The sequence below is a fragment of the Komagataeibacter rhaeticus genome (assembly GCF_011611525.1).
GTDB lineage: Bacteria > Pseudomonadota > Alphaproteobacteria > Acetobacterales > Acetobacteraceae > Komagataeibacter > Komagataeibacter rhaeticus.
In genome coordinates this window covers 3,153,928-3,211,159 of the sequence record NZ_CP050139.1, presented here as the reverse complement: position 1 = coordinate 3,211,159, position 57,232 = coordinate 3,153,928, and the positions used below count along the sequence as shown (strand labels likewise).

Here is a 57,232-nt window from a genome sequence, read left to right as displayed (position 1 = left end):
GCGCTGGCTCAGGTGCAGCACGATGCCGGTCATGGCCTCCAGTTGCCGGGCAAAATCTGGCCATGCGGCAGCGGCCATACGGCTCCAGTTAAAATAGGCGGGCGCGCCCGCCCCCTTGCTCTGCACCCATAACAGGGCAAAATTCGCCCGTGCCGCGCGCAGGGCCCGGTCCCCTTCGTCCAGTACCGTAACCCTGTGGCCACGCAGCACAAGCCCCAGCGCAATACTGGCCCCCACCATGCCGCCACCGATCACGATGGTATCGGCCGCCGTGCCGGGATGCCGCATCACCGCACCGTTTCCTGGCGCAGCAGGCGGGGGAGGTGCTCCATCAGCCGATACCGGTATCGATGATGATGTTCAGGTAGGGTTCGACATGGGCCTCCATGCCCGGAAGGATAACGGTCGTGGCATCCATCTGTTCAATGATGGCAGGGCCGGGAATGCGGTTGCCACTGCGCAGGTGGGCACGGTCATAGATCGGGCATTCCACAAATCCGCCCGTTTCGGGAAACCAGACTTCGCGGGCGCCGGTACGCGCGGAGGAGGGATCCGGCCCTTCATCGGGGTGACTGATGAACTCGGCCTTTTCCACCCGGCCGGTCGCCTCGACACGGAAAGTGACGAACTGGATCGGGTCACTTTCGGAGGCAAAGCCATACTGGGTCCGGTGGGCTTCCATGAATTCCGCGATCATATCCGTTACGGTCTGTGCCGTAATCCTGCCCTCGGGCGCGCACAGCATGACCGGCAGTTCGTAATTCTGCCCGACATAGCGCATGTCCACCGTAAAGCGCTGGCCACAGTTTTCCGGTGCCACGTTTTCCTCGGTAAACCAGCCTTGCGCCCGTGCCGCCAGTTCATCATGAATGGCCTGGACCCGGTCAACATTGCCCTCATCCGCCATCATGATCTGCGTGGTCGAGAAATCGGCCCGCAGGTCGGTCAGCAGCAGCCCCAGCGCGCACATCACACCGGGCGTCAGCGGAATGACGACACGCTTCATGTCCAGTTCCAGCGCAAGCCGCACCGCATGCAGCGGCCCGGCGCCGCCCAGGGCCATAAGGGCGTAGTCGCGCAGGTCATGGCCTCTCTGCACGCTGATGACCCGTACCGCGCGCGCCATGTTGGCTGTAACCACCGAAATGATTCCCTGCGCCGTCGCCATGACATCCATGTCCAGTTCGCCAGCCAGGCGGCTGATCTGGGCATAGGCCTTGTCGTGGCGGATGGGCATGCGGCCGCCAAGCAGGAATTCGGGGTTCAGGATATGGAGCACCACATTGGCATCGGTGGTGGAGGGGATGTCATTGCCCTTGTCGTAACAGACCGGGCCGGGAAAGGCGCCGCAGCTCTGCGGGCCGACCTTCAGCAGGCCACCATTATCACGATAGGCCAGCGACCCGCCCCCCGCGCCCACGGTATGGATGTCAAGCATCGGGGCCTTGATGGGATAGCCATGGACCATGGCTTCGCCCGTCATGCGGCATGCTCCGTCCTTGAGGAGGGCGACGTCGGTGCTCGTCCCCCCCATGTCGAAGGTGATGAGATTGGGGATGCCGATCATGCGCCCGATTTCCTGGGCTGCGACAACACCCGTAGAGGGACCCGACAGCACGGTGCGCACGGGCAGCGCGCGCGCCAGGTCAAAGCTGATCACCCCGCCATTGGACTGCGTGATCCGGGGCGCGACACCCAGCCCCAGATCCATCAGGCGCCTGGCCAGACGGGTGATGTAGGTTTCCATCACCGGGCCGAGATAGGCATTCACCACCGTGGTGGAAAAACGCTCATATTCCCGGAATTCAGGGGCTACGGCGCTGGAGATGGAGGTGAAAGCCTCAGGAAATTCCTCCTGCACGATTTCAAGTGCGCGCTGCTCATGCCCGGGACGCACAAAGGAATACAGGAATCCGATGGCAACCGCCTGTACGCCCGCATCCTTCAGGGCACGGGCCGCCGCGCGCACGCTTTCCTCATCAAGTGCCGTTTCCACCGTCCCGTCATGGCGGACCCGCTCGGGCACTTCAAAACGCAGGTGCCGCGCCACCAGGGTTTCTGGCTTGTCGGCCTGTGTATCATACAGGCTCGGGCGCTTCTGCCGCCCGATTTCCAGCAGGTCACGGAAACCGTCGGTGGTGATCATGCCGGTCGGCACACCCCTATGCTGGATCAGGGCATTCGTACCGACCGTCGTGCCATGCCCGAGGAACCTGACATCGCCCGCGCTGGCACTGACCGTGCCCAGCCCCTCGGTCACGCCCCCGGCTATGCCGCGTGACGGATCATCGGGGGTGGATGAGACTTTCCATATTCCGAACTGTTTCGTTTCTGTATTGTAAAGACAGATATCACAGAAGGTTCCCCCGGAATCCACGCCAATCCGCCAAGACATGTGCTGTTCCTTCTCTCAACTGTCCAATGGATGAACAAGTATTACGGGGCGGCAGCGTGGGGGGGTAAGACGGTTTCATGTCATATCAGTTATATCGAGACGCAATATTGGGAACGTGCCATGAATGTTTACGGATTTCATCCCTAATATCGTGAAGGACGAGGATTCAATGGCACCGAAGGTCGAACCCGTTCAGCCAAGCACGGAATTCCCCGCAAGGACCAATGTCGTCATTATCGGTGGCGGCATCATCGGTGTCACGGCCGCCCTTTTCCTGGCGCGCTCGGGCATTCCGGTCACGTTGTGCGAAAAAGGGCATATCGCGGGCGAACAGTCCAGCCGCAACTGGGGCTGGACACGGGTCATGGGCCGTGATGAACGTGAACTGCCACTTGGTCAGGCCAGTCTGAACCTGTGGGGCCAGATGAACGAGATGACGGGCAGGGACACCGGTTTCAGGCAGTGCGGCATTCTTTATGCCTGCGATAATGAACGCGAAATGAACGATTTCCTGAAATGGAAGGATATCGCCGACCGGTACCAGATTCGTACGGAAGTGCTTGATCCGGCACGGACGGCTGAAAAAAGCGGCTCCCAGCGTCTGTTCCGCGGCGGCCTGTTCTGCCCGACCGATGGCCGGGCCGAACCCACCATGGCCGCCCCGGCCATTGCCGCGGCCGCGCGCGAACAGGGGGCGACAGTCCTTACCCGCTGCGCCGTAAGGGGGGTCGAGACACGCGGCGGCCGCGTGTGCGGAGTAGTAACCGAACGCGGCACGATCGCCTGTGAAAGCGTGATCCTGGCGGGTGGCGCATGGTCGCGGCTGTTCGCGGGCAATACGGGTATCGACCTCCCCTCGCTTCAGGTTCTGGGCAGCGTTGCAAGGGTGGACAACGTTGAAGGCGGACCGGAAGAGACGGTAGGCGGCAGCGACTTTGCCTTCCGGCGCAATATACAGGGCGGCTACAACATCAGCCGGCGCAACGCCAGTGTGGCCGATATCGTGCCCGATTCCTTTCGCCAGTTTACGCGCTTCATCGGTGCCTACCGCACGGGCTGGCGCGAATTGCGGCTGCATCTCGGCCGCCGCTTTCTTGAGGAAATGCGCATGCCACGCGCCTGGTCGATGGACGAGATCTCCCCCTTCGAGATCATCCGTACACTTGACCCCGAACCCTCGCACTACCTGCTCGACGAGGCGATCACGATCCTGAAGCGTGATTTCCCCGCCTTCCGCACCATGCGCGAAGTCGAGCGCTGGGGCGGCATGATTGATGTCACACCGGATGCGGTGCCGGTCATCGGGCCGGTTGACAGCCTGCCGGGATTCTACCTGGCCACCGGTTTTTCCGGCCATGGTTTCGGCATTGGTCCGGGCGGCGGCAGGCTGATTGCGGACCTTGTTTCGGGAAGGACACCCGTTGTCGATCCCACACCGTTCCGGTTTGGCCGGTTCAACACCGACCGCAGGCCATAAAACAGGAAGTTACAGACCATGACCGATACAGATCGTATTCAGCTTGACCCCGTAACTGTCGAGATCATCGGCAGTGCCCTGTCATCGATCGTTGATGAAATGGGGGAGGCGCTTGTCCGCACCAGCTATTCCACAAACATCAAGGAACGCCGTGACTGCTCGACCGCCCTGTTCGACCAGTCCGGCCACACACTGTGCCAGGCCGAGCACATCCCGATGCATCTGGGCTCCTTTATCGAATTCGTCCCGCTTGTCATGGCACGCTACAAGGCGGACGATATCAGGCCGGGTGATGTCTTCATCGGCAATGACGCCTATGCCGGGGGGGGAACACACCTGCCTGATATCGTTCTGGCAGAGCCGATTTTCGTCAAGGAGCGGATCGTGGCCTGGGCGATCAATACCGCCCATCATTCCGACTTCGCCGACCGTGGCGACGCCCACATCTTCCAGGAAGGGATCCGCATTCCCCCGGTCAGGCTGTACAAGGGCGGCGTGCTGCAACATGACGTGCAGGACCTGATCCTGCTGAACTGCCAGGTCCCGGCCGAGCGTATTTCCGACCTGCGCGCCCAGATGGCGGCAAACCGCCTGGGGGTCAGCCGCCTGCAGGCGCTATGCACGAAATACGGCACCGATATCGTCATCAGGGCGGGACAGGAACTGCAGGACTATGCCGAACGCAAGATGCGCGCGGGTATCGCCGCAATCCCCGACGGGCGGTACACGGCCGATGACCTGTTTGAAACACTGGGCTATCCCACCCCAATCGCCATCGGCTGCACGATCGATATCACGGGGGATGAAATGACCCTGCAGTTCGACAGTCCACCCCAGGTACGGGCCAGTTTCAACATGACGCGCTCCGCCCTGCTGGCCACGGTCTATTATGCGGTCAAGTCGATCGTGGATCCCACCATTCCGCCCAATGCGGGGCTGGCACGTCCGCTGCATGTCAGGGCGGAGAGCGGAACGGTGCTATGCTGCCGGGAACCGGCCGCCGTGATGGGGCGCATTTCCACCTGCCAGCGCGTGGTAGACGTGATCAACGCGGCATTGGCTCCCGTCTGCCCCGAAAGCATCACCGCCGCATCGAATGGCGCGGTCGTATCCGCCACCTTCAGTGGCACGCGCAAGACAACGGGCGATTACTGGATCTATCTTGAAACCATTGGTGGCGGTTCAGGCGCGCGCCATAACAAGGATGGGCTGGATGGCGTGCAGGTGCACCTGACCAATACATCGAACCTTCCGATCGAAGCGCTGGAGATCGAATACCCGCTCACGCTGTTGCGTTACGAACTGGTCGACGGCTCAGGCGGGGCGGGCCGCTATCGTGGTGGCATGGGGCTGCGGCGCATCTATCGCGCGGGTGAGGACTGTCAGGTCGCCATCAGCATGTCACGCATTACGACAGCCCCGTGGGGGCTTGATGGCGGCCTGCCGGGCGGCAGGGCCTATGTCGAATGCAGCGCGCCCATTCATGGCAGCACCGCCCATCTCACACCAGGTGACACGGTGGAGGTGGTGACACCCGGCGCCGGCGGCTATGGCGCGCCCCCTGCCGCGGCCAGCTAGGGCCATTCCGCCTGCCTTCCTGATATCCAATCGCGCCCGGCCCCTCAGGTCGGGCGTTTTTTCCTGTGCGGGGCTGGTGGCTACGGACCGGTGGTGTATCCGGGTCCATGGCGGCCATGTTCCATGAAAACGGAGATGCATTCTCATGATCCAGTCCACGCGTTTGACCGATACCGGGCGGGTTGTCATGATTTCGGGCGCCGGCCGGGGTATCGGGGCGGCCATCGCGCAGCGTCTGGCGCAGCAGGGCTGGCGCATCAGCGCGGGGCTGCGTGATCCTGACGCATTTACCCTGCCGTCACCCCATATGGCCTGTCATTTTGATGCGACCGACTGTGAATCGGAACAGCACTGGGTAGCACGGACCCTGGCCCGCCATGGCCGGATCGATGCGGTTGTGGCCAATGCGGGGATCATGATCCCCGGATCGCTGCTGGAGGTGGATGATGCGGGGCTGGAGCGGATGCTGCAGGTCAATGTCCGTTCGCCCGCCCGACTGGTACGGGCGGCCTGGCCCGCATTGCAGGCGACCGGGCAGGGCCGGGTGATCATCTTGTCTTCCCTGTCGGGCAAGCGTGTGAAATCACCACGCTCAGGCACTTATGCCATTAGCAAATTCGCGGCCGTGGGGCTGTCAAATGGCATACGCCGCCTTGGATGGGCCGATGGAATCCGATCGACCGTCATCTGTCCCAGCTTCGTTGCCACGGACATGACGGCAGGCGTGAACGGATTGGACCCATCGGAGATGACCCAGCCGGATGAAATCGCCACCATGGCGTCCATGGTCCTTGACATGCCCAACCACGCCAGCGTGTCGGAACTGTGCGTGACCTGCCGGGATGAAGACATGTTCTAGGGTATTTCTTCGCGCCTGTGGCGGTATGACAGGGAATGCCCTGTCATGCACGCGCAGACTGCCGGTCACCGACCGGCAGCTGTCTTTCATGGTATGAAGAAAATCAGAATTCACACGAAGCGGTCATGACCACGCTCAATGGCGGGGCCAGGAAGTAGGAGGGGGTCTGCCCTGCCACCCCCCTGGTGGTCACGGCATTGGCCGTAACGGTTCCGACCGAACTCAGATAGGGAGTGTTGGTCAGGTTCATGAAGTTCAGCTTGATGACCGGGCGTGAAAATGCCGACCATTTGGGCAGGCGGTAACCTAGTGACAGGTCAACCGTCTTGTAGGCCGGCATGCTCTGGTCATCCATGAATGTCGAATACTGTGAATCAACCCATTTGAACATCAGATTGGCAAAGAATGGCCCGCGGGCGTACATCACGCCAATATTCGCCATGAATTTCGGGCTTTTGACCGCGACCTTCCCCGCTGTCGGCAGGATGACTCCGCCATAGCTGAAATTGTTGTCCATTGTCGCATGCAGATACTGGGCATTGACGTAGGGTGAAATGCCGTAAAAAGGTCGTGTCGACAGTTCGACCGTGACCCCGCGCATGGTCTCGCCACCCACCGAAATGGCACTGTTGACCGACGCGCCATTGACGTAAGCCATGGTGGTGACCTGGTGGTTGGTCAGGTTGGAATTGAACAGCGCGACATCGGCATTGAACAGCCCATGGTAGCGGAAGCCGATTTCCTCATTGATGGCGTATTCCATCTTGCCCTGGTTGGTGCCCTGCTGGGTCACGTTGCCGCTGGAAATGCTGTACAGGTTGGGATAGGTGGACAGGGGCACGGGCGGCCGTGCGTTGGTGGTTCCGTTTATGTAGACCTGCATGTCCTTTCTGACATCATAGGAGATGGAGACACGCGGCATGGGCTGGGCGATTGCCTGCGAATAGTGGTACTGTGATCCGGGCAGTTCATTCGTGCCCGACAGGTAATACATCATTTCCTTGAAGCCGGCGCTGATCTTCAGCCGGTCGTGCAGGAATCCCTGCGTATCGGACAGATAGAATTCGTTGATATCGGACGACATCTGGTAACGTGTGCCTGTCACGATATCGCCTGCCGTATCACGTATCAGGTCGCCACCGGTATAGCTGGCCGCGTTGCCATTCTGGTCCAGTGCTGAAAGCCCGTTCAGGGCGGTCATGTTCCAGTGATCGTACCAGTAGCCGGCAATCAGGTGGTTATGGGGGGTGGGATCATACTGCACATAGGCATTGACGCCGGTTGCGAATTGGGTCTGTGCCGCATTGGCCAGGGCGGAAACCGTCTGCACACCCTTGCTGTTGGTATAGACATACATGCCACTGGTGTCGATCGAGACTTTCTCGGAGCCATTGTACAGGCTGTCGGGCGAGAAGCTGGTCTGGCCAGGACTGTCTGATTCCGTCCAGTGGAAATAGGGGGTGATGTTCAGCCGCAGGTTATGGGTCAACCTGAACTGGTTCTGCAGGGAAATCAGGACGTTTGAACGTCTGTAGACGTAGTTTTTCCAGTAATCCGAGGTCTCTCCCGCAACATAGGACGAGGCATAGTTCCCGACCGAGAAATTGTTGCCCTGCGCGTTCGCCTTCTCCCATGCCGCCAGCGTGTAAGGGCTGCTGCGGGCATTGGTCCAGTCCGTATAGGATACGAACAGGGAGGTCCTACCAATGTCACCCCAGTCCTTCTGCAGCTTGAAATCGACATGGTTCTTGCGGCTGCGCCCGCTGCCCGCGAATACGTCCGCTGCCGTGTAGGAATAGGACGCGAACATCTTGATACCGGTGTTGCCGATGTAACCGCTGTCATAACGCGCGAAGACCCGGTCCCCGCGATAGGACCCGTGGGAGTAGGATAGGTCGCCCCCCATCTTGTTCGACGGGTCGCGTACCGTCTCGATCATCTCACCGCCCGATGCCGACTGGACCGGATCATTGATCCGCGACGTGCTGGCAATGAGCGTGACATCGGAAAGGTTTTCGTTATCGGCCCATGTTTCCGAATAAGGGAGCAGATAGGCCTGATCGATGCCAGGCACGCCTTCGACCACCCAGCCCATTTCCGTCTCGTCATAGCCCCGGACCGAAATGTCGTTACGGATACTCAGTCCATAGGCATCCGACATGCCTACATTGGCCCCCGGCAGGGTGGCCGCGAGCTGGATGGGACTAGCGATGGTCAGTTTCTGGGCAATGGCCGCGGCCGTAATGGAACTTGTTGCCTCCGGTGCGTGCTGACGCTTCATCAGCCCCCCCGCGATCCGGCGTGTCTGGCTGACGGTTATGGCCTCCGGATCGCTCTGTACAGCGGTCGCCGGTGCAGCCGCATGCGCGGCCGTGGCGTGGGACGTTGCCCGGGGGGTAGACTGTGCTGGTGTCTTGCGGACCGCACGTACCTGCGCATGGGCCGCCAGAGGCAACAATGTGTAGGAGGTGGTCAGCAGCAGCATCAGCATGACTGATGCCGTGTCACGCTTCACGGAAGCCCGCACCTTTTTTCCCCTTGTTCTTGAGTCCATGACAAACCTTGCACTATAGAGGTCGATAAGGTCTGAACATATTTCTGAAAAGAAATGATATTCAGGGACGAATTACGTGGATTCCCAGAGGCGGCACGTCATGCCCTGACGGAATTACGTGCAAAAGGACATGGCCGCTCTTGTTCTGTCTCGTTTCTAATATGAAATTATCTTCAAGAAAGCCGGATGATTCAATCCATAGCTGATATACAGTAATCATCTCTCAAAACAGGGTAGGGTCTGATGGTGATGAAAGTCCTGATAGCCACTACCCGTTCTTATTTTTGAAATATGACTTTGCGTTTGATTGGACCGAAGGTACGATTATTCCCGACATGAGCGTGCCTTCCGCATGACCTGCGCGCCATGATGTTGCGAATATGCAATATCATGTCAGGGTATGGGAAGCAGGGGCGGGAACCGCCGGTCGATCATATGGCAGATACAGATGTGCTTCCTTCCTTGGGGCATGTCGGGACGACCAGTTTTGTGACAGGGGGAAAGCTGAATGTTGTTATCGGTCACTGGGCAGCGCCATACGACCATAACCCGATGGCTGATCATGTTTGGCCTGATCGCGCCGATCAACCTGCTCATGTCGCTTGACCGCCAGGCCATGACCCTGTCAGCACCACGCATCCAGGAACAGTTCGGTTTTTCCCTTATCCAGATGTCCACGATCGTGGCCTGCGTCTTGTGGACCTATGCCCTTCTGCAGATACCAGCCGGGGCGCTCGTCAATCATTTCGGGCCGCGACGGACGCTGTTCCTGGCGTGCCTCGCCTGGTCGGTGGCCACCATCATGACACCCTTTGCCGGGTCCTTCATGGGGTTCCTGGCCATCCGCCTGGCAATGGGGGCGGGACAGTCGCCTGACTGGTCCTCCAGTATCGTCACGATCGATAACTGGTTCCGCCGTGGGGAACGCGCACGCGCCAATTCCATCCTGCTGGCCTTCCTTTATCTGGGGTCGGTCATCGGCGGTCCGCTGACCACCAGCATCACGACCATGTGGTCATGGAAAGTCAGCTTCTTCATCTACGGTATTGCCGGGATCGGATGGGGGCTTTTATGGGTGTTTTTCGTGCGCGACCATCCGCCCGTCGGCGAACGGCCGGACGGGATCATCAAGCAGCGCCCGCGCGTAACACGCAGGCAGGTGCAGCGTTTCCTGCGGTCATGGCAGTTCTGGTCCATCGGTCTGCACTATATGTGCCTGCTGACGGTGCAGTCGTTTTTTCTGGTCATCATGCCGTTTTATCTGATGAACGGGCGGCATATCAGCTACGGGTCCATGGGGTGGCTGTATGGCCTGCCCTGGCTGTTCCTGTATGTGTCCGTTTTTGTAAGCGGCATGATTGCCGACCATGTGCAAAAGCGCACCGCTTCGGCATGGTGGGCGCGCACACCGGCCGGAATTGCAGGGACCCTGCTGTCAGGACTGCTGGTCGGGGCGGGAAGCATGGTGCATGACGATACGGCCATGATCCTGGTCTTCTGCCTCTCGCTTGGCTTTACCGGCCTGAGCCAGATCTCGATCTGGACATCGGTGCAGGACCTGACCACGAATTATACCGGCATCGTGGCGGGGTGGACCACCTTCTGGGGCAATGCCGCCAGTGGTGTTGCTCCGATCGTGATGGTTTATATCGAAAAAGAAACAGGAAGCTGGCCGATGGCGTTGTGTCTGCCTGTGGTGGCTGGCATTATTGGGGCTGTCTGCTGCATTGGCACCCATCCTGAATTACCGATAGAAATGGAATAGAATATCGTGACAGCCATAAGAGAACTGAAGGCCGTTCGTTCTCCGTCCCGTCTGACGCATGATATGAATAACGAGGGAAGCATACAGTATTCACAGAATTCCGAACGCGCGGCGCTTGTCCTGCTTGCACTGGGCCGATGCGGCAGGAAAGGGCTGGCCCTCAAGGATCTGGCGGAACTGGTAGGAGCAGAAAAACCCGCCGTGCATCGCACATTACTGGCATTGCGGCTGCACGGCCTGGCGGCGCAGACCAGTGCGCGCGGTCGCTACCGCCTGGGGCCTGCGGCGCTGGCACTGGGGCGGCAGCGTTCCACGCCTACGGAACACATCCAGCAATGGAAACCATATCTGGCAGCCCTTGGGCAGGAATTCAGGGCCTCCGCCTTTCTGCTTGAGCGTTCCGGTGTGGATGCGCTCATTACGGATATGTACATCACTGACAATACCCTATCCATCCTGGGGAACGGGGGCATGGGCGGTCGCCTGCCACTGGGCTACGGACTGGGCAGTACGGTCATACTGGCGGGACAGGATGAAGGGAACCAGACTGCCATCCTGCTCGCCAATGAGTCGCGTTACGCTGAACTGGGTCTGGATGTGGAAAAACTGCGCGCCTATCTGACGACCGTGCGTGAACTGGGTTACGATTACCGTCGTAATCCGGTTCTGGATGGGATATCAGGCATTTCCATGCCAGTCATCGAACGCGATGGCAGTTGCAGTGCCGCGATTACAGTATCCAAGCAGACATCCGACCTGACGGAAGATGAGGCTTTGCAGATAATAGATAAAATGAAATCTTATATAAAAGAGAATGAATAGGATATTTATATACCTGATATTTATTAATAATTTTTCGATACGGTCGTAAGTTCCATTTACCATAATTTATGGATGGAAAGTGACAATGACCGAAATCATCAAGCTGAAATCTGGTAGCCTATACGAAGATCGTAACAGCTATTCACGAATTTTCATGATTGGAGACCAGATATTCGTCTCGAATACTGCTGGTATCGATTATACGACACGCGAGATTTCACCAGATGTCGCGCAGCAGGCGCGCAAGGCATTGCAGAATATCAATGGTGCCCTGCAGGCCGTGGGGTCGTCGCTGGCCGATACGGTACGGATCATTACCCATGTTCCCACGTCAACTGACATGCCTGCGGTTGCCGCCGTACTTGGCGAGACATTCAGGAACATTGATCTCGCCGGCACCATGGTCTGTACACCACTGGCCCGGCGTGAACTGAAAGTGGAATTCGAGGTCACGGCAATACGGGGCGCGTCCAGCCTGCCTGCAAAATATATTCGTGCGTCTGTCTGACTGTTCATTCAAGGGAGGTTCCGGGTAAGACTTGTTCTGAAGAAAGCCGTGCCCGGGACCTTGTAATCCCATCGGTATTGCTGTTCACCAAGAACGGCCCCGGGCAGGACAGGAATTTTCATTGGGATCGGAGAGCCATGCCTCCACACGCCCCATCCCCCTCTGCCGGGGGGTTGAGGAGTGATCGACAGGGAACTTCCGAGTGTGATCCGTCGGTGGCACTCCATCCGCGAGGAACAGAAACAGTCATCAAACAAGAGAACTGCTTACACCCATGGGCAGCCCTTTCCCGCCAGACTGATAAAATAATTCAACATTATCAGTCTTATAACGCTTTTAACATCCGGTATCCGCATGCAGTACCTGAAGCATACGCCAGGCAGCGTAGAAAAACGTCAGCTTAAATTTTCAAAAAAATCCTTGGGAAATGGCTCGTTTCAGGGCAGTGAAATAAGAGTCCCTGAACTGTTTGCTCATAGGGGCATCGGGAATGAACACGTCAAAGACGTGATACGCACCGGGAATGACACAGACCTCCGTCGGCACACCCGCAGCCATCAGGCGCCGGGCATATTCCAGATCCTCATCTAAAAACAGGTCCAGGGAACCTACGCCAATATAGGCGGGCGGCAGACCCGTCAGGTCTGTTGCACGAAAGGCCGCCGCATATTCGGATATGCCCGGGCTTCCGGGCGTTTTACCAAGATAGGCGTTCCATGCGTAATGATTGGCGGAACGTGTCCAGATGTATTCCCCCAGGGCCGGCGATGGCATGACCGTTGTCCCCGTCCGGTCATCCAGCATGGGATAAATCAGCAGTTGGAAAAGGACCTTGATTTCTGCCCGGTCGCGGGCCAGCAGGGCCAGGCAGGCAGTCAGCCCCCCGCCCGCACTGTCACCGCCAATAATCAGGCGGTTCCGGTCAATTCCCAGGCTGGCCGCATGTTCATGTGCCCATTTCAGGACAGCATAGCAATCCTCGATTGCCGCAGGGTAGGGGGCTTCCGGCGCCAGACGATAGTCAACCGAGAAAATGACCAGCCCCAGTTCACTGGCCATCTGCCGGCAGCGTGCGTCATCGACTTCCGGTGTGCCGCTTACGATACCGCCGCTATGGATGTAGACCAGCGCGGGAGCATCCGGGGGACTGGCCACAGGCCTGTAGGTCACGACCGGAACATCGGGCGCGCCTTCTGGCCCGGGCACATGGTCTTCCTCAACCATGACGTCGGGATATTCCACAACCCTGACACTGCGGATTGCGGAAATGAATGCCTTGCGTGTCTCATCCAGGGTCTCATCTGAAAGACCATCAAAAGAAGGCAGGACGTTCAGGGCTGCGCGAAATTCCGGGGCGACGGGATTGTGGGGCATGGTCATTTCTCCGTATTGTCTTTGCCCTAACGTATAGACAGCATCGGATCAGGCGTATCATCACGTCCAACTGATTGAACAGAAAGTGTTATTCAGGCGCTGCACGTACGGCGCGCGTGGTCTGGCAGAGACAATCGACGACCCGTACAGGGCCAGCAATCACCCGGAACCATGGGAATACATGGCGCGGTTCAGAATAATCTTGAATAATGGTGCCCAGCCCGCGGGAATGAACAGGAAAGCATAAAGCGCGCCACCCGTGGATGCCCGGGTGGCGCGCTTCGTATCATCGGCAGGGTGATGCCGTGACATGGCGGCGGGCGTGAGATGAAGAAAGACCCACCGCCATTCCTGTCATGGGAACCAGCGCCGCCCGCAGCGGTAGGCAATCAGGTAAAGTCCCATGTAAACCATCGGAATGAAGAAGATGATGCGTTCAAGATCCCCCATCATGATCAGATATCCCCATCGGCTGAAAGACTGGACTGGGCATCAAGCATGATCGCGCCAGCCCCGGAAATCAGGATGATCATGACCGTGCCGATCACCCACGCGAAATACCACGGCCCCTGATCCCCCACGAATACGGCAAACAGCAGGGATACGACCAGAACGACGGCCAGACCGGCCAGGCGCAGAAGCTTTGTCATCACGACCTCGCAATCAGTAGCTATGGGTATCGTTCACGACATCGGCGGTATGGACCTTCCCGCGCATGACGTAATAACACCACGATGTATAGGACAGGATGATCGGCACGAAGATTCCCGCCACCACCAGCATGCAGCCAAGCCCATATTCACTGGCGGTACTGTTCCATACCGTCAGGCTCTGGTCCGGCGTGGTGGAAGACGGCATCAGGAAGGGGAACATGGCGCAGCCAACCGTGGTGATGGTGCCAGCCCACGCCCCCAGTCCCAGCCACCAGCCCGCAACCGTGCGGCCAGCCGCCAGCATGGCCACACCCGCCAGCATGCAGCCCAGCCCCACAAGCGGCAGCATCCACAGGGCGGGATGGGCGTGGAAATTATGCATCCAGCCCCCCGCGACCATCGCCACCGACTGCCCATGCAGCGGGTTGGCGGGCATGGCGGGGTTGACGGGCGCGGTCATGACAAAACCGGGCAGGAACCGCACCCATATACCGCCAATTACGAACAGGGTGCCTGCAACAAGGCCGCCGCCCATGGCATACCGCCGGGCGCGCGACCAGATGGGGTCATCCGCCCGCAGCATGAGCATTGCCCCACCCTGATAGACACTCAGCCCCACGGACATCAATCCGCACAGGATGGCAAATGGGTTGAGCAGGTAGGACAGGAAGGATTCATCCTGATAATACTGTCCCGTCCAGCCAAAGTGGTATCCCACCCCTTCCAGCACATTGCCGAATGCCGCACCGTAGATGAACATCGGCACGAAGCCCGACACCAGGAAGACCCAGTCCCAGCCTGCCCGCCACAGCCTGCCATCCGCCTTGGAGCGGTATTCAAACGCCACCGGCCGCAGGATCATGCTGAACAGCAGCGTGATCATGACCACGTAAAAGACGGAAAACGACGTGCCATACAGCGTGGGAAAGGCCGCAAAGATCGCGCCGCCCCCCAGGATGAACCAGACCTGATTGCCATCCCAATGAGGTCCGATGATGTTCAGCGCGGTGCGCCGTTCTCCATCATTACGCCCGACAAGGCGCAGCAGCGTGCCCACCCCCATATCCATGCCGACCATGGTACCCAGGCCGATAAACAGCACGCCCAGTACCGCAGCCCAGATGATTTTCAGTATCGCGTAAAGTTCCATTTCTCCGTTTCCTGTCAGGACGCCATGGGACGCATGTCAAAGGCAGATACCCTGGGCGCGGCAGGCGTGTGCGGTTCCATGCTGTCATGATCGGGCCCCAGGCGGGCGAACTTGAACATGAGGTACAGTTCAGCCGCGATGAACACGCTATAAAGCAACACGAACCCGACCAGCGAAAACACCATGTAGGACACACCGTGACTGGAGGCCGAAAGGAAGGTCGGCAGCCAGCCAAACACGGTCCAGGGCTGGCGGCCTGCCTCGGCCGTGATCCAGCCGAACTCGGTTGCCAAAATCGGCAGCGGGATCGACCACATGCACAGCTTCAGCAGCAGGCGGCTGCGCTCAAGCCTGCGCTTCAGGCTGAGATAGGCCGAAATGGCAAACAGCGCGAAGAACCATAGCGACAGGAACACCATCAGCCGGAAAGACCAGAACGTGACGAACACGTTGGGCAGGATATCGGGCTGCGTCGCCTTGACCACATCGTCAATCTGATCCGCGGGGATCGCCGTAACGTCCTGCCCGGGGGCATGGCGGATTGCCAGCAGACCGTAGCCCATGTCCTGTTCATGCGCGGTGAACTGTGCAAGGTCCGTGCTGCTGTGGGTCACGCCATAGCGGCGGAGTGCCGCGACGGCATCGATACCGGAGCGGATGCGGGGGCCTGCCTCGTCCTCCAGTTCATGCATGCCGGTAATGGGCTGGTCGAACGTGTGGGTGATCAGCGGGGTCAGGACCAGCGGCACGCCAATTTCGTAGTGATTTTCCTGCCTGGCGTCATCTGGCAGGGCAGCGACGATCCATGGCTCGAACGGCGGGTTGCTGGTATGCCACAGCCCCTCGATCGCGGCGATCTTGGTCGGCTGCTTTTCATAATCCAGACGCCCCAGCACGTCGCCCAGCGTGATGACGGCCACGGTGGAAATAATGCCGAACAGGGCGGCCATGCGGAACGAGCGCGCGGCAAACTGCCGGTGCTGGCCCCGCAGCAGGTAAAAGGCGCTGATGCCCATGACAAACATGGCAGCCGACACATAGCCCGCAACCGAGGTATGCACGAATTTCGCCTGCGCATCGGGGTTGAAAACCAGATCGACAAAGCTTTCAAACTGCATGCGCATGGTTTCAGGATCAAAATGCGCGCCTTCGGGCATGTTCATCCCGGCATTGGCGATCAGGATCCACAGCGCCGACAGGTTGGAACCAAGGGCCACCAGATAGGTCACGGCCAGATGCGCCTGTTTGCTCAGCCGGTCCCAGCCAAAGAACATGAGACCCACGAATGTGGATTCCATGAAAAAGGCCATCAGCCCTTCAATAGCCAGAGGCGTGCCGAACATGTCCCCGAAGAAATGGGAATACATGGACCAGTTGGTGCCGAACTCGAACTCCATGGTAATGCCGGTGGCAACACCGATGGCGAAGTTGATGCCGAACAGCTTGCCCCAGAACTGGGTCATGTCCTTATAGATTTGCCGGCCGGTGACGACATATACCGTCTCCATCGCCGCCAGCATGAATGTCAGGCCGAGTGTCAGCGGCACGAACATGAAATGGTACAATGCCGTCAGCGCGAACTGGAAGCGCGACAGGTCGACGACATCGGGGTTAATGAATTCCACCGTCAGGTCTCCTGATTTCGGTATGGGCGTGAGGGGTTTTCCGGGGTTCAGGTCATCGTCGGGTCATGGCGCCCTCCCGGCCTCATGGAACCGGCCCCCTTCAACACGCACCACCCGGTCCATCCGTGCCGCCACGGCAGGATTATGGGTAATGCAGACAAGGGTTGTCCGTGGCGACAGGGCCGATAGCAGTGCGGTCATCAGGTCGTGCTCGGTCCCGGCATCCAGCCCTTCGGTCGGCTCATCAAGGATGATCCATGCCGGATTGCGCAGGACAACCTGCGCTACGGCCAGACGTCGCGCCTGCCCGCCGGACAGGCGCACGCCCCCTTCACCGATCAGCGTATCCAGCCCGGCGGGTTCCGCCTGCACGAACGCATGCAGCCGCGCGACCCGCAGGGCCTGCCACATCGCATCCTCCGTGGCGGTGGGGCAGGCGATGGTCAGGTTACGGCGGATGCTGCCCTGAAACAGGTGGAAGTCCTGCGCCACGACACCGACATGCCGGGCCATGATGTCCGCATCGACATCCTTCAGGTCCACGCCGCCAAAACGGGCCGTGCCTTCCTGATAGTCGTAAAAACGGAACAGCAGGTTCACCAGGGTGCTCTTGCCCGCACCGGACGGCCCGACCAGCGCCACGCGCTCCCCCCGTACCACCGACAGGTCCGCGTGCCGCAGCGCCCACCGTTCCGCCCCCGGATAACGCAGGCCGATATCCGACAGCGACAGGCAGGACGGATCGTCCGGGCATCGGGTCAGGGCAGGGGGCGCCACGCTGGGCGGGGTATCGCACAGGGCAAACACCCGGCCTGCCGCCATATGTACCTGGCCCAGCAAGGGCCATGCCGCGGGCAGCGGAGCAAGCACATCGAACGCTGCCAGCCCGCCAAGCGCCAGCATGGGCAGGCAGGCTGCCGACAGCGCACCCGCGCGGCAGGCCATATCCGCCATGGCCAGAACGCCCAGCGCGCTCGTCATGGTGACGACGGTCATCACACTCCGCGCGCCCCCTTCAATCAGGGCCACGCGCCGGCGTTCGGTACGGATATCAGCCGCGCGGGCGGCAATCCGGGCCTGCACGGCCTGCCCGGCGCCAAGGAACATGAACTCACCCATGCCCTGCAGCACTTCGGTCAGGTCCGCGTGCATGGTATCCTGCTGGCGGCTGATACGCCGCATGGCATGTACGGACAGCGCACCGGCCACGCCCGGCAGCACGCCACCACATACGACCAGCCCGACAGCCAGGACCAAGGCCGCCGAAAGAGAAAACGCGCCCATGACGGCAACAAACACCACGCAGCAGATGGCGGCGCTAGCAACGGGTACCAGCACTTCCAGATAGAACTGCCCCATCCGGTCGGTATCAGATACAAAGCGGAACAGCATGTCGCCACTGCGCTGCCGCGCCAGCAGGGCAGGTGCCTGTGGGGCAAGGCGGCTGATGCTCCACGCCCGCATCCGCCCGATCAGGCGCAGTGTCGCATCATGCGTGACCAGCCGTTCCAGATAACGGGCCAGAATACGCATGGTGGCGAAGAAGCGTACCCCAACCGCGGGCAGGAACAGGTTGAAGGCGTTCCGCGCGGCAATCCCGCCCAGTCCGGCCACGGCTGCCGCCGCCAGCAGCCAGCCCGACAGGAACAGCAGCCCGAAACTGGCCAGCGACGCCGTAACCGACAGCGCAAGCCCCAGTGCCATCTGTCGCCGCAAGGGCCGCATGTGGCCGATGATGCGTGCCAGCATGCTCATGCCGCGTGCTCCACGGTGTGCGGGCCGGAAAAGACCTGACCGTCCCGCAGGCGCACAACCCGCGCCGCCCGTGCGATCATGCCAGGCCGGTGGGCCACCACAATGCCGATCCGCCCCACCGCCGCATGCGCTATGGCTGCGGCCACGCGCTGCTCACCCTGCGGATCGAGATTGGCGGTGGGTTCATCCAGAATCAGTACCTGCGGATTGCGCAGCAGCACGCGGGCCAATGCCAGACGCTGCACCTGCCCACCTGAAAGACCGGCACCACGCTCACCCACCACGGTATCGAACCCCTGCGGAAGGGCCTCGATAAAGGACAGGGCATCGGCCTGGGCCGCGACGGCACGCAGGGCCTCCAGATCCGCCATCGGATCGGCCAGGCGCAGGTTTTCGGCAATGGTACCATGGACCAGCCGTGGCTGCTGGGGCACCCAGCCAATCCTGTCCTGCCAGCAGGCGTGCAGCACGCCACTTTCATCCATTGCCGTGACACGCCCCTGCATGGGGGGCAACAGCCCCAGCAGCAGCCGGATCAGGGTGGTTTTACCCACGCCACTTTCACCCGTTACCACCGTCAGGGCGTTGCGTGTGAACGTGCACCCGGCATGCAACAGTACTGGTGCATCGGCCAGATACCCGGCCGTAACATCTTCACAGCTTATGGAGATCAGCGGGACGTTGGCGGCGCTGCCCCGTACGTCAGGCCGGATGGTCGCTGCGGGCAGGGCAAAAAGCTGACTGATGCCCGCCATGGCTGCCGTCGCATTCTGGCGGGCATGATAACTGGCCGAGAACGCGCGGAGCGGCATGAAATATTCCGGCGCAAGCAGCAGGACCAGAAAAGCCGACTGGAAATCCGCCGTCCCGTCCAGCAGGCGCGCGCCGAACACGACCGCCACCAGCGCAATGGACAGGCTGGCAAAGAATTCCAGCACGGCGGATGTCAGGAATGCCACCTTCATGACCGACATGGTGGTGGCGCGGTATTCATCGGCCATGCCCGCCACGGCGGTCACCGCATCACGCGCGCGACCGAACAGCCGCAGCGTGGTCAGTCCCTGCAGTGTATCGAGAAAGGCCGATCCCAGAAGCAGGAGCTGCCTCCACTGCCGGTCCATGACCGCCTGCGCGCGATAGCCCACCAGCGCCATGAAGACGGGAATAAGCGGCCCCGTGCAGGCAAGGATGACAAAGCTCCACCCATCCAGATGCAGGACCATCCCCAGTACCAGCAGCGGCAGGACCACCATCATGGCGGCCCGGGGCACATACTGCGTAAAATAGGGTTCCAGCGCGGAAATGCCGTCCCCCAGTACCGTGACCATATGGCCTGTCGCCTGCCCGGCCAGACCAACCGGGCCGACATGAAACAGATGGCGCAGCAGTTCGCTGCGTATGGCTGTGCTCAGCCGCAGGCTGCCTTCGCCTGCCACCATATCGGCGGCCCATTGCAGCAGTACGCGCACAACCAGCAGGGCGAGCAGCATAGCCAGCCCGGCAAGCGCGTCGGAAACGACATGACCATGGAACGCAAGGTCCGACACGATACGTGCCAGAACAGCCAGCTGCAGGACCAGCATGACCGCCGCCGCCCCACCCAGCACGACAGCCGCGCCAAGCCAAAGGCCGATGCGCCGTGTAAACCCCATGAGCGTTCTGTTGCCGGGAGAGTCCATAACCACTTCCACACCATCCGTCTGCCCGTGTCCTGGCAGACAATTACATACTTTATGAATATATGTTTAATTTAAGTATGTAACTGTTTGATGTCAAGAAGGAGAAAATCGGTCTTCTTTAAAAAAGATCCTGAGCAGGACAGGAATCCCTGCGGCAGGCAGGGGACACGACCCGGCGACATCACCCCGCGAACACCCCTGAACGACAGGCCGATCAGCGCCTGATACACAGCATGGGACGTAAATTAATTTATAAAAACAATTAGTTAGTTGCGCGGATATGCGCGAAACAAGCAGAATGGAAGAACACACCCACCGAACCGCACAGCCCATCACATGCGCGCATGTTCGACGCAATAGGGGTGCCGACATGCAAGATATGTCGCCGATATCGACACGCGACAGCATCCTTGACGAGGGGTGATGCAGGAGTTAATTTTTACATACATAATATATTTATGTAATAAATTAACGAAATCAGGAGGTGATAGCCGATAGCGCCATGGCGGCCATGACCACGCGGGTCCAGACAGGTTCATCTTGACCCTCTGCCCGGACCATGGGTCCTGCCTGCAGGCCACGCGCCTGGCATCCGAAAGGCGGAATGAAAATAAACGACATGCACTACGTATTAAAAACGGCATGAACACCTGCGTATCCATTGCTTCATACAAAAAGAAGGATCTGCCCTGTGAACGATTTAGCCCGCGCCCTTACGCCCATGTTCTATGTTGCTCCGCAGTTGACTGTGTCCGATATCAACAAGGCCGCTGCTGACGGGTTTAAAAGTATCCTTTGTGCCCGCCCTGATGGTGAACAGGGGGATCAGGTGCCCGGCAAGGAGATTGAACAGGCTGCTTTTTGCCTGGGACTTGATTTTACAGCCATCCCCGTGCAGGCGGGGCACCTGCCGGATGCCAATGCCGTGGCCTGCATGCGCACGGCGCTCAAACGTATGCCCGGACCTGTGCTTGGATATTGCCGTTCCGGCACACGGGCCGCGCAGTTATGGGCGATGGCCCAGGTCGGCACCCTGCCGGATTCAGAGATACTGGAAGCCGGACGCAAGGCCGGCATCAATCTCTCCGCCGCCATTGCCGCAGCCACAGGGCCGAATACAAACGCCTGATCCGCCGACAGATGCCCCGCTCGATCCCTTCGCACCTGATGAGCAAGACAGGGGAAGCGTCGAAGACTGGCAGGCTGCGGGTTTACATTTCGTGACGGGAACACAGCGTGTTAGCGGATTAAGGTTGGGGCCTTAACAGGTGAGATGCCACTGCTGTCCATGTCCAACCATAATACAGGACGTGCCATCACGTTCTTCCTGCCTGTCCTCGTAGCGGCGATATCAGGCTGTCACCAACCGCCGGACCATACCGATAAATGCTGGCGCGCCCCATCGTCGCGCAACGGCAGCGTTCATGGCAGCATAACCACCGGCTTTGGCGTCGGCAGCGGGCGCGGCATGATGGGTGGATTCCCCATGGGCGGCATGACAGGCGCAGACGGTATGCCCGGCCCGATGCCGACGGGTATGGGACCCGGCATGGAGCAGGGTAGCCCCTTCACGGAAGAACAGACCGCCAGGAACAGCCTGCCAAAAGACTGCATGCCGCCTGATTTCCCCACGCACGCACAAAGTTCGTCCCACCAGACAACCCTGCCTGCGGCTCAGCAGGTGCCCGATACGGTAGACGTATCCGGCATCCGCATCGGTCCGTAAACTGATCCGTGTCTTATGTCCATTCTGAATGGAAATGATCAGTTTTCATGTCGCATATACAGTGCAGTCGCGGCATGGAGTCAGAGGGCTGCGCGGGAGTTCGTGACGGGCTGAAAAAAGGGGAGGGAGGCTCGCCCGCGCCCGTCATGGCGTTTACCGTCATGACAATCCGAGTGCCTGGATCAGACAGGACCCAGTCCGATCCGTTAAGGCCGATGTTCGCTATCCGATTTCTGCCTCATCAGTCAGGCAGTCGGCAAGACGCATGACCTTCACGAAGAATACGCCGGGCTTCCCCCCGCTCGGCCCGCGCGTCGGCCAGCGAGGCACCAGGATCATGCCCAGGCATCAGCAGTTTCTCCCGCTTTTCGAATTTGTAGCGGAACCGCCATCAAATAAAGTTAACTTCCCGCGCTTTGAAAAAGCGCTTTCGTGTCATACTGGTTCAGCAAAAACATACATTGTAATATTATCGTACATAACAGGTTTTAAATACCATTATCAACTGAGAAATGGTTACCTCGCGCATAGGAAAAGCCATCCCTAGCAAAAGCCATATAGATGGTAGATGTCCGATCCTGTCGCCTCTGGTTCCAGAAAAGCGCGGCAAATCAATATTAAAAAAACCATACTGAATAGTCCCAAGTTTTCCAGACGTCTGGGGCATTCAAAATCTGATGTTGTTCAAATTGCACGGACGACAGCATCCTGCTCCTGACGTAGCTTTGTGCCTTGTAGGTTCGACGTTAGACGCGCCAGCGCTTGAGCGATCAGAAAAAACTCTCCGCCACAGCATTTTTGTGGCAATTACCATGTGGGCTTATCGTGTATTCCAGCTTGCAAGCCTTTATGAAAACACCCGGTCCAACTCACATCGCAATCAGTTCTTACTTATTATTGGTAACCGCCCGATAGATGGTGGCTTTATGCACGCCAAAACGGGCTGCAACTTCTGAAATGGAGAGGTTCTCGTCCCGGACAAGCTTCCGGATCGTCGCAACCTGCTCTGCGCTGAGCTTGGCTGGCCGACCAAGATGGACACCCCGTTCCTTGGCCCGTTTCCTGCCCGTTTCCGTGAGGTTGCGGCTTAATGCGCGTTCAAATTCAGCAATGCCGGCAAAAACACCAAGAATCATTTTCCCATAGGGAACGGTGGTATCGGCCCAGGGTTCACAAAGGGAACGCAGCCCTGCTCCTTTTTCACGCAGTCGATCAGCCACTTCCAGCAGGTGGGGCGTTGACCAGGCGAGACGGTCCAGAGAATAGACCACCAAAGTATCATCAGAAGAAAGTTCCGTCAGGACGTTCCCCAGAATGGGCCAGTCCCGGCTCATTGTAGGAACTTTTTCCTCATATATTTTTTTACAACCCGCCTTTCGGAGCGCTTCTACCTGATTGAGAAGCGTCGCTTCTTCCGCATTTTCGCGCGCGTACCCGATCAGCATCATATTATTCGTTTATATTGGCACATCAGCCTTGTTTTATAGACGATTGCGCGAACGCATAGCCAGCATTTTTTTTGTTTTCAAATGACGGGTCTTATGCAACAATAAATTCCGTTACGTCCTCATCACCTCCACCATCATGCGGTTTCACATCGGGCAGAAAGGCCACGCCACAAATATTTCATATTTTGGCCCAATAGCCAGCGGTCAGAAAACCCGAAACTTCCTTGCTGGTGCGAGTATTTTTGAGACAGGCGATACATATGAAGATGGCAACGGACAATGGCTGCTCCCTTGTGGTCCGCGCGGACGAGACCGCGGTCAGAAACGGCTTTTTCAACTGGAACAACGTGATTGAGGTTGTAAACAGATCACTTCCCCTTTCACGCAGGTCGGACCTGTCTTCCTATCGCTTCATCATAGGATCACGGGCCTGGGTCCGCACGAACCTGAGTGTCTGACCGAAAATGAGTTGAGTGATTTCAGTGGATTATGATTCATGGATCTGATCATGACCGTACTCGTTTTCCTTGACCATGAAGGCGGCGTGATCCGGCAGGCTTCGCGCTCGGCCATTGCGGCGGCCAGCAGGCTGGGTGATGTCGATGTGCTGGTGACCGGCCCCGACGCGGCAGCAGCCGCAAAGTCGGCCGCCGCCATTCCCGGCGTGAAAAAGGTGCTGCAGGTCACCGACACCACCGGCAGCAGCGAACTGGCCGAGCCGGTTGCCGCCCTGCTGGCGCAGCTTGCCGATGGTTACACCCATATCCTCGCCACGTCCTCGGCCACGGCCAAGAACGTGCTGCCCCGTGCGGCGGCCCTGCTGGATGTGCAGCCGATCCCCGATATCGTTGCCATCAACGATGCCGACACCTTTGTCCGCCCGATCTATGCGGGCAGCGCGCTGGCGACCGTGAAGTCGGCGGATGCGAAGAAGGTGATCACGGTGCGTGCCTCCTCCTTCGAGCCGGTGGCGGCCGAGGGCGGCAATGCGGTGATCGAGGACGTGGCCCTGCCCGCAGGCCCCGGTGGTTCGACTTTTGTCAGCACCGAGCTTTCCAAGTCCGAGCGGCCGGAACTGGAATCCGCCCGCGTCGTGGTCTCGGGCGGCAACGGCATGCAGAACGAGGAGAACTTCAAGCTTCTCGAACCGCTGGCCGACAGGCTGGGTGCCGCCATTGGCGCATCCCGCGCGGCGGTGGACAAGGGGTTCGTCTCCAACGAATACCAGGTTGGCCAGACCGGCAAGATCGTGGCGCCCGAACTGTATATCGCCATGGGCATATCCGGGGCGATCCAGCACCTTGCGGGCATGAAGGACAGCAAGGTGATCGTGGCCGTCAACAAGGACCCCGAAGCGCCGATCTTCCAGGTGGCGGATTACGGGATCGTGGGCGACCTGTTTACCATCCTGCCACAGCTTGAGGCGGAACTGGACAAGGCGGGCTGAAGCCTGCGCCAGCCATGCGTTGATAAAAAACAACAAAAGTTTCTGGATGCTGCCTTTTTTCAGAAAGGCAGCATTCCCTGGAGCTTTTTGAAAAAAGCTTCACCAAAAACTTTTGCATGACTACAGGCTTTTCAGACAGCCTCAAAAGGGGGCGCGGGCACAGGTCCGCGCCCCTTTTTTCATACAGGGGCTATTCGTTTTCCAGCACGGCATGGGCGCGGGCCACGACCGTGTCATATTCCTCCTGCGTCAGGTCACCGCGATGCAGCATCTCGCTGGCCCGGGCCAGGGCATCACGCGCATGGGTCACGTCAGGTATGGGGTAACGCCGGCCGGGCAGGGCAAAGGCGGAATCCGGCAGGGCATTGCGTTCGGCCGCTGTCAGTCTGGACATTGGTATTGCTCCCTAAACGATAATGGTGCCAGCAGGCAGCCAGCACGCCACAGCGTAGTGAAAGCCTGAACGAACCAGATGCGTAAAAGACGGATGGCACCCCATTACTTATGCCATACGCAAAAAAACAGGGCCCCCCAATAAAGGAGGACCCTGCCAGTGGAATGCCGACGCATCCGCGCCCTGCACCCATCCCGGTATTCTTGCCGGATATTTTTGGTATTTATGGAAGCCTGCTGGCCTCATGTGATTCTGTATGACATGCTTATTTTAAAAGGTCAACAATAAACATAAATAAAAATACGATTTTACTTTTTTTGCACTGCACAATTCATCTGGTTATTTTGCACCGCACAATGCGGGGTTAATATATAAAGAACAGCGCGCCATTTTTATGTCATGACACAAAAAACGGTGCGAATGGGGGCCTTGTGCCGGATTTCATTGCCCCGCATCATGGGCGGCAGGGGGCTGCGCCGCATAAGCCAGACCCCATAACGCCCAGCAGACAGGATACCCTAATGGGGGCAGAACCCGCACCACGACCACAGGCCAAATTCTGCACGGGCAGCATCGTGCGTCATGTCGTGGTCATGGCGGGAACCGGGGCCATTGGCCTTATGGCCGTGTTCGTGGTCGACCTGCTCAACCTGTTCTACATCGCATGGCTGGGCAATCCGGCGCTGACGGCGGCCGTGGGCTTTTCGGGCGTGGTCAGCTACGTGCAGATTGCCGTCTCCATCGGACTGTCGATCGGCATCGGGGCCATCAGCGGCCGGCTGATCGGCGCGGGCCGGATCGAGCAGGCGCGGCGCGTGGCCTCCTCGTTCGGTGTTGTCATGATGGCGATCTGCCTGCTGCTTGGCCTGATCACGGCATGGCTGGCCGCACCGATCCTCGCACTGCTTGGCGCCAGCGGGGAGGCGGCACGGCAGGCCACCACGTTTCTGGAAATCATCTCGCCCGGCCTGCCGCTGATCGCGGCGGGCATGGGCTGCTCGGGCCTGCTGCGTGCCATAGGGGCTGCGCGTATTTCCATGAATGTCACGCTGCTGGGGGCGCTGATCTCCGCCATTCTGGACCCGCTGCTGATCGTGGTACTGGGGCTGGGACTTGAAGGCGCGGCCATCAGCACCCTGTTTTCGCGCGGGTTCGTGGCCCTCATGGGCTTCCGCTGCGCCCGGCGGCACGGGCTGCTGGCGTGGCCCGTGCGCACGCATGTGCTGACCGATACGAAACTGGTGGGCGAAGTGGCCATGCCTGCCATCCTGACCAATCTGGCAACGCCGGTCAGCAGCATCATCGTAACCCATGCCATGGCCGGATTCGGGCTTGCGGCCATTGCGGGACAGGCCACCATCGAACGGATCGTGCCGGTAGCCTTTGCCGTGGTGTTTGCGCTGACGGGGTCGGTGGGGCCCATCATGTCCCAGAATCTCGGCGCGGGCAGGCTGGAGCGGGTACGCGCGACACTGGTGGCCTCGCTGTGGCTGGTGGCGGGATGTGTCGCCCTGACATGGGCTGTCCTGTTCCTGGCCCAGGACCTGGTGGTGCGGGTTTTCTCGGCACAGGGGACGGCGGCCATGCTGATCCACCTGTTCTGTAACTGGACGATAGCGGGCTACGTCTTCATCGGCATGCTGTTCGTCGCCAATGCGGCCTTCAACAATCTGGGCTTTCCGCTTTATTCCACCCTGTTCAACTGGGGGCGGGCCACGCTGGGAACCGTGCCCTTTGTCTGGTTCGGCATGAAATTCGGCCCCGGTGGCGTGCAGGTTGGCCAGGTGCTGGGCAGCGTGCTGTTCGGTTCCTGTGCGGTCATGACCGCCTTTGCCGTGGTACGCAGGCTGCATCCGGGGGATCTGGCCACGGCGCACGCCATGCCCGTCATCCCGCCACCACAGACAGGTGAGGCCGGCCTGATCGAACTGGATGAACTTGATCACTCCACCTGAACAGGCTGCCGCAGCATGGTCTCCACCACGGCCCCCAGACTGTCACGCCAGTGGGGCAGTTCAAGACCAAAGACCTGCCTGAACCGCCCGCAGTCAAGGCGCGCATCAACCCGACGGGCGGCGGCTGTTGGCCGGTCGGCTGTCATGACCGGCATGACGGGCGGCGCGGGGTGGCCATGCCGGCCCGCATGCGCCACTGCCGCACTGGCCAGTTCATGCCACGTCGCACTGCCGCCACCCGCGACATGGAACACCCCCCGATAGGCAGGTTGCCAGCCCGACTGCCGTATCCGGGCCGCCACCTGCAGCAGGGCATCGGCAAGGTCCGGGGCGGCGGTCGGATGGCCCGACTGGTCGGCAACAACCTGAAGTTGTGTTTCCCTGCAGGCCGCCTCCAGCATGGTGCGGACAAAATTGCGGCCATACGGGCCATAAACCCATGACGTCCGCACCACCATGGCCCGTGCGCAGGCGGCCAGTACCGCTTTTTCTCCCTCCGCCCGGCTCCGTCCATACACGCTCTGCGGGTCGGTGGGGTCTGTCTCCCTGTAGGGGCGGCCCCTGGTGCCGCTGAACACATGATCGGTCGAGACATGCAGCAATGGTACCGCCTGCCCCGCGCACAGCCACGCCAGCAAAGCAGGACCTTCCGTATTGGTCAGGCGGGCGCGGTCCGGTTCCTCTTCCGCCGCGTCAATGGCGGTCCACGCGGCGGTATTGATGACAAGATCAGGCCGCATGTCCTGCATGACGCGCACCACAGTATCGGGCTGCTCAAAATCGAACAGGGGCCGCCCCACCACCATTACCGCATCCCCTCCGCAATGCTTCAGGGTTTGGGCAAGCTGGCCTGAGCCGCCGGTTACCAGAATACGCCACCCCGCCGGGGTGGCATGAGAGGACAGGCGCGTCGTCATGGGTAAGGAAACCAGTCAATGACATTGGAAAAGGAAGGGGCATGCCCGTCAGCCGGGGACAGGACGGCCTGCTGGTCCCTGACCGGCCATTCAATGCCCAATGTCTCGTCATTCCAGCGTATGGTGCGCGTACTGGCGCGCGCATCCGGCCGGGTCTGGCGGCATGTGACCTCGGTATTCCCGTCCAGGCAGCACAGGCCATGCAGGAAACCGGGCGGAATCCAGAGCTGGCGGGCATTTTCAGCGCTCAGGGTAACGCCCGCCCATTGCCCGAAGCTGCGTGAGCCGGTCCGCACATCCACACCCACCATCCACACGGCCCCACGCCCGCACTGCAGGAGCCTGCCCTGTGCATGGGGTGGCACCTGGCAATACAGCCCGCGCACGACATGGCGGTCATACCGCTCGGTCCGGCTGCTGCGCATGAAATACTCGGTCATGGCAATTCCGGCATGCGAAAGGACCGTGCAGGCCGCGCGGCAGGTGCTGCCCCGTCCCGTCCTGATGGTGGGCACAAGCAGCAGCAGGCCCTCAATGGGAAGGGCATGCGGCTTCAGGCCAACATCATCCGGCGGTGACGCAACGGAGGAAAGCGGCCCATGCTCAGCCATGCTGGCCCCATGGAACCGGACCATTACCGGCAAACTGGCGTTTACACGATGGATGGCTCTGCATTCAGACCTGCCTTGCACCGGACCGGCCTTAACGGACATGACCGGTTTTCGTTTCATTACTCTGGAATGCAGTTTTAACGCGGCAGGCGTTACGAACCGATTAAGGCAGCACAAAAAGCGCCACATTCCTGAAAATGCGGCGTGCGGTTGCTAGCAACTGTCTGGAATCATAAGAAATTTTTTGGTGAAGCTTTTTTCAAAAAGCTTCGGACAACATCGCTTTCAAAATAAAAAGCAACATCCAGAAACTGCTACAATTTCCAATTTATGGGGGTACCAGATAAAGGAATCTGGTGGAGCCAAGGGGAGTCGAACCCCTGACCTCCTGAATGCCATTCAGGCGCTCTCCCAACTGAGCTATGGCCCCACTTGTTCCATCGGCGGGGCCATTGTGTGGCCTGCCGTGGTCCGGTTCGCGGGGTATAACCATAAGCCACAGGCAATGCAACCCCCCTTTCCCCAAATTTATTGCAGGAGAATTCCCTGCGCGCGCAGGGCCTCAAGCAGCGCCAGCAGCGGCAGTCCCATAATGGCGGCCTGTTCGCCATCAATACGGGAAAACAGGTGGATGCCCGCCCCTTCCAGCCGGTAGCACCCCACGCAGGACAGGATGGCATCCCCCTCGACCTGGAGATAACGGTCCAGAAAGGAATCGCTGAACGCCCGCATATGCAGCACCGGACAGGCGACATGACGCCATAACGTGGCGCCATCGCGCATCAGCACCACTGCCGTGTGCAGCGTATGGGGACGACCGCGCAACTGGCGGAGATGGCTTCGGGCTTCCTTCAGGGTTTCAGGCTTGTCGAACCAGGTATCATTGCAGGTCAGGATCTGGTCCGCCCCGATGACATATGCGCCGGGTGGCGCCGCAATATGGCGCGCCTTCGCAACCGCCAGTTCAAGTGCGGTGTGGCCGGCATCATGCCCCTGTGCCCGGCAGGTGGCGCGGATGGCGTGTTCATCCACATCCGCCGCCCGGTAATCCGCCCGTATCCATGCCGATTCCAGCAGCATGCGCCGGGCGCTGGAGCGGCTGGCGAGTACTATCGGCGGCGACTCCGCCTGTAACGGTACCGGCTTTAGTACTAGATTCGAGTCGTCGGGCATCGCGCGCTCCGTACTGGGGAAGTGAAAGATAAAATTCCGGCGGCAGGAGTACTGGGGTACATGGGGATAGTACTCCAAACAATTCTGTGCCGTACCGAGTACCGGGGACAACGGGTACAGGTCCATCCGCGGTGGGTTGTACACAGGCTTATGTCGGTACAATCTGGATAACTCCCCACGCCCACGGGAATCCTTGGAGTCGGAAACTGTACACCCTGTGGGAAAAGTGGGGTACATTTTCGGAAACGTGGGTACCCCATGACTCACAGCACTTAAAACACCCCAAAAAATTTCTTTCTCTTTTCTTTTATTGTTTTGAAAGGCGCGCGCGCGTTGTCCCTGCCCGCTATCCGTGGCCGGCAAAGTACGAGATAGTCCGGCCACAACGAAACAGAACGACGGATCAATGACTGAAACACGCAAACCCCTGCTCGCCACCCTGTTGGGAGAGGCGACCTGGCCCCCTCCGGTATGGCTGATGCGGCAGGCGGGCCGGTTCCTGCCGGAATTCCGGGCCCTGCGTGAAAAGGCCGATTTCATAACCCGCTGCATGACACCCGACATGGCGGTGGACATCACGCTCCAGCCCATCCGCCGGTTTGGCATGGATGGGGCCATCCTGTTCTCCGATATCCTCATCCTGCCCTGGGCCATGGGGCAGTCGCTGGAATTCGTGCATGGACGCGGGCCGGTGCTGGGGCCGGTCCGTTCGATGGCGGATCTGGAACGGCTTGACCCCACGCGGGTGGCCAAAGCGGTCCAGCCGGTCATGGAAACCCTGGCACGGCTGCGCAAGACGGTGGACGGACCCGAGGCGATCGGCCCGGCCCGACCGGGACAGGTCACGCTGATCGGCTTTGCGGGCGCGCCCTTCACGGTGGCGTGCTACATGGTGGAAGGCCACGGCTCGCGTGAGTTCGAGGAGACGCGCAGGCTGGCCTATACCGATCCCGCCTTCTTTGATCGGCTGATCGACCTGCTCACCACATCCACCGCCGACATGCTCTGTGCCCAGATCGAGGCCGGGGCCGAGGCCGTGATGCTGTTTGACAGCTGGTCCGGGCTGCTGCCGCCTTCACAGTTCCGCCAGCATGTGATCGAACCCGCGCGGCGGATTACCGAAATCATCAATGCCCGCCATCCCGGCGTGCCGGTCATCGGCTTTCCCCGTCTGGGGGGGCTCATGGCCATCGAATACGGTCATAAGACAGGCGTGAATGCCATGGCGCTGGATACCGGGGCCGACATGATGGCCGTGGCGGAAAAGGTGCCCGACACGCTGGTGCTGCAGGGTAATCTCGACCCGATCCGCGTGCTGGCCGGGGGCGAGGGCATGCGCATCGAAGCCCGCGCCATTCGCGATGCCATGAAGGGGCGGCCGCATGTGTTCAATCTTGGCCACGGTGTGATCCCGTCCACCCCGCCCGAACATGTGGGTGACCTGATCCGTACCATCAGGGAGGTCTGAACATGCTGCCTGCCGCCCTGCGCCCCGATGGCGCGCTTGAACTGGTCATTTTTGACTGTGACGGTGTCCTGATCGACAGCGAGGGGCCTTCATGCCGCATGATCGCCCGTGACCTGCGCCAGTATGGCCGCGAGATCAGTGACGACGATGCCGTCCATCGCTTTGCCGGGCACGCGCTGACCGCGCTCAAACACGAGATCGAACAGGCGGAGGACATTGCCCTGCCCGAGGACTGGCCGGCCCGGATGCAGCGCAACCTCGTCACCCTCATGCGCAACGAGGCGGAAACCATTGATGGCGCGCCCGCCATGCTGCGTGGCGTGGCGGCATTGGGCCTGCCCTACCGCATCGGTTCCAATTCATCGGTTGCGGAAATGGAAGCCAAATTCGGCCGCACCGGGCTGGATGAACTGATTGCCGCATCCTGCATCCATTCCGCGCGTGACATGGGCCAGCCCAAGCCTGACCCCGCGGTCTATCTGGCCGGTGCACGGGCGCAGGGCGTGGCGCCGGGCAACTGCATCGTGCTGGAAGATACCGATACCGGCGCGCGCGCCGCCCAGGCGGCGGGGATGGGCTGCGTGCTGCTGCGCCCTGCCGAACTGCCGGCACCATCATGGCCGGGCCTGCTGCGCATCACGCATCTGGATGAATTCGTGCCGCTGCTGCGCCGCATCCTGACAGGGCAGGGCAGGGGAGATACGGCACATGCCTGAAATGCTTGCGCCTTACATGCTGTGGCTCAAGGCATTTCACATCATGTCGTTCATTGCGTGGATGGCGGGCCTGTTCTATCTGCCGCGCCTGTTTGTCTATCACTGCCAGGTGGCGGCGGGATCGGCGGAAGCGGAGCGCTTCAAGGTGATGGAATACAAGCTGCTGCGCTTCATCACCACGCCGGCCATGATCAGCACGTTTGTGTTCGGTGGCCTGCTGTCATCCATACCGGGCCTGGTTGACTGGCATTCCGGCTGGTGGCTGACCAAGCTGGCCTGTGTCCTGGCCATGGCGGGTTTCAACGGGGCATGCGGGCGGTGGCGGCGCGACTTTGCCCATGACCGCAACACCCGGCCCGAACGGTTCTATCGCATGGCGAATGAAGTGCCGACCGTTCTCATGATGATCATCGTGATCATGGTGGTCGTCCGCCCGTTCTGAATGAACGGGCGGCGCCTGCGGTCCGGCTTCAGAGCAGGGATTTGCCCTGCTTCAGCACGGCATTGCATACCTTCTTGGTGGCCTTCTGCTTCAGGTTGCCCTCAAGCGAGGACAGCGAGAAGGTGTTGCCGTTGCCGGTATCCAGAATGCCGTTCTGGCCATTGGTGTACTGGGTGCCTGACGTATCAAGGCCGGACTTCTGCTTGAGCGAAGACAGCAGCGTGGCCGGGCTGTTGCCTTCCAGGTAGTTGTTCTGCACGCAGTAGCTCAGCAGGCCCGTGACATTCGAAGACGGCAGGGACGAGATGGAGGGCATCTTGACCCCGCTGCCCGAAAGCAGGCCCGCTGCATTGCCCAGCGCACCGGAAGAGGAGCCGCCGCCCAGCCCACCAAAGCCCTGTGCATGGGCCGGTGCGCCCGACAGTGCCGCCGCAAGCGGCAGGGCCGCGACAAGCGCCAGAAAACGGTTTGATTTTTTCATTTAAGCAAAACTCCTGAAATCCGGCCCGCGGGAACCCCACGGTCCTCGGCCGATCATACCCTTCGCGCTGCTGGCGGCGATAGCCCGCAGCCATGGCATTTATGCAATCCCGACCATAAGCATCCCGTAAATCTTGCCCAGCACCGGCATCAGCACGTACTGGATCAGCAGCAGCAGCACGAGTGGACTCAGGTCGATATTGGCGATGTTGGGCAGCATGTTACGGATTGGCTGCAGCACCGGTTCGGTCATGCGGTACAGGAAGTTGGAAATGTTCCACACGATCCGGTTGCGCGGGTCCAGAATGCCGAATCCCAGCAGGAAGCTGAAGATGCACGCCAGCAGCACGACCCAGGTATAGAGCTGGATCAGTTCGAACAGCAGATTGAAGATGATGGAGAGCAACGGGCCAACTTTCATGAAGCACGAAAAGCTGAATCTAGTGCCCGTCCGGTCCCTATACAACCATTACGGCCCGGGCAGGGTGGCCAGAAAAAGGATGCGGGCACCAGAATGCGTCTTGACTTGCTTTCCAGCCCGGGTATTTATCGCGCGAGGATTGTGGGGCTGTAGCTCAGATGGGAGAGCGCCTCGTTCGCAATGAGGAGGTCAGGGGTTCGATTCCCCTCAGCTCCACCACCATCCTGCTTTCATGAAATTACGAATAAGCGTTTTCCACCCTCAACGCCTTGAACCGGCGGGGCGTTTTTGGTGAAGCTTTTTCACGCAAAGGTCTGGCGAAGACCGCCACGCCATATTTTGTTATTTTTCATCAGCCGGTTGCGGGAAATCTGACTTCCAGTCACCATCTGTTCCCGGTAGCGTGACCAGATCGATTTCCACCAGTTGCCCGGCCTGTGCGAAGGGGCTGACCAGCCTGAGTGTCGTGGCCGGGCAGGTGCGGGCAAACAGGTCGTTAAGTAGCGGGAAACAGGCGTTGAAGCCATCCGTGCGGCTTAGCGTGAACACGATTCGGGTTACGTTTTCCGCAGTCATGCCCTGACTGGCCAGCCGGTCCATGCCGGCTGCCAGTGCCTGGCGGATCTGGGCGAACAGATCGGGCGGGAAGGTGCCGGTCTGTCTGTCCACGCCGGTCAGGTGCCGGATATGGACCTCTGCCGGGGGGTGGAACGGTGTGTTTTCTTCCATTATCGCCAGAATCACAAAATGGTCATGTTTTGTCCATAAAAAATTTTTCTTCTCCCGCCCCTTGGCCGGTTCCGGACAGGATCGTGGCATGAGCGCACCGATCCAGATCCATGCTTCCTGCGCCGCACGGGGGGAAGACGGGGTCCTGCTTGTCGGCCCGTCGGGTTCGGGCAAGTCGGACCTGCTGCTCCGGCTGGTGGATGCGGGCTACGCACTGGTGGCGGATGACCGCGTCTGCCTGCATGCGGGATGGGCCAGCGCGCCGCCGCCCCTTGCGGGCCTGCTGGAAGTACGGGGCATCGGCATCGTGCGCATGGCATGGCGGGCGCGGGTGGGTGTCAGGGCCGTCGTCCGGCTGGTTTCCATGCATGAGCGTACCGTGCGCCTGCCCCCGCCACCGGGACGTGACACGGTAACGGGCCTGCCGGAATTCTTCCTTGACCCCGCACGGGCTTCCGCCGTAGCCCGGGTCGGGCTGATACTGGATTGCGTGGTCGGATACAGGCAGTTGCTGGATGAAGGGCAGATGTGATGGCACACGCCCTTTTTATTATCGGCCATTCGGTGGACAATGGAATCAGGAACATGTTTCGGCACCGCCATGATACAGCGATGTGTCACCTGGCACAGGTCTGACAGGAAACAGGGTTTTGCGTGACTGACACCATGGATGAAGACACACCGCTCCCCCGTCGCATCCTGCTTGTGACCGGCCTGTCCGGGGCAGGCAAATCCTCGATTCTCCGTATCCTGGAGGATCTGGGGCACGAGGTGATCGACAATCCGCCCCTTGGCATGCTGGACGAGATTGTCGCCCGTGCCGAGCGGCCGGTGGCGATCGGTGTGGATTCGCGCACGCGCGGGTTCGATGCCTCCGCCGTGCTGGCGGCCCTTGCGCGGCTGCGCGTCAACCCGGCGCTGAATGCGGAACTGATCTATGCCACGGCAGAGGAAAGCGTGCTCCTGCGCCGCTATACCGCCACCCGCAGGCGCCACCCGCAGGCGGTGCATGGCACCGTGAAGGAAGGGATCGAGGCGGAAATCAAGCTGACATCCCCGTTGCGTGAGGCCGCCGATGTGGTGATCGACACCTCCGACCTGCCGCCGCCCGAACTGCGCCAGCTGGTCGAGGCCCGGTTCGGGGAATGGTCGGCAGGCGGCCTGGACGGGCTGACGGTGGCGCTGATGTCCTTTGCTTTTCCCGCCGGTGTCCCGCGTGAGGCGGACATGGTGTTCGATGCCCGTTTCCTGACCAACCCCTATTACGACCCGACCCTGTCCGCCATGACCGGGCTGGACGCGCCCGTGGCCGAATACGTGGCGCGTGACCCCGATTACCAGGAATTCCTTGACCGGATGGTGGGCCTGCTGGAACTGGTCCTGCCGCGTTTCGTGCGCGAGGGAAAGAAATATGCCACCATCGCCATAGGCTGTTCGGGCGGGCGGCACCGTTCGGTCACGCTGGTGGAGGCCATGGCGCTCAGGCTTGCGCAACAGGCGGGCCGTCCCCATCATGATGCCTGGCCGGTCGTGATCATGCATCGTGAACTGGCCCGGCAGGGTCGCAGCAGCTGGCGCTGGGCCAGCCGCCCGCGCGGCCAGGCCCAGACAACGGAGCAGACACCCGGGAAATGATCGGTCTTGTATTCGTCATGCATGGGGTTCTGGGCGAGACCCTGAAGGGGGAGCTTGAACATGTTGTCGGCCCGCAGGCACAGGCAGCGGTGTTCAACGTGACCGCAACCACGCTGCCCGGCACATGCGGGCTTGCGTTGCGGCAGGCCATCGACTCGGTTGATAGCGGGCAGGGTGTCATCCTGCTGACCGACATGTTCGGCAGCACGCCCTCCAACATTGCCGTCTCCGTGCTGGAAAACGACCGGGTGGAGGTACTGGCGGGCGTGAACATGCCCATGCTGGTCAAGCTTGCGCAGATGCGCGGCCACGCGGGCATGCGGGAATGCCTGAGCGGGGCGGAAGAGGCGGGACGGCGCTATATCTCGGTTGCCTCCCACCTGCCGCCGGCGTGCCTGACGGGGGCGGGCGAATGCGCGGTGGCGGCCGTTGACAGCGTGGCAGGCCACGGTGGCTGACCCCGTGGCGCGGGGGCCGGACCTGCAGGCGGATGTGAAAATCGTAAACCGGCGCGGGCTGCATGCGCGGGCGGCCGCCAGGTTCGTGACGGTGGCGGAAAGATTCACGGCGGATATCGATGTGACCCATGCCGGCATGACGGTATCGGGACATTCGATCATGGGTCTCATGATGCTGGGGGCGGCCCGGGGCGAGACAATCGGCATTACGGCCCGTGGCCCGCAGGGAGCCCCCGCGCTGGCGGCCCTTGTTGCCCTGGTCGGGGCCGGGTTTGATGAAGACGACTGAACGCCGTCCCGCGGCTTCCGCCCGGAATGGGGAGGTCCGGCTGACGGGGCAGCCCGTCTCCCCCGGTGTGGCCATTGGCCATGGCTGTGTCGCGCATGATCCGCCGCCGCCGCCGGTCGATACCGCACGGCGTGACTGCAACCCCGAACAGGAGCGGACCCGCCTGCATGAGGCGATAACCCGCTCCACCGCCCAGCTGCGCAGGCTGCATGAACGTCTGGCCCTGCTGCCCGAGGACGGGCAGGTGGAAATCGGCTCGCTGCTGGATGTCTACCGGCGCATGCTGGGTCCTTCGCGCCTGCGCCGTGGCATCGAGAACCGGCTTGCCCAGGGCATGCTGGCGGAAGCCGCCGTCCTGCAGGAAACAGAGGCACTGGCCGCCTTCATGCTCACCCCCCCCGGCCGCCCCGCGCCCGAGGGGGAGGACGCGGTGGCGGCCCGTAGGCGCGCGGGCGAATTCCGTGAAATCGGGCGCAGGCTGATCCGCAACCTCAGCGGTACACCCTACCGTTCCTTTTCCGCCCTGCCCAACGGGGCCATTTTGGTGGCCGAACAGCTCCGTCCGGCCGATGCCGCCCTGATCGATCCCTCACGTATTGCCGCCGTGGTGACGGAAGAAGGCGGCAGCACCGGCCATACCGCCATCCTGCTGCGTGCGCTTGGCATCCCGGCGGTACTGGCCGCCCATGGGGTGCTGGCGCAGATGGGGCGGCGCACCCGGCTGGTGGTGGATGGCATGACCGGCCGCGTCACCATCCGCCCTGCCACCCGCACGGCGGCGGCGGCACGGGTGGCGGTTGCCGCCTATGCGCGGGAGCGGCAGATGCTTGGCCGCCTGCGCCGCCTGCCTGCCCGTCTTTCCAGCGGGGAGGTGGTGACACTGCAGGCCAATCTGGAAATACCGGCCGAACTGCCCATGATCGCCCAGTCCGGTGCCGCGGGCATCGGGCTGCTGCGCAGCGAATTCCTGTTCATGAATGCCGCAGGCGTGCCCGATGAGGACCAGCAGGAAGCGGTCTACCGCCCCCTGATCGAGGCGATGGCGGGGGACCCGGTCACGATTCGCGTGGTGGACTGGGGCAGCGAGAAGAACAGCGATGTGCTTGCCCGCATGGGTATTGGCGACGGGGGAGAGGTCAACCCGGCGCTGGGCATACGCGGCATAAGGCTCCTGCTCCAGCATCGTGGCCTGCTTGAAACCCAGTTCGCCGCCATCCTGCGCGCAGCCATGGCCGGTCCGGTGCGCGTACTGCTGCCCATGGTGTCCTCGATGGGGGAAATGCGTGCCGCGCGTGAGGTCTATGCCCGCATCGGGCGCAGGCTGCGGCGCAGGGGCGTGGACATCCCCGATCCGCTGCCCCCGCTGGGCATCATGATCGAGACCCCGGCCGCGGCCCTTATGGCGGATGTGCTGGCGCAGGATGCGGAATTCCTGGCCATCGGTACCAATGACCTGACCATGTACGCCTTGGCCGCCGACCGCGCGGCACGCGATGTGGCGGGTCTGTACGATCCGCTGCATCCCGCCGTGCTGCGGCTTGTGCGCATGGCGGCGGATGCGGGGCTGCGCCAGCGCCGGCCGGTTTCCCTGTGTGGGGAAATGGCGTCCGACCCACGGTGCGTGCCGCTGCTGGTGGGGCTGGGGGTACGGTCGTTTTCCATGCATGCTTCCGCCGTGCCACGGGTCAAGCAGGCGATCCGGGCGGTGGGCATGGATGACTGCCGCCGCATGGCGCATCGTGCGCTGGAAGCCGCCGACGGGCAGGAAGTCAGCGCCATGCTCACCGCCTGTGCCGACAGCCTGCGCCAGGACGGGGATGGCTGATACCGGCATGCTTGTACCCCTGCCCTGGCGCGAGGGGGATGACATCCTGGCCGCGTGGGGCCACCTGCCCGGGCTGGCGTGCCTGGACAGCGGGGGGGAAATCGGCCCCCGTGCGCGCTGGGTCATTGTCTGTCGCGATCCGGTGCATGTGATCGTGCAGCGTGGGGGGGCGTGCTGGCGCGATGGCCTGCCGGTGGCGCGGTCCCTGCCCGAACTGCTGCGCCAGCATCTGCCGCGACGGAACTGTCCGGCCGGGGTGCCGTTTGCCGGGGGCGCTGTCGGGTTTATCGGGTATGGCGCGGGCCTGCGGGTGGAAGGGATTGCCACGCGCCATGCGGCCGACCCGGATGAGCCGGAAGCGGCGTTTGGCCTGTATGACCACGCCTTCGTGCTGGACCGCGTGACCGGACAGGCGTGGCTTGCCGCCACCACCGTGCTGGATACGGCACGGATGGCGGCGCTGACGGCGCAATGGAAAGCCATTGCACCCGCAGGCCGCCTGCCGGCATTGCCCCGCCTGCGCTTTGCGCCGGACCAGACCGGCCCGGCCTATCGGGCCGGCGTGGCACGGGCGGTGGAGCGGATTGCGGCGGGCGAGGTCTTTCAGGTCAACGTGACCGGGCGCATGGATGCCCGGCGGCCGGCGGGCCTGGCGGCGGTGGATGTCTACCGGGTATTGCGGGCGCATTCGCCCGCGCCGTTTGGGGCCTTTCTGGCGGGGGCGGGTGGTTTTGCGCTGCTCAGTGCCTCTCCTGAGCGTTTTCTCTCCCTTGCCGTGGACGGCGGGGTGCAGACCCGACCCATAAAGGGCACGGTCCCGCGTGGCCGGAGCGTGGCCGAGGACGACCATCTGGCGCAGGCCCTGCGCCATGATGCCAAGGAGCGGGCGGAAAACCTGATGATCGTCGATCTCATGCGCAATGATATCGGACGCGTCGCGGCGCTGGGCAGCATGGGGGTGAGCGAACTGTTCGGGGTGGAACGCTTCACGCATGTCCATCATCTGGTCTCGGAAGTGACGGGGCGGCTGCGCCCTGACCGCGATGCATTCGACCTGCTGGCCGCCACCCTGCCGCCGGGATCGGTCACGGGCGCGCCCAAACACCGCGCCATGCAGATCATCGATGAACTGGAAGCATCTCCGCGCGGCGCCTATTGCGGCACGGTGGTCCGTATTGGCCATGATGGCGCCATGGACAGTTCCGTCATCATCCGCACGCTGGTCATGACGGCGCACCGGATCACGGCGGCGGCGGGGGGCGGCATTACCCATGATTCCGACCCCATGCGGGAATATCGTGAAATGAAGCTGAAGATCGCGGCCCTGCGGGCGGTTTTCGGTGATGTGGACAGCGAGCGGCCATGACCCCTTCCCCCCTGCCCGTATGGCTTGATGGCCGGGTGCTGGCTGCGTCTCAGGCACGCATAGACCCGGCCGACCGGGGTTTCCTGCTGGGCGATGGCGTGTTCGAGACCATGCGCGTGGCGGGGGGGCGGGTCTGCCACTTTGCCCGCCACATGGACCGGCTGGCCCGGGGGGCGGCCGTGCTGCACATGCCCCCGCCCGACATGGCCGTCCTGAGCGCCGGGGTAGATGCCCTGCTGGGCGCCTGTGCGCTGGTATCCGGCTCCCTGCGGCTGACCCTGACGCGTGGTACCGGCCCGCGCGGCCTGTTGCCGCCCGCCCCTGTCGTGCCGACCTGCCTTATCACAGCCACCGCCGGCATGCCGCCTTCCACCCCGGTCAGGCTGGTCACCTCCACCCACCGGCGGGATGCGGCAGGTGTGCTTTCGCGCATCAAGAGCCTGAACTACCTGCCCTCCATCCTTGCGCGCATGGAGGCGGCGGCACAGGGTGCGGATGATGCGCTGCTGCTCAATCATGCAGGCCATGTGGCCGAAACCAGTGCCAGCACGCTGGTTGCCTGCATGGGGGGGCAGCTTGTCACCCCCCCGGTCAGCGATGGCGCGCTGCCCGGTACGGTGCGGGGCGTGCTGGTGGATGCGGGCATGGTCAGGGTCGGGCGCATCGAAGCCGCCGGGCTGCATGAAGCGCAGGCCCTTTTTGTCCTGAACAGCCTTGGCGTGCGTGAAGTGGTGGCGCTTGACGGGCATGCGCTCGGGCGCCGGCCCGACCTGCTGGCGGCGCTCCGGGCCTGTGCCTGGCGCTGATTTCCGCCCCGGACAGGCCAGTTATGGCATTTCACTTATTGCCCATCGTGACGGGGTTGGACTAATCCAACCCGGATTGGCCCATTTCCAGCTTGCGTGAAAGGTCACCGCTGATGACCCCCCCCACCACCGTGCCCGTCCGGCGTGCCCTGATTTCCGTATCCGACAAGAACGGCCTGCTTGACCTTGCCCGGGCCCTTGTCGCCCATGGTGCGGAAATCCTTTCCACGGGCGGTTCCGCCCGCACCCTGCGCGAGGCGGGCATCCCGGTGCGCGACGTGTCGGACCATACCGGCTTTCCCGAAATCCTGGATGGCCGCGTCAAGACGCTGGTGCCGCAGGTGCATGGCGGAATCCTGGGGCGGCGTGACCTGCCCGCGCATGTGCGCCAGATGGAAGAACACGCAATCGCACCGATCGACCTGGTGGCCGTCAACCTCTATCCGTTCGAGGCCACGGTGGCATCCGGCGCGGGGGCGGAGGACTGCATCGAGAATATCGATATCGGTGGCCCCGCGCTGATCCGGGCCGCCGCCAAGAACCATGCCCATGTGGCGATCGTGACCGACCCGGCCCAGTATGCGGACATCATCACCGCGCTGGAAAAGGGTGGCACCACGCTGGCCCAGCGCACGAAGCTGGCCGGTGCCGCCTATGCCCGCACCGCCGCCTATGATGCCGCCATTGCAAAATGGTTCGCAGGCCAGGAAGGCGAGGACCTGCCCCCGCGCATGATCGTGGCGGGCGAAAAGCGCGAAAGCCTGCGCTATGGTGAAAACCCGCACCAGAAGGCCGCCTTCTATACCGATGGCACGACCCGCCCCGGTGTGGCTACCGCCCGGCAGATTCAGGGCAAGGCACTGTCCTACAACAACATCAACGACACGGATGCGGCGTTCGAGGCCGTGGCCGAATTCGATGAACCCGCCGTGGTGATCGTAAAACACGCCAACCCCTGTGGTGTGGCCACCGCCGCGACACAGGCGGAAGCGTGGGACCGGGCGCTGCGCTGTGACCCGGTTTCCGCCTTTGGGGGCATTGTCGCACTCAACCGCACGCTGGAGGCGGCAGCGGCAGCCCGCATCGCCACCCTGTTCACCGAAGTGATCGTGGCCCCCGATGCAACGGAGGAAGCGCGCCAGATCCTGGCACGCAAGAAGAACCTGCGCCTGCTGCTGACCGGTGCCCTGCCCGACCCGGCACAGGGCGGGGTCGTGGTACGTTCGGTTGCCGGCGGCTTCCTGGCCCAGACGCGCGATAACGGGCGGATTGCGCCCGATGCGCTGAAGGTGGTGACGAAACGCGCGCCGACTCCGGCCGAGATGGCGGACCTGATCTTCGCCTTCCGCGTGGCCAAGCACGTCAAGTCCAACGCCATTGTCTATGCCAGGGACCAGAGCACGGTCGGGATTGGCGCGGGGCAGATGAGCCGCGTGGATTCCGCGCGCATCGCCGCCACCAAAAGTGCCGATGCCGCGAAGGCCGCGGGCGTTGACCACCCGCTGACACAGGGCAGTGTCGTGGCGTCGGACGCGTTCTTCCCCTTTGCCGACGGGCTGGAGGCCGCCATTGCCGCAGGGGCCACCGCCGTGATCCAGCCCGGTGGCTCGATCCGTGATGACGAGGTGATCGCCGCCGCTGATAAGGCAGGCATCGCCATGGTCTTCACAGGTATGCGCCATTTCCGGCACTGATCCCAGCACTGGCCACTTGCCTGTACGCCGGGGATGGCATGAGATGACATCCCCGGCGGGACAGCCGGACCAAGACAGACGAAAGACGGGTACCTGCATGGACATTCATCGACGTTCCTCCTGCCGCCTGCTCGCGGGCGTGCTTGTGGCTGGCAGCCTGGTGGCGGGCGGCGCCCATGCAGCCACAAAGAGTGCAACCCCGGCGGCGGCAGCGGCCCCGGCACAGGTTGCCCCCGTGTTCGACATGGCCCCGCTGCCCGTCACCACGGGGCAGCTTGCGCAGTTCATCCTGACCTCGACAGGGCAGGTCTCGGGCCTGCTGCTGGCCGATGGCACGCAGGTCTTCTGCCCGCGTGAACTGGGCGACAGCCTGCCCGCCATCGTCCGCCCCGGTGAACAGGTGAGCATAAGCGGCCTGAAGGGGGCGGCCCGCCCCATCGTGCGCGCCTATGCCGTGACCGGCCCGCGCGGGCGGCGGATTGCCGATGTGCGCGTGGAAGGGGCAGCAATACCCTATGATTCTCCCAGCATCGGGCCGGACGTGCCGGTGGACGGCATCATCCTTGCCCCGCTCTATGACATGCAGGGCAAGGTGCAGGGCGTGATCATGCGCGACCATTCCATCGTGTACGTGGGCGAGACGAATGCCGCCCGCCTGGCCGGCTGGCTCAAACCGGGGGCGACGCTGCATGCCATCGGCACGGGTGTATCGGGCGAGCGGGGCACGGCCATCAACGCGCGTGAGATCGGGCCGGACGTGAACCAGGCCATCCATGTGGAACCCGCCGACGCACCGCCGCCGGGCGCCTTTCCCGGCAGCGCGGGCTATGATGTCATTCCCGGCGCGGCCTCGGCCGAATAGGGGCATCCAGAACGCGTGACGCACAAAAAAGATGCGGTGGTGGCGTCTTTGTTTGCCACCGCTTGCTTGACAGGTTATTGCAGCATCGGTAGCTACCGCCTGCACCCTTGGGATGTGCGAGAATTTGGATAAGGATAACGACCCTTCCGGCGAGTCCTTCAACCGACGACTGGAAGCGGCGCGCGAGCGGCTTGAACCGCGCATGGCCGCCAGACAGGAAACGGGTGGAACACTGTCCGATCTGGGCCTGGTGGTCAGATCGGGGACGGAACTTGTCTCGGCGCTTGTGGTCGGGGTTGCGATCGGCTGGGGGCTGGACCACTGGCTGCATGCAAGGCCTTGGTTCCTTATCGTGTTTTCGCTTCTTGGGGGCGTGGCAGGTGTGCTTAATGTCTGGCGTCTTGTCAGGCCCGATGCCATAAACACTAAGGCAGAGGGGCCGGATGACGGCTCTGGACGGATATAGGGAAGAACGAAGTTGGCGGCCGGATCATCCATCGACGCGCTCGGTCAGTTCGAGCTCCATCCAGTTCTGGGTGCACTAGGCGAATCCCTGCGGTTCAGCCAGTCCCCCATGATGATGATTGTCGCCGCCGTTGTGGTCCTGGCGTTCCTGTACGCGGGCATGCGTCCCGCGGCGGTGGTGCCGGGCCGGCTGCAGTCGGCAGCGGAAATGTGCTACGATTTCATCTACAACATGGCGGTCGATACGATCGGTGTCGAAGGCCGGGCCTTCTTTCCCTTCGTGTTCACGCTGTTCTTCTTCATCCTGGCCGGCAACTATCTTGGCCTGCTGCCTTTCTCCTTCGCCTTCACCAGCCATATCGCCGTGACCCTGGCGCTGGCGCTGATGGTGTTCTGCCTCTCGATCATCGTGTCGCTCAAGGTGCAGGGGGCAAAGTTCTTTGCCCACTTCATGCCCGCCGGTGCGCCCAAGGCCCTGGCGCCGCTGCTGATCCCGATCGAGATCCTTTCCTTTCTTTCGCGTCCCGTAAGCCTGTCGATCCGTCTGTTTGCCAACATGGTCGCCGGTCACGTGATGTTTGACATGTTTGCCGCCTTCACGATCATGCTGGCCGGTCTGGGCTTCTTCGGTGACATCATCGCCGTTGGTCCCGTGGTCATCAATATCGCGCTGATGGCACTCGAATTGCTGGTGGGTGCATTGCAGGCCTATGTGTTTGCCATCCTTACCTGCATCTATCTGAGGGAAGCGGTGGCCCACTAACCGGGTCGCAATTCCGCTTCCATCTATTTCAATCCAGAACGTCTGAAACAAGGAAAACAAGACATGGATATCGCAGCAGCCCGTGAAATTGGTGCCGGTATCGCCGTTATCGCCCTCGCTGGCGTTGGCATTGGCCTGGGTAACATCTTCTCCACGCTGGTCAGCAGCATTGCGCGCAACCCGTCTGCCCGCCCGCATGTGTTCGGCCTGGGCATGCTGGGCTTCGCCCTGACGGAAGCCGTTGCCCTGTATGCGCTGCTGATCGCGTTCCTGATCCTGTTCGTCTGATATACAGGAGGCGAACATGGCGCGCGCCGTGATGTATGACAACATCCGAAGGGCGGGGTCTATCGCGGCCGCGTCCGCGCTGGCTCTGCCGCTGATGGCCATGGTTGCCCCTGGCGCGCGCGCCGAGGGCATGCCACAGCTTGATTTTGGCAATCCCTATGTCATCGGTCAGGTGGTATGGGGCGCTGGCATCTTTCTGGTACTCTATCTTCTGCTGAGCCGTTCGGCGCTGCCGAAGGTGGAGAAGGTTCTCTCGCTGCGTCGCCAGACGATCGAGACGGATCTGGGCATCGCCCACAAGGCCAAGACCCGTGCCGACGAAGCCGTGGCCGAACTGCATGAGGCCCGCCGCAAGGCACTGGCCGAGGCACAGGCCAATGTGGACAAGGTTGTCGAGGAGGCGCGTCTTGCCGCTGCCCGGCAGACCGAGGAAATGAATGCCCGCCTGGCTGCGGAAATCCACGATGCAGAAACGCGCATCGAACAGGCACGGGGTCAGGCCCTGGCGTCCGTGCGTGAGATTTCCACAACTACGGCGGAAACGCTGATCCATCAGTTATCCGGCATTGCCGCCCCGGCCGATTTCGTGACGGCAAAGGTCGGTTCTGCTGCGGCGGCCCGTGGTCTCTGACCGGTTGCCCAAGACAGACAGGTCATAATCATGTTTCATGATCCCCGTTTCTGGTCGGCTGTTGCCTTTGTCCTGTTTTTTGTCCTGTTCGGGCGTTCACTGTGGAAACCCCTGGTGAGCGCGCTGGACGGGCGGGCAGAGCGAATCCGTGCCGAACTAGACGAAGCCGCCCGTCTGCGTCGTGAAGCGGAGCAGATGCTCGAGGACGCGACACGCGACCGCGAAGCGGCTCTGGCGGAAGCCAGGGAACTGGTCGAGCATTCGCTGCGCGAAGCCGCCAATATCGCGGCCCAGGCCCGCAAGGATGCCGAGGACGCCGCCGCCCGGCGTGAACAGATGGCAAAGGACCGCATTGCCTCGGCAGAGCGTTCGGCGCTGCGTGAGGTGCGCGAGACGGCGGTGGATATTGCCATTCAGGCCACCCGTGAAACACTGGCGGCAAAGCTGCAGGCCGATGACGATGGCAAGATCGTTGACAGGTCGATCGGTGACCTTTCGGCTGCCCTTTCACAGCGCGCCGCCTGATTGCCGTTGCTGAACGACGCAACGCAGGGGACAGGAAGCGGGACGGATAACCGTCCCGTCGTGTCCATTATCGCAGCCGTACTGAATGAAGGGGAGAATATCCGCCCCCTCTGTCAGGAAATTGCGGCTGTACTGGGCCAGCTACCCGGTGCGGAAGTCATTTTTGTAGATGACGGCAGTACCGATGCCACGGTAGCGGAACTGGAAGCCGTAAGGCGTGATGGCATCCTGCCTGAATTGCGCATCCTTTCGCATGGCGAGGTCTGTGGTAAATCCGCGGGCCTGCGCACCGGTGTTGAAGCAGCCCGGGGCGAATGGGTCATCGTGCTGGATGGCGACGGGCAGGATGATCCTGCTGATTTCATTTCCATGCTGGAACTGTGCCGTACGGCTGCGGGGCGTGCCCCGCTGGTCGTAGGCGTGCGGACAAAGCGGCAGGATACCCTGTCCCGCAGGCTTGCCTCACGCTTTGCCAACCGGCTGCGCAACCGCCTGCTTGATGATGGCTGCCCGGATACGGGGGCATCGCTCAAGGCGTTCCGGCGGCAGGATTTCCTGGGCCTGCCGCAGTTTGAGGGCCTGCACCGCTTCCTGCCCGCCCTGATGGGGCGGCGGGGTGTGCCGCTTGTCTGCGTGCCGGTTCATCATCGCAACAGGCTGCATGGTTCTTCCAAATACACCAATTTCAACCGGGCCATCGTCGGCATCCGTGACATACTGGGTGTGATGTGGCTCAACAACCGCGCCAGGATACCGAAACGCGTTACCGAACGCTGAAGGGATCGTGCCATGACGCGCCTGACACTGCGCCACTACCTGTTTGTGGCGCTGTGCGTGTTTGTCCTGTTCCTGCCGGGTCGGGCTTCGCTGCCACCGCTGGACCGTGATGAACCGCGCTATATGGAAGCCACGGCCCAGATGCTGCACAGTGGCAACTATGTCGATGTCCGGTTTCTGGATCAGCCCCGCTATCTCCAGCCTGCGGGGATATACTGGCTGGAAGCGGCGGCCGTCCGCCTGACCGGCATGCAGGACCGGCATGCCACCTGGCCCTACCGTATTCCCTCCCTGCTTGCTGTTACTGCGTCCGCCGTGCTGACGGCATGGATTGGCGCCGCCCTGTTCGGCCCGACCTGTGGCCTGCTGGCCGCAGCCCTGCTGGCCGTATCCGTGCTGATGACGGCGGAAGGGCGGATGGCCACCATTGACACAACCCTCCTGCTGTCCGTTCTGCTGGCGCAATGCGGGCTGCTGCGTGCCTATCTGGACCGGGAGCGCGACCTGGCCACACCACTTGCCGCTGCCATGCTGTACTGGGTGGCCCTTGGCTGTGGCCTCATGCTCAAGGGGCCTGTGGTGCTTGTGCCCGGCTTTGGCACGCCGCTGGCGCTGGCGCTGGTGGAGCGCCGTATCGACTGGTGGCGGCGCCTGCGCCCGGCATGGGGGTGGCTGGTCATGCTGGCCATCGTGCTGCCCTGGTGCGTTGCCATTGGCGTGGTCAGCCATGGTGATTTCTTTACCCGTGCGGTGGGACATAATTTTCTGGGCAAGGTGGCCAGTGGGCAGGAAACGCATGGCCTGCCGCCGGGCTATCACCTGGGCGTCTTTGCCATTGCGTTCTGGCCGGGTTCGATTTTCGCGGCGATGAGCCTGCCCTTCATCTGGGCGCGGCGTTTCCAGCCGCATGTGCGCTACCTGCTGTGCTGGATTGTCCCGCACTGGCTGGTGTTCGAGGCGATTGCAACCAAGCTGCCGCATTATGTGCTGCCGACCTATCCAGCCATTGCCATCCTTACGGCGGCTGCCGTCGTCTCTTTTCCCACCAGTTGGGAATGGCCACGGGCCGCGTGGGCACGGGGGCTGCTGGCGGCATACGGGCTGGTATGGTTTACGGTTGGCTCCGTGCTGTCCCTTGCGGGGCCGGTGCTGCTGTGGCGGATGGAAGGCATCGTGCCATGGGCCGCGATGCTGATCCCCGCCGGGGCCCTGCCGCTTCTGGCCATGTCGGGATACATGATCCTGCACCGCGAGATGCTGCGCGCGGTCATGGCGGCGGTGGCGGCGGCGGTCATCATCCATGTGGGCCTGTTCATCACGGTTATTCCGCAACTCCATACAATATGGCTCAGCCCACGGCTTGCGACCCTTGTGGCGGCGCATCGCCCCTGTGCGCGGACCATCGTGGCATCCACCTCGGATTCGGAACCCAGTCTCGTGTTCCTGCTGGGGCAGGATACACGGCTGATCAATGCGGCGGCGGCGGCTGACTTCCTGCAGCAGAACCAGAAATGCGGCATGGCGCTGGTGGGCGCGCAGGATCTGGCGGCCTTTGGTGCCCGTGCCCTGCATGACGGACTGGATGTGCATGAACTGGGGCAGGAGCGGGGGCTGAATTATTCCACCGGCAGGCACCTGGCAATCGGACTGTATGCCGTGGTCAGTCCGACCATGCCGTAAACCATCAGGGCGCTTTTTTCAGAGCGCCCCATGCCATGCCACCCTTTTGGCAAAAGGTGGCATCCAGAAGCTTTCCGGGCCTATTTTTCCCATACCTGTGTCCATTGCTGGCATTCCGCTCCGGTCAGGGGCAGGGCAAGGGCCCTGCCGGCCGTGCTGGCGGCCATGGCGGTTTCCAGAACGGCCATCAGGGCGATGGCCTGTATTGGTGGTACCGGGTTGGGGCCACGGCCCAGGATCGCATCGCGCAGCAGTGCGTAATAGATGCGGTAATCACCCGGTGGCACGGGCAGGTGGCGGGTCGTATCGCTGCCGTCAAACAGCATGATGTCGTCCTGGTCCAGGCCCCAGCCCGGCGCGCCGGGCTGCAGGCCCGCGCGCAACTGGTTTTCCTGCTGGTCGGCATGGTGCTTGAGCAGGGAGCCATGGGTGCCATGCACGACAAAGCGCGGGCCGGCCCATGCGGCCAGCAGGCTGCAGTGCAGGCTGACCCGTAAGGATCCATATGTCAGCATGACCTGCGCCCAGTCCGTACCGCTGGCATGGTCGCGCTGCCGCGCCAGACTGGCCTGCACGGTATCAGGCAGGCCAAACAGCTGCAGTGCCTGATCAGCCATGTGGGGGCCAAGGTCGAACCACAGCCCGCTGCCCGGTGCATCCATTTCCCGCCAGCGCGCGCGTACCTGCGGGCGGAAGCGGTCCATCCGTGCTTCCAGTTCGGTTACCCGACCGATTGTCCCGGCCCGGACATGCTGGCGGATTCCCAGGAAATCACTGTCCCACCGCCGGTTCTGGAAAACGGACAGTACCCTGTCATGCGCCTTTGCCACCGTGGCCGCCGCGCGGGCCTGTGCCACGTTCAGGGTAAAGGGTTTGTCCACAACCACATGCAGCCCGGCCCGCAATGCGGCAATGGCAAGCGGGGCATGGGTCCGGTTGGGGGTAGCTATGACCACCATGTCCAGTCCAGGCCGGGCGAACAGGGCTTCGGGTGTGGCAACCACGTCCAGATGGGGCCAGTCCGCCAGTACGTCGGCGCGCCGGCTGGAACAGATGGCCGCCAGTTCCAGCCCCGGCGTGGCATGGACAAGGGGGGCATGAAAGATACGTCCGGCAAAGCCGTACCCTACAAGGCCGACACGCAGGGGCCAGCGGGACGGGTTGGACATCCGGTTTTCCTCTCTTTTCGGTGTTCAGGAGTCAAGTATGGCAGAAACCTGACAGGAAAAAGAGAAGAAGCCATGAACACGGACGGATCGGGGCATGTCCCGGCCCCGATGCGGTTAGAAAAGCAGGATCATGCCGCCTGAGGCACTGTTGTCGCTTTCCTTGTACGGGCCGTGTGCTGCCGAACTGGTATGGGCGTATTCCGCCACAAGGTTCAGCCAGTCGGTCATCTTGTAATACGCGGCCCCCACTTCCGATTCATTGCGGCGGACCAGATCGGGGTCGCTTTCACCCGGTGCAAGGTAGAGGTTGCTCACACCGTAGCTTCCCACCAGTTTGAACTTCTTGGTGAAGTTGTACATCATCTGGACATAGTAGCCTTCCGATGCGCGCTTGTGGCCGTTGCTGGCCACGCCATCAAAGAACAGGCCGGTCGTGCCCAGGCCACTGCCACGGTAGTAGTAGCCCACGAACTGCGCCGGGCCATAGGTCAGCTTGGTGCCGATTTCACCCGCTTCCGCGGTAACGCCACGCGTCTGCCCCGGATTGACCGCTACATCCGCCGTTGTGGTGGTGGCCATGTTGTAAATTCCGCCACTTGCCTCAAGCAGGGCCGTGCTGACCGTTGTGGTCCGGCTGACCGTCAGGTTCTGCTGGTGCTGGGTCAGGAAGCTGGCCCAGATGCGCGCGCTCAGCCCGCCGATCTTGAAGTCATAGGTCACCTTGCCCTGGATCATGGGTGAACTGTGCTGGGTGGAACTGGCCGAATAGGCATTGCCATTGGCGTCATCACCGGAGAAATCGAATTCATCCAGTGGCTGCAGGATGCCGATCGTGCCCTGGAAGCCCTTGATCGTGGGGGACTGGTAGGAAATCTGCGGAATCCAGTCAGCATAGACATAACCGACGCCGATGCGGCCCAGCGAGGTATTGCCCGGCGCCGAATTGCTGCCGGTGGAGCCGACACTGAGCAGCGTTGCGTCATCCAGGATGGCATCGCCGCCAAAGATGCCAAGGTCGCGGCCGATCTTGAACGTGCCCCATTTCTTGTTACCCGCCGTCACGTAAACCTGACGAAAATCGATGCCGGCGGTGCCAAGGCCCACCGGGCTGCCGCCGGTATTGGCGTTGAAGGCACCGTTCTTGGCATTGTCGATGCCGGGATACATGCCCATGACGGCGGCAAGGTCGATGCCGTTCTGCGTGGTCGAGAGCTTGAGGATCAGGCCCGCGGGCAGCAGGCCGTTGCGCAGGGCGGACGAGTCGAACCCGCTGGACCCGGTCGAGACGCCACCGGCGACCGGCATGCCGCCTGCCGGGCTGTTATAGGTATAGAATCCGTTGATGAAGCCCGAGAGGTTGATGTTGATCGGGCCGGCCTTGAAGGTCAGGCCCTTGCCGGGTTCATATTTTGCCATGCGCACGAACGAATCACCCCCGCCAAGGGCCATGGAATGCTGGGCGGCAAGCCATGTGGATTCAGCCGATGCGGCGCTGGCCTGCGCGCTGGCCGCCGCCTGCTGGGCCTGCGCCAGCACGTAATCGGGGTCCATGCCGCCGCCGCCAATCTCGATCTGGCCGGGGGGCTGCACGGTGTTGCCCATGGCGGTGCGCATCTGGGCATGGGCGGATGTGGGGGTGGCCATATGGCGCTGTACGGGCATGTATTGCGGCCTGCTGGCGGATGCCGCTTCGCGTACATGCTGCATGTGGTGGGCCAGCAGCCCCCTGTACTCGCCCTGCGTCAGGCTGCCCTTGGCCTTCAGGATGTCAAGGAGTTCACTGTAATCGTCAGCCCGCGCCCCATCGGGGCAGGCCATGGATGCACTGCCGGTTGCCATGACAACCACCGCGCCGATACGCGCCAATCTTACTGCCGACATAGTATTGAACTCCCTGTTGGCATTCCTGTTGTATAAACCCCGGCGGGTCAATGGCCCCCCATGGTCGTGGCAGGGGGGGCAGGGGAGTGCGCAATGGCAGCCATGACGGAGGGATATCTCCCCCCGGTGTGTGCCTGCGGGTCAGGAATGCCGGGTCGAACACACGGGATTCGTTAGCAATTATCCCTTTTTTTTTATACAATGTTCAAAATATGGTCACTTGGGAACACATGTACGTTTCCTGTGTGGGGGCGTACGATATCGCAGTACGCAGACCTGCTTTTCCCGCTTCGCGCGTGCTGCGGGTGACAGGCGGCGGGTGGTATCAAACAATCGTGTGCGCATGGATTTGCGTGATCTGGACAATAAAACGCGGCCGCTGCCATGGTGCATGCAGGTGACAGTGTAAAACAGATTATCACAAAGCTGTGTTTATATTTCCTTAACTTATTTCTTGACTGTATCTCCGGTGCTCGTGGCCGCTGTCGTGATGTCACGGGCATGGCGCCATGCATCCTCCAGTGCCGCTAGCAGGGTGGGGTGTGGCGCGGTCCATTCCTGCATGCCCTGCACGGGCAGGGTCAGGCGCGCGCGCCAGCCGGTGTCAGGCTGGCGTTCGATCGTGAGCGGCCAGTCGGCGGGCAGGCGCGCAAGGATGCGGGCCAGGCGTTTCTCCGGTGTCTGGGGGGTTGCGTAATTATGGGACATTGCGGGCTCCTTGGCTGGAGCCCTGAGTCTGCCCCTTGACGGAAGTCCGGATAAGCCCAAAAAAACGCATCCCCCTTCCGCCAGCCAAGGATATGCCTGCTGTGTCAGCCTTTCCCGGACTTATTCCCGATGAATCAGTCGATGGTGTCGCCCATCTGATCCAGACCGCGCTCACGCCGGTTTTCATGCTGTCGGGCATTGGTACGCTGCTGAACATGTTCAACACGCGGCTTGCGCGGGTCAGTGACCGGATCGAGAGCGTGCGGGACAAGCTGGAAAGCACGGAGGACAAGACCGGAAAGGACGCCCGTGCGCTGCTCAGGCGGCTGGCGCTGCTGCATTACCGCACCCTGCTGCTGGATGCTGCAATCCTGTTTGGTGGCGTGGGGGGCGCTTCGGCCTGTGGTTCGGCCTTTGCGCTGTTTCTTGGCAGCGTGCGTGATTCCGCCGTGGCGTGGTGGCTGGTGCTCATGTTCGGCAATGCGCTGGTCTGCACCGTCATCGCGCTGGGCATGTTCCTGGGGGACAGCATCGTGGCGTGGCATGGCCTGCGCGTGACCATCTTCCTGCCGCACAAGCGCGACCTGCTGACCGCCATTACGCCGCAGGACTGACCCGGCACCCGCTCCTTCAGGGGGCGAACGAGTCCATCGCATACGGCCCGCGCGCGACATCATGGGCACCCCGGTCGGATAAAAGAGTATGGGCCGGCCCCACTCCCGTCAGGTAAGGAGCGTTCAGGACGGCACGCAAATCATAAGGAAGTTTTTGGTGAAGCTTTTTTCAAAAAGCTTCGAAGAACGCCGCCTTTTTGAAAAAAGGAGGCACCCAAAAACTGTTATTGATTATCTGTTTGCCAGCAATTGCCTGCTGAAGGATGGCGGGTCAGCCGCCCCGGCGCATCTCACGCCGCGCACAGAGTGGCAGCAGCACAAGGAAGTAGCCGAAATAGCACAGGGCGGCGACCCGGCCAACGATCATCCATCCGCCCTCCGCATGGTGGCGGCCGACCAGACCCATCAGCACGAACGAGACCACGACCCCCGCCATGCCTGCCCGGCACAGCGGACGCGAACGCGCCGAGCGCACGGGCGAGGGGTCCAGCCATGGCACCATGAACAGCACCCCGATCGATGCTCCCGCCGCCACCAGCCCCCCGAATTTGGAAGGCACGGACTGCAGCAGCCCGTAGAAGGGCAGGAAATACCATTCCGGCTCGATATCGGCAGGCGTGTGCATGGGGTTGGCCGGGCGATAGTTTTCCGGCTCGGCCAGCAGGTCGGGCCACAGGAAGGCCAGGGCCACGAACACCAGCGCGAACAGGACAAGGCCCGTCACGTCCTTGGTAGTGTAATAGGGGTGGAAGGGCACCGTCTCACGCGCGGGCACGGGGCGGCCGGTGGGGTTGTTCGGCCCGCTGACATGCAGGGCCGCCACATGCAGCGCCACGATGCCCACGATGGCGAACGCCATGACGAAATGCAGTACGAAAAAGCGGTGGATGAAGATATCCCCCAGCTGGTCGCTGCCTTCCATGATGTGTTCAAGCGCAGGCCCGATGACCGGTACCGCCCCCACCGCCTTGCCCGCGACATCCGCCCCCCAGTAGGACATCTGCCCCCATGGCAGCACATAGCCCGCAAAGGCGGTGACCATGACCATGACCAGCAGCACAAGCCCGGTCAGCCACAAAATCTCGCGCGGCTGTTTGTAGGAACCATAATACAGCCCGCGGAACAGGTGGACATAAAGGGCCGCCATGAACAGGCTTGCCCCCGTTACATGCAGCGCGCGCAGCATCCAGCCGGCGGGAAGCTGGCGCTCGATCATCTCGACCGATAGGAAGGCCTCACTGGCGGTGGGCGTGTAGTTCATGGCCAGGAAGATGCCGCTTGCCAGCATGATGACCAGCACAACAGTCAGGATCGCCCCGAAATTCCATAGCGCGTTGAGGTTACGCGGCATGGGGAAATCGACATATTCCTTCCGCAACGCGGTAAAGACCGGCAGCCTGCGGTCAATCCATGAAAGGAGGCCGCCTGGCGGTTCCGGCTGCCCGTGCGGGGGCATGTTTTCGGGAAGGCTGGACCCGCTCATTCCTGGTTCCTGCATGCAGACGTAAAGAAATATCAGCTACCGTGTAGCAGCCCCGCAGGCCGCAGGCACCTGATCTTTTTTCTCATGCCGTGTGCAGGGAAGGCGCTGGAAAAGGATAAAAGTTTACTGGGGGTCGCCTTTTTTCAAAAAGGCGACATTTCCTGAAGCTTTCTGGAAAAAGCTTCACCAGAAACTTTCCACGTTTTGCGTAATGGCTCCTTGGAAGCCATTAAAAAACAAAACCGGATTTTCAAGGAAAGTGGCGCACCCGAAAGGACTCGAACCTCTAACCCCCAGATTCGTAGTCTGGTGCTCTATCCAGTTGAGCTACGGGTGCGTCGTGAGGGGGCTTTTAGCCGACGGTTCCAGCCCCTGCAACCCCCTTTTTTTATTGGGTGAAAGATTTTTTTCAGGCCCGCTTTCCAAACAGCCTTCCGGCACGCCGTACCGTCCATGCGCGCAGCTGTTCCATGTAAAGATAGATGACCGGCGTGGTGTAGAGCGTCAGCAGCTGGCTCATTGCCAGCCCGCCCACGACCGTAATGCCCAGCGGGCGGCGCATCTCCACGCCATAGCCGCCATTGGTGATGAGGGGAACCGCCCCGAGGGCCGCCGCCAGCGTGGTCATGAGGATGGGGCGGAAGCGCTGGATGCACGCATCACGGATGGCCACCCGCGGGTCCAGCCCCCGGTCACGTTCGGCATGCAGCGCGAAATCCACGATCAGGATGGCGTTCTTCTTCACGATTCCCACCAGCAGGATCATCCCGATCATGGTGATGAGCGAGAACTCCTGCCCCGTCACCCACAGCCCCAGCACCGCCCCCACCCCGGCGGAGGGCAGGGTGGACATGATGGTCAGCGGATGGATGTAGCTCTCATACAGGATGCCCAGCGTCACATAGATGGTGACGAGGGCCGCGATGAAGATCAGCACCTCGTTGATGATGGCGGACTGGAACTGGGCCGCCTGCCCGGTAAAGCCACCGTGGATGGAGGGCGGCACATGCAGGCGGATCATGGTCTCCTCCACCGTGGCCGATGCATCGCTCAGCGCCGTGCCGGGGGCCAGGTTGAAGGAAATGGCCGCCGAGACGAAGCCCCCCTTGTGCGACACGGTAATGGATGTGGGGCGCGGCACCAGCCTTGTCACATCCGAGAGCGGGATCATCGTCTCCGCCGATGAGGACACGGCCGACCCGCTGGACGCCCCCGCACCGCCCGCCAGCCGGTTCTCGATCTGGTTGCGGAAGGACTGCTGGCTGAGCTGCGTGCTGCGGCTTGCGGTGGTATCGGCCTGCACCCGCACCGTGTTGGACACCGTGCCGCCACCCGCCGTCCCGCCAGAAGTGGAAATGCGGAAGGAGCGCAGGATATCGGGGGACGTACGGTACGGTTCGGCCACTTCCATCACCACATGGTAGGTGGCAAGGGATGTGGAAATGTTCGAGGCGATGCGCTGGCCAAAGGCGTCATACAGCGTGTTGCTGACCAGCTGCGGGGTGATCAGGTAACGCGCGGCAAGGTCGCGGATGACGTCGGCATGGATGGCGGCGCCATTGTTCATGACATCCGTCGTCACGTCGCGCAGGCCGGGGGCGTCACGCAGCGCCGCCACCAGACGCGGGGCCCAGGTGTAGATGTCCTCCGCGCTGTCGCTGGTCAGCAGGTAGCGGTAGGCGCCTTCCTTCTGCCGGCCGCCACCGCCGCTTATGTCACCTGCCGAGAACATCGAGACATCCAGCCCCGGAATATGTTCCAGCCGGCTGTGGATGCGCGCGATCATCTCGTCCGGGCCGTCGCTTCGCCGGGTCCGGTCGATCATCTGGGCGAAGGCCTGCCCCTCGATATTGGTATCACCGGAGAAGGCGACGACTTCCTGCGTGTCGGGGTCGGCCATCATCGCATCGCTTATGGCGCGGATCTTTTCCTTCATGGCGGGGAAGGAGGTGGTCTGGTCGGCGCGGAAGAAGCTCATCACCATGGCCACGTCCTCCTTGGGCAGGATGCCCTTGGGCATGAGCACGATCACCCCCACCATCAGTGCCAGGCTGAGCGGCAGGCTGAGCGCCGTCAGCACATGGTGGCGCAGCGCCACGTCCAGCGTGCGCTCGTAAAACCGCAGCAGGTGCCGGTAGCCCGCCTCCAGCCAGTCACCCACGGCGCGTGGCCACCGCCGCCACCAGGGTGCTGTGGGCGGTGGGGGCGCGGGTTCCCCCACCTCCAGGAACAGGCTGCACATCATCGGTGTCAGGCTGAGTGCGAGCAGCAGTGAGACGGTGACGGTGATGGCCAGCGTCATGGAAAACTCGAAGAACACCTTCCCCGGCGTGCCGCCCAGCAGCAGCAGCGGCAGGAATACCGCCACCAGCGAGATGGTGATGGACATCACGGTAAACCCGATCTCACGCGAACCCTGCAGGGCGGCGTCAAAACGGTTCATGCCCGCTTCCATGTGACGGGCGATGTTTTCCAGCACCACGATGGCGTCATCCACCACGAAGCCCGTGGCGATGGTCAGTGCCATGAGCGAGAGGATGTCGAGCGAGAAATGGAACAGCGCCATGAGCGCCAGCGTGCCCGCCAGCGAGACGGGCACGGTAATGGCCGGGATCAGGGTCGAGCGCGGCGTGCGCAGGAACACCAGCACCACCGCCACCACCAGCACGACGGAGGCCAGCAGCGTCCACTGCGTATCGGCCAGGGAGGCGCGGATGGTGATCGAGCGGTCCATGGCCGGTGTCAGCACCACGCCGCCGGGCAGGGCCGCGCGCAGGGCGGGCAGGCGGCCCTTGATCTCGTCAATCACATGGATGACGTTGGCCCCCGCGCGCGGGCGGATGATCGCCATGACCGCCGTGTGCCCGTTCAGGAAGCCCGCCAGCCGTTCGTTCTCCACCCCGTTGCGCACGCTCGCCACATCACTCAGCCGCACGGGGTGGCCGCTGCGGTAGCCGATCACCAGGTCACGGTACTGGGCGGCGGTGCGGGCCTGGTCATTGGTGGCAAGCGTGTAGCGGGTTGTGTCGTTCTCTATGATGCCCTTGGGCGTGTTGGCATTGGCCGATGCCAGGGCGGAGCGGATATCCTCGAACCCCAGCCCGTATTTGAACAGGGGCCACGGGTTGATTTCCACCCGCACGGCGGGGGCGGAACTACCGGCAATCTCCACCCATCCCACGCCCTGTACCT

The 57,232-nt window shown here is 61.8% G+C and carries 54 protein-coding genes and 3 tRNA genes (2 of these 57 running past the window's edge); 32 read left to right on the top strand and 25 right to left on the bottom strand.

Going from position 1 to position 57,232, the window contains the following annotated elements:
• A protein-coding gene (locus GWK63_RS14745) for an NAD(P)/FAD-dependent oxidoreductase (RefSeq protein ID WP_039999070.1) crosses the window boundary here: on the bottom strand, nt 1–288 show its 5' portion. 846 nt of this gene lie to the left of the window's left edge; only the first 288 of its 1,134 coding nucleotides appear in the window; it begins with the start codon at nt 286–288; the stop codon falls past the left edge of the window.
• 43 nt (nt 289–331) lie between these two features.
• Nucleotides 332–2,395 (bottom strand): hydantoinase/oxoprolinase family protein, encoded by a 2,064-nt coding sequence (locus GWK63_RS14740; protein ID WP_039999071.1) that lies wholly within the window; start codon nt 2,393–2,395, stop codon nt 332–334.
• Nucleotides 2,396–2,519: 124 nt separating this feature from the next.
• Between GWK63_RS14740 and GWK63_RS14735 the strand changes: the two genes are divergently transcribed.
• The 3 genes from GWK63_RS14735 (at nt 2,520) to GWK63_RS14725 (ending at nt 6,309) form a co-directional block, all read left to right on the top strand.
• Complete coding sequence (locus GWK63_RS14735; protein ID WP_223846559.1) at nt 2,520–3,872, top strand: NAD(P)/FAD-dependent oxidoreductase; 1,353 nt, start codon at nt 2,520–2,522, stop codon at nt 3,870–3,872.
• An 18-nt stretch (nt 3,873–3,890) separates the two neighbouring features.
• The gene (locus tag GWK63_RS14730; protein WP_007398750.1) at nt 3,891–5,450 is read left to right on the top strand and encodes a hydantoinase B/oxoprolinase family protein; all 1,560 of its coding nucleotides are present in this window, start codon (nt 3,891–3,893) and stop codon (nt 5,448–5,450) included.
• 145 nt (nt 5,451–5,595) lie between these two features.
• On the top strand, nt 5,596–6,309 hold the full coding sequence (locus GWK63_RS14725) for an SDR family NAD(P)-dependent oxidoreductase (protein ID WP_007398751.1): 714 nt from the start codon (nt 5,596–5,598) through the stop codon (nt 6,307–6,309).
• A 103-nt stretch (nt 6,310–6,412) separates the two neighbouring features.
• Here GWK63_RS14725 and GWK63_RS14720 read toward each other — a convergent pair whose 3' ends face one another.
• A complete protein-coding gene (locus tag GWK63_RS14720) occupies nt 6,413–8,824 on the bottom strand; it encodes a TonB-dependent receptor (RefSeq protein ID WP_112209718.1) in 2,412 nt (803 codons plus the stop codon).
• Between the two features lie 547 nt (nt 8,825–9,371).
• Between GWK63_RS14720 and GWK63_RS14715 the strand changes: the two genes are divergently transcribed.
• The 3 genes from GWK63_RS14715 to GWK63_RS14705 all read left to right on the top strand — a co-directional run bounded on the left by GWK63_RS14715 (nt 9,372) and on the right by GWK63_RS14705 (nt 11,958).
• A complete protein-coding gene (locus GWK63_RS14715) occupies nt 9,372–10,628 on the top strand; it encodes an MFS transporter (protein WP_007398755.1) in 1,257 nt (418 codons plus the stop codon).
• Between the two features lie 6 nt (nt 10,629–10,634).
• Nucleotides 10,635–11,450, top strand: coding sequence for an IclR family transcriptional regulator (locus GWK63_RS14710; protein WP_007398756.1), 816 nt, complete (start codon nt 10,635–10,637; stop codon nt 11,448–11,450).
• Nucleotides 11,451–11,535: 85 nt separating this feature from the next.
• Entirely contained in the window at nt 11,536–11,958 is a 423-nt protein-coding gene (locus tag GWK63_RS14705; RefSeq protein ID WP_039999076.1) for a Rid family hydrolase, read from the top strand.
• Nucleotides 11,959–12,366: 408 nt separating this feature from the next.
• Here the strand turns inward: GWK63_RS14705 and GWK63_RS14700 are convergent, their stop codons facing one another.
• The 6 genes from GWK63_RS14700 to cydD all read right to left on the bottom strand — a co-directional run bounded on the left by GWK63_RS14700 (nt 12,367) and on the right by cydD (nt 20,194).
• Nucleotides 12,367–13,332 carry an alpha/beta hydrolase gene (locus GWK63_RS14700; RefSeq protein ID WP_007398759.1) on the bottom strand — a complete coding sequence of 322 codons (966 nt, stop codon included), beginning with the start codon at nt 13,330–13,332 and terminating at the stop codon, nt 12,367–12,369.
• A 455-nt stretch (nt 13,333–13,787) separates the two neighbouring features.
• Complete coding sequence (locus tag GWK63_RS14695; RefSeq protein WP_099963214.1) at nt 13,788–13,982, bottom strand: hypothetical protein; 195 nt, start codon at nt 13,980–13,982, stop codon at nt 13,788–13,790.
• Between the two features lie 13 nt (nt 13,983–13,995).
• Nucleotides 13,996–15,135: a cytochrome d ubiquinol oxidase subunit II gene (gene cydB, locus GWK63_RS14690; RefSeq protein WP_007398762.1), complete on the bottom strand. Its 1,140-nt coding sequence runs from the start codon at nt 15,133–15,135 to the stop codon at nt 13,996–13,998.
• A 14-nt stretch (nt 15,136–15,149) separates the two neighbouring features.
• A complete protein-coding gene (locus tag GWK63_RS14685; protein ID WP_007398763.1) occupies nt 15,150–16,760 on the bottom strand; it encodes a cytochrome ubiquinol oxidase subunit I in 1,611 nt (536 codons plus the stop codon).
• Between the two features lie 63 nt (nt 16,761–16,823).
• Nucleotides 16,824–18,515 (bottom strand): thiol reductant ABC exporter subunit CydC, encoded by a 1,692-nt coding sequence (cydC, locus tag GWK63_RS14680; protein ID WP_039999078.1) that lies wholly within the window; start codon nt 18,513–18,515, stop codon nt 16,824–16,826.
• Complete coding sequence (gene cydD / locus GWK63_RS14675; protein WP_039999080.1) at nt 18,512–20,194, bottom strand: thiol reductant ABC exporter subunit CydD; 1,683 nt, start codon at nt 20,192–20,194, stop codon at nt 18,512–18,514. The genes cydC and cydD overlap by 4 nt, the downstream gene beginning before the upstream one ends.
• Before the next feature lie 691 nt (nt 20,195–20,885).
• Here cydD and GWK63_RS14670 point away from each other — a divergent pair.
• Complete coding sequence (locus GWK63_RS14670) at nt 20,886–21,323, top strand: TIGR01244 family sulfur transferase (RefSeq protein WP_223846558.1); 438 nt, start codon at nt 20,886–20,888, stop codon at nt 21,321–21,323.
• 144 nt (nt 21,324–21,467) lie between these two features.
• The gene (locus tag GWK63_RS14665; RefSeq protein ID WP_007398768.1) at nt 21,468–21,920 is read left to right on the top strand and encodes a hypothetical protein; all 453 of its coding nucleotides are present in this window, start codon (nt 21,468–21,470) and stop codon (nt 21,918–21,920) included.
• A gap of 241 nt (nt 21,921–22,161) precedes the next feature.
• Here the strand turns inward: GWK63_RS14665 and GWK63_RS17475 are convergent, their stop codons facing one another.
• Together GWK63_RS17475 and GWK63_RS14660 are read right to left on the bottom strand one after the other, a co-directional pair.
• Entirely contained in the window at nt 22,162–22,269 is a 108-nt protein-coding gene (locus GWK63_RS17475) for a hypothetical protein (protein ID WP_338034123.1), read from the bottom strand.
• A gap of 538 nt (nt 22,270–22,807) precedes the next feature.
• Nucleotides 22,808–23,368 (bottom strand): recombinase family protein, encoded by a 561-nt coding sequence (locus GWK63_RS14660; protein WP_039999082.1) that lies wholly within the window; start codon nt 23,366–23,368, stop codon nt 22,808–22,810.
• Between the two features lie 260 nt (nt 23,369–23,628).
• Between GWK63_RS14660 and GWK63_RS14655 the strand changes: the two genes are divergently transcribed.
• Together GWK63_RS14655 and GWK63_RS14650 are read left to right on the top strand one after the other, a co-directional pair.
• A complete protein-coding gene (locus tag GWK63_RS14655; protein WP_039999084.1) occupies nt 23,629–23,826 on the top strand; it encodes a hypothetical protein in 198 nt (65 codons plus the stop codon).
• Between the two features lie 50 nt (nt 23,827–23,876).
• Entirely contained in the window at nt 23,877–24,815 is a 939-nt protein-coding gene (locus tag GWK63_RS14650) for an electron transfer flavoprotein subunit alpha/FixB family protein (protein ID WP_112209802.1), read from the top strand.
• Nucleotides 24,816–25,005: 190 nt separating this feature from the next.
• Here GWK63_RS14650 and GWK63_RS14645 read toward each other — a convergent pair whose 3' ends face one another.
• Nucleotides 25,006–25,209, bottom strand: a complete 204-nt coding sequence (locus GWK63_RS14645; RefSeq protein ID WP_007397246.1) for a hypothetical protein — start codon at nt 25,207–25,209, stop codon at nt 25,006–25,008.
• 521 nt (nt 25,210–25,730) lie between these two features.
• On the opposite strand from GWK63_RS14645, the gene GWK63_RS14640 reads away from it, so the two are divergent.
• Nucleotides 25,731–27,164 (top strand): MATE family efflux transporter, encoded by a 1,434-nt coding sequence (locus GWK63_RS14640; RefSeq protein ID WP_007397248.1) that lies wholly within the window; start codon nt 25,731–25,733, stop codon nt 27,162–27,164.
• Here the strand turns inward: GWK63_RS14640 and rfbD are convergent.
• The 4 genes from rfbD to GWK63_RS14620 form a co-directional block, all read right to left on the bottom strand.
• Nucleotides 27,152–28,081, bottom strand: a complete 930-nt coding sequence (gene rfbD, locus GWK63_RS14635; RefSeq protein ID WP_050800559.1) for a dTDP-4-dehydrorhamnose reductase — start codon at nt 28,079–28,081, stop codon at nt 27,152–27,154. The two genes, GWK63_RS14640 and rfbD, sit on opposite strands and share 13 nt — an antisense overlap.
• A complete protein-coding gene (locus tag GWK63_RS14630) occupies nt 28,078–28,692 on the bottom strand; it encodes a dTDP-4-dehydrorhamnose 3,5-epimerase family protein (RefSeq protein ID WP_007397250.1) in 615 nt (204 codons plus the stop codon). Before GWK63_RS14630 ends, rfbD begins: the two co-directional genes overlap by 4 nt.
• A gap of 354 nt (nt 28,693–29,046) precedes the next feature.
• A tRNA-Ala gene (locus GWK63_RS14625) sits at nt 29,047–29,122 on the bottom strand.
• A 98-nt stretch (nt 29,123–29,220) separates the two neighbouring features.
• The gene (locus GWK63_RS14620) at nt 29,221–29,865 is read right to left on the bottom strand and encodes a Maf family protein (protein ID WP_223846556.1); all 645 of its coding nucleotides are present in this window, start codon (nt 29,863–29,865) and stop codon (nt 29,221–29,223) included.
• A gap of 406 nt (nt 29,866–30,271) precedes the next feature.
• Here GWK63_RS14620 and hemE point away from each other — a divergent pair, with 406 nt between their 5' ends.
• From hemE to hemJ, 3 genes are read left to right on the top strand one after another with little or no spacing between them, the layout of a single operon-like run.
• Complete coding sequence (hemE, locus tag GWK63_RS14615; protein ID WP_007397253.1) at nt 30,272–31,333, top strand: uroporphyrinogen decarboxylase; 1,062 nt, start codon at nt 30,272–30,274, stop codon at nt 31,331–31,333.
• A gap of 2 nt (nt 31,334–31,335) precedes the next feature.
• Nucleotides 31,336–32,049: an HAD family hydrolase gene (locus GWK63_RS14610; protein WP_007397254.1), complete on the top strand. Its 714-nt coding sequence runs from the start codon at nt 31,336–31,338 to the stop codon at nt 32,047–32,049.
• On the top strand, nt 32,042–32,491 hold the full coding sequence (hemJ, locus tag GWK63_RS14605) for a protoporphyrinogen oxidase HemJ (protein ID WP_034930259.1): 450 nt from the start codon (nt 32,042–32,044) through the stop codon (nt 32,489–32,491). Before GWK63_RS14610 ends, hemJ begins: the two co-directional genes overlap by 8 nt.
• Before the next feature lie 28 nt (nt 32,492–32,519).
• Here hemJ and GWK63_RS14600 read toward each other — a convergent pair whose 3' ends face one another.
• Both GWK63_RS14600 and GWK63_RS14595 read right to left on the bottom strand, forming a co-directional pair.
• Complete coding sequence (locus tag GWK63_RS14600) at nt 32,520–32,972, bottom strand: YjjA family protein (RefSeq protein ID WP_007397256.1); 453 nt, start codon at nt 32,970–32,972, stop codon at nt 32,520–32,522.
• A gap of 99 nt (nt 32,973–33,071) precedes the next feature.
• Nucleotides 33,072–33,392, bottom strand: a complete 321-nt coding sequence (locus tag GWK63_RS14595; RefSeq protein ID WP_034930262.1) for a YggT family protein — start codon at nt 33,390–33,392, stop codon at nt 33,072–33,074.
• Between the two features lie 143 nt (nt 33,393–33,535).
• On the opposite strand from GWK63_RS14595, the gene GWK63_RS14590 reads away from it, so the two are divergent.
• Nucleotides 33,536–33,611 (top strand) — tRNA-Ala (locus GWK63_RS14590).
• Nucleotides 33,612–33,734: 123 nt separating this feature from the next.
• Here the strand turns inward: GWK63_RS14590 and GWK63_RS14585 are convergent.
• Nucleotides 33,735–34,121 carry a RidA family protein gene (locus GWK63_RS14585; protein WP_039998592.1) on the bottom strand — a complete coding sequence of 129 codons (387 nt, stop codon included), beginning with the start codon at nt 34,119–34,121 and terminating at the stop codon, nt 33,735–33,737.
• A gap of 88 nt (nt 34,122–34,209) precedes the next feature.
• On the opposite strand from GWK63_RS14585, the gene GWK63_RS14580 reads away from it, so the two are divergent.
• The 16 genes from GWK63_RS14580 (at nt 34,210) to GWK63_RS14505 (ending at nt 48,185) form a co-directional block, all read left to right on the top strand.
• Complete coding sequence (locus GWK63_RS14580) at nt 34,210–34,653, top strand: HPr kinase/phosphorylase (protein WP_007397259.1); 444 nt, start codon at nt 34,210–34,212, stop codon at nt 34,651–34,653.
• Between the two features lie 134 nt (nt 34,654–34,787).
• Nucleotides 34,788–35,756, top strand: coding sequence for an RNase adapter RapZ (gene rapZ / locus GWK63_RS14575; protein WP_039998539.1), 969 nt, complete (start codon nt 34,788–34,790; stop codon nt 35,754–35,756).
• Nucleotides 35,753–36,214, top strand: a complete 462-nt coding sequence (locus GWK63_RS14570) for a PTS sugar transporter subunit IIA (protein ID WP_007397261.1) — start codon at nt 35,753–35,755, stop codon at nt 36,212–36,214. The genes rapZ and GWK63_RS14570 overlap by 4 nt, the downstream gene beginning before the upstream one ends.
• Complete coding sequence (locus tag GWK63_RS14565) at nt 36,207–36,503, top strand: HPr family phosphocarrier protein (protein ID WP_039998540.1); 297 nt, start codon at nt 36,207–36,209, stop codon at nt 36,501–36,503. Before GWK63_RS14570 ends, GWK63_RS14565 begins: the two co-directional genes overlap by 8 nt.
• A complete protein-coding gene (gene ptsP, locus GWK63_RS14560; protein ID WP_039998541.1) occupies nt 36,490–38,328 on the top strand; it encodes a phosphoenolpyruvate--protein phosphotransferase in 1,839 nt (612 codons plus the stop codon). Before GWK63_RS14565 ends, ptsP begins: the two co-directional genes overlap by 14 nt.
• Complete coding sequence (locus GWK63_RS14555; protein WP_007397264.1) at nt 38,321–39,694, top strand: anthranilate synthase component I family protein; 1,374 nt, start codon at nt 38,321–38,323, stop codon at nt 39,692–39,694. Before ptsP ends, GWK63_RS14555 begins: the two co-directional genes overlap by 8 nt.
• Complete coding sequence (locus tag GWK63_RS14550; protein WP_007397265.1) at nt 39,691–40,500, top strand: aminotransferase class IV; 810 nt, start codon at nt 39,691–39,693, stop codon at nt 40,498–40,500. The genes GWK63_RS14555 and GWK63_RS14550 overlap by 4 nt, the downstream gene beginning before the upstream one ends.
• 113 nt (nt 40,501–40,613) lie before the next feature.
• Entirely contained in the window at nt 40,614–42,194 is a 1,581-nt protein-coding gene (gene purH, locus GWK63_RS14545) for a bifunctional phosphoribosylaminoimidazolecarboxamide formyltransferase/IMP cyclohydrolase (protein ID WP_007397267.1), read from the top strand.
• A 97-nt stretch (nt 42,195–42,291) separates the two neighbouring features.
• Nucleotides 42,292–43,056, top strand: a complete 765-nt coding sequence (locus GWK63_RS14540) for a hypothetical protein (RefSeq protein ID WP_007397268.1) — start codon at nt 42,292–42,294, stop codon at nt 43,054–43,056.
• Between the two features lie 124 nt (nt 43,057–43,180).
• Nucleotides 43,181–43,522: an AtpZ/AtpI family protein gene (locus GWK63_RS14535; RefSeq protein ID WP_007397269.1), complete on the top strand. Its 342-nt coding sequence runs from the start codon at nt 43,181–43,183 to the stop codon at nt 43,520–43,522.
• Between the two features lie 12 nt (nt 43,523–43,534).
• The gene (locus GWK63_RS14530) at nt 43,535–44,284 is read left to right on the top strand and encodes a F0F1 ATP synthase subunit A (protein ID WP_007397270.1); all 750 of its coding nucleotides are present in this window, start codon (nt 43,535–43,537) and stop codon (nt 44,282–44,284) included.
• A gap of 63 nt (nt 44,285–44,347) precedes the next feature.
• On the top strand, nt 44,348–44,572 hold the full coding sequence (locus tag GWK63_RS14525; RefSeq protein ID WP_003616715.1) for an ATP synthase subunit C family protein: 225 nt from the start codon (nt 44,348–44,350) through the stop codon (nt 44,570–44,572).
• A 16-nt stretch (nt 44,573–44,588) separates the two neighbouring features.
• Nucleotides 44,589–45,203, top strand: coding sequence for a F0F1 ATP synthase subunit B family protein (locus GWK63_RS14520; RefSeq protein WP_039998542.1), 615 nt, complete (start codon nt 44,589–44,591; stop codon nt 45,201–45,203).
• Between the two features lie 30 nt (nt 45,204–45,233).
• A complete protein-coding gene (locus GWK63_RS14515; RefSeq protein ID WP_007397272.1) occupies nt 45,234–45,728 on the top strand; it encodes a F0F1 ATP synthase subunit B family protein in 495 nt (164 codons plus the stop codon).
• A gap of 60 nt (nt 45,729–45,788) precedes the next feature.
• Complete coding sequence (locus tag GWK63_RS14510) at nt 45,789–46,505, top strand: glycosyltransferase family 2 protein (protein WP_034930286.1); 717 nt, start codon at nt 45,789–45,791, stop codon at nt 46,503–46,505.
• A 12-nt stretch (nt 46,506–46,517) separates the two neighbouring features.
• Nucleotides 46,518–48,185: an ArnT family glycosyltransferase gene (locus GWK63_RS14505; protein WP_007397275.1), complete on the top strand. Its 1,668-nt coding sequence runs from the start codon at nt 46,518–46,520 to the stop codon at nt 48,183–48,185.
• 80 nt (nt 48,186–48,265) lie between these two features.
• On the opposite strand, the gene GWK63_RS14500 is transcribed toward GWK63_RS14505, so the two are convergent.
• The 3 genes from GWK63_RS14500 to GWK63_RS14490 form a co-directional block, all read right to left on the bottom strand.
• Nucleotides 48,266–49,354 (bottom strand): oxidoreductase, encoded by a 1,089-nt coding sequence (locus tag GWK63_RS14500; protein ID WP_007397276.1) that lies wholly within the window; start codon nt 49,352–49,354, stop codon nt 48,266–48,268.
• Nucleotides 49,355–49,468: 114 nt separating this feature from the next.
• Nucleotides 49,469–51,235 (bottom strand): porin family protein, encoded by a 1,767-nt coding sequence (locus GWK63_RS14495; RefSeq protein WP_371440431.1) that lies wholly within the window; start codon nt 51,233–51,235, stop codon nt 49,469–49,471.
• A 447-nt stretch (nt 51,236–51,682) separates the two neighbouring features.
• Entirely contained in the window at nt 51,683–51,943 is a 261-nt protein-coding gene (locus GWK63_RS14490; protein WP_007397279.1) for a hypothetical protein, read from the bottom strand.
• Between the two features lie 92 nt (nt 51,944–52,035).
• On the opposite strand from GWK63_RS14490, the gene GWK63_RS14485 reads away from it, so the two are divergent.
• Nucleotides 52,036–52,557 (top strand): DUF2721 domain-containing protein, encoded by a 522-nt coding sequence (locus tag GWK63_RS14485; protein ID WP_034930292.1) that lies wholly within the window; start codon nt 52,036–52,038, stop codon nt 52,555–52,557.
• A gap of 271 nt (nt 52,558–52,828) precedes the next feature.
• Here GWK63_RS14485 and GWK63_RS14480 read toward each other — a convergent pair whose 3' ends face one another.
• The 3 genes from GWK63_RS14480 to GWK63_RS14470 form a co-directional block, all read right to left on the bottom strand.
• Nucleotides 52,829–54,040, bottom strand: a complete 1,212-nt coding sequence (locus tag GWK63_RS14480) for a cytochrome b (RefSeq protein ID WP_039998543.1) — start codon at nt 54,038–54,040, stop codon at nt 52,829–52,831.
• A 260-nt stretch (nt 54,041–54,300) separates the two neighbouring features.
• Nucleotides 54,301–54,377 (bottom strand) — tRNA-Arg (locus GWK63_RS14475).
• Between the two features lie 72 nt (nt 54,378–54,449).
• A protein-coding gene (locus GWK63_RS14470; RefSeq protein WP_039998544.1) for an efflux RND transporter permease subunit crosses the window boundary here: on the bottom strand, nt 54,450–57,232 show its 3' portion. The gene runs 502 nt beyond the window's last position; only the last 2,783 of its 3,285 coding nucleotides appear in the window; the start codon falls outside the window, past its right edge; it ends in the stop codon at nt 54,450–54,452.

Coding starts and splice junctions, on each gene's coding strand:
- GWK63_RS14630 (WP_007397250.1), bottom strand. CDS start 28,692: ATGGCTGAGCATGGGCCGCTTTCCTCCGTTGCGTCACCGCCGGATGAT.
- GWK63_RS14655 (WP_039999084.1), top strand. CDS start 23,629: ATGAAGATGGCAACGGACAATGGCTGCTCCCTTGTGGTCCGCGCGGAC.
- GWK63_RS14610 (WP_007397254.1), top strand. CDS start 31,336: ATGCTGCCTGCCGCCCTGCGCCCCGATGGCGCGCTTGAACTGGTCATT.
- GWK63_RS14480 (WP_039998543.1), bottom strand. CDS start 54,040: ATGAGCGGGTCCAGCCTTCCCGAAAACATGCCCCCGCACGGGCAGCCG.
- purH (WP_007397267.1), top strand. CDS start 40,614: ATGACCCCCCCCACCACCGTGCCCGTCCGGCGTGCCCTGATTTCCGTA.
- GWK63_RS14580 (WP_007397259.1), top strand. CDS start 34,210: ATGAGCGCACCGATCCAGATCCATGCTTCCTGCGCCGCACGGGGGGAA.
- GWK63_RS14735 (WP_223846559.1), top strand. CDS start 2,520: ATGTTTACGGATTTCATCCCTAATATCGTGAAGGACGAGGATTCAATG.
- cydB (WP_007398762.1), bottom strand. CDS start 15,135: ATGGAACTTTACGCGATACTGAAAATCATCTGGGCTGCGGTACTGGGC.
- GWK63_RS14540 (WP_007397268.1), top strand. CDS start 42,292: ATGGACATTCATCGACGTTCCTCCTGCCGCCTGCTCGCGGGCGTGCTT.
- GWK63_RS14705 (WP_039999076.1), top strand. CDS start 11,536: ATGACCGAAATCATCAAGCTGAAATCTGGTAGCCTATACGAAGATCGT.
- GWK63_RS14505 (WP_007397275.1), top strand. CDS start 46,518: ATGACGCGCCTGACACTGCGCCACTACCTGTTTGTGGCGCTGTGCGTG.
- GWK63_RS17475 (WP_338034123.1), bottom strand. CDS start 22,269: ATGCCTGGGCATGATCCTGGTGCCTCGCTGGCCGACGCGCGGGCCGAG.
- GWK63_RS14525 (WP_003616715.1), top strand. CDS start 44,348: ATGGATATCGCAGCAGCCCGTGAAATTGGTGCCGGTATCGCCGTTATC.
- cydC (WP_039999078.1), bottom strand. CDS start 18,515: ATGAGCATGCTGGCACGCATCATCGGCCACATGCGGCCCTTGCGGCGA.
- GWK63_RS14600 (WP_007397256.1), bottom strand. CDS start 32,972: ATGAAAAAATCAAACCGTTTTCTGGCGCTTGTCGCGGCCCTGCCGCTT.
- GWK63_RS14740 (WP_039999071.1), bottom strand. CDS start 2,395: ATGTCTTGGCGGATTGGCGTGGATTCCGGGGGAACCTTCTGTGATATC.
- GWK63_RS14500 (WP_007397276.1), bottom strand. CDS start 49,354: ATGTCCAACCCGTCCCGCTGGCCCCTGCGTGTCGGCCTTGTAGGGTAC.
- GWK63_RS14700 (WP_007398759.1), bottom strand. CDS start 13,332: ATGCCCCACAATCCCGTCGCCCCGGAATTTCGCGCAGCCCTGAACGTC.
- GWK63_RS14520 (WP_039998542.1), top strand. CDS start 44,589: ATGGCGCGCGCCGTGATGTATGACAACATCCGAAGGGCGGGGTCTATC.
- GWK63_RS14715 (WP_007398755.1), top strand. CDS start 9,372: ATGTTGTTATCGGTCACTGGGCAGCGCCATACGACCATAACCCGATGG.
- hemJ (WP_034930259.1), top strand. CDS start 32,042: ATGCCTGAAATGCTTGCGCCTTACATGCTGTGGCTCAAGGCATTTCAC.
- GWK63_RS14515 (WP_007397272.1), top strand. CDS start 45,234: ATGTTTCATGATCCCCGTTTCTGGTCGGCTGTTGCCTTTGTCCTGTTT.
- rfbD (WP_050800559.1), bottom strand. CDS start 28,081: ATGACGACGCGCCTGTCCTCTCATGCCACCCCGGCGGGGTGGCGTATT.
- GWK63_RS14640 (WP_007397248.1), top strand. CDS start 25,731: ATGGGGGCAGAACCCGCACCACGACCACAGGCCAAATTCTGCACGGGC.
- rapZ (WP_039998539.1), top strand. CDS start 34,788: ATGGATGAAGACACACCGCTCCCCCGTCGCATCCTGCTTGTGACCGGC.
- GWK63_RS14585 (WP_039998592.1), bottom strand. CDS start 34,121: ATGGAAGAAAACACACCGTTCCACCCCCCGGCAGAGGTCCATATCCGG.
- GWK63_RS14595 (WP_034930262.1), bottom strand. CDS start 33,392: ATGAAAGTTGGCCCGTTGCTCTCCATCATCTTCAATCTGCTGTTCGAA.
- GWK63_RS14490 (WP_007397279.1), bottom strand. CDS start 51,943: ATGTCCCATAATTACGCAACCCCCCAGACACCGGAGAAACGCCTGGCC.
- GWK63_RS14725 (WP_007398751.1), top strand. CDS start 5,596: ATGATCCAGTCCACGCGTTTGACCGATACCGGGCGGGTTGTCATGATT.
- GWK63_RS14650 (WP_112209802.1), top strand. CDS start 23,877: ATGACCGTACTCGTTTTCCTTGACCATGAAGGCGGCGTGATCCGGCAG.
- hemE (WP_007397253.1), top strand. CDS start 30,272: ATGACTGAAACACGCAAACCCCTGCTCGCCACCCTGTTGGGAGAGGCG.
- GWK63_RS14645 (WP_007397246.1), bottom strand. CDS start 25,209: ATGTCCAGACTGACAGCGGCCGAACGCAATGCCCTGCCGGATTCCGCC.
- GWK63_RS14665 (WP_007398768.1), top strand. CDS start 21,468: ATGCCACTGCTGTCCATGTCCAACCATAATACAGGACGTGCCATCACG.
- GWK63_RS14555 (WP_007397264.1), top strand. CDS start 38,321: ATGGCTGATACCGGCATGCTTGTACCCCTGCCCTGGCGCGAGGGGGAT.
- GWK63_RS14660 (WP_039999082.1), bottom strand. CDS start 23,368: ATGATGCTGATCGGGTACGCGCGCGAAAATGCGGAAGAAGCGACGCTT.
- GWK63_RS14485 (WP_034930292.1), top strand. CDS start 52,036: ATGCCTGCTGTGTCAGCCTTTCCCGGACTTATTCCCGATGAATCAGTC.
- GWK63_RS14620 (WP_223846556.1), bottom strand. CDS start 29,865: ATGCCCGACGACTCGAATCTAGTACTAAAGCCGGTACCGTTACAGGCG.
- GWK63_RS14495 (WP_371440431.1), bottom strand. CDS start 51,235: ATGTCGGCAGTAAGATTGGCGCGTATCGGCGCGGTGGTTGTCATGGCA.
- ptsP (WP_039998541.1), top strand. CDS start 36,490: ATGAAGACGACTGAACGCCGTCCCGCGGCTTCCGCCCGGAATGGGGAG.
- GWK63_RS14695 (WP_099963214.1), bottom strand. CDS start 13,982: ATGACAAAGCTTCTGCGCCTGGCCGGTCTGGCCGTCGTTCTGGTCGTA.
- GWK63_RS14570 (WP_007397261.1), top strand. CDS start 35,753: ATGATCGGTCTTGTATTCGTCATGCATGGGGTTCTGGGCGAGACCCTG.
- GWK63_RS14730 (WP_007398750.1), top strand. CDS start 3,891: ATGACCGATACAGATCGTATTCAGCTTGACCCCGTAACTGTCGAGATC.
- cydD (WP_039999080.1), bottom strand. CDS start 20,194: ATGGACTCTCCCGGCAACAGAACGCTCATGGGGTTTACACGGCGCATC.
- GWK63_RS14550 (WP_007397265.1), top strand. CDS start 39,691: ATGACCCCTTCCCCCCTGCCCGTATGGCTTGATGGCCGGGTGCTGGCT.